The organism is Mariniflexile aquimaris (assembly GCF_042676825.1).
GTDB lineage: Bacteria > Bacteroidota > Bacteroidia > Flavobacteriales > Flavobacteriaceae > Mariniflexile > Mariniflexile aquimaris.
The window spans coordinates 518542-576212 of the sequence record NZ_JBHTIB010000008.1; the positions used below are offsets into that span (position 1 = coordinate 518542).

Annotated in this window: 37 protein-coding genes (2 of these 37 only partly in view); 22 read left to right on the plus strand and 15 right to left on the minus strand. The window is 34.2% G+C overall.

The annotated features are described in order from the left end of the window. The 8 genes from ACFQ0I_RS07275 to ACFQ0I_RS07310 all read left to right on the plus strand — a co-directional run. A protein-coding gene (locus tag ACFQ0I_RS07275; RefSeq protein WP_379940799.1) for a peptidylprolyl isomerase crosses the window boundary here: on the plus strand, positions 1-1882 show its 3' portion. The gene continues 74 nt to the left of window position 1, outside the view; 1882 of the gene's 1956 nt are visible here — the last part of the coding sequence; its start codon lies off the left edge, out of view; its stop codon occupies positions 1880-1882. Continuing rightward, positions 1883-2734, plus strand: a complete 852-nt coding sequence (locus ACFQ0I_RS07280; protein WP_379940800.1) for a peptidyl-prolyl cis-trans isomerase — start codon at positions 1883-1885, stop codon at positions 2732-2734. Further along, positions 2697-4151, plus strand: a complete 1455-nt coding sequence (locus ACFQ0I_RS07285) for a peptidylprolyl isomerase (RefSeq protein ID WP_379940802.1) — start codon at positions 2697-2699, stop codon at positions 4149-4151. The genes ACFQ0I_RS07280 and ACFQ0I_RS07285 overlap by 38 nt, the downstream gene beginning before the upstream one ends. 3 nt (positions 4152-4154) lie before the next feature. Further along, a complete protein-coding gene (locus ACFQ0I_RS07290; protein WP_379940804.1) occupies positions 4155-5108 on the plus strand; it encodes an AAA family ATPase in 954 nt (317 codons plus the stop codon). Positions 5109-5395: 287 nt separating this feature from the next. After that, positions 5396-8173 carry a bifunctional aconitate hydratase 2/2-methylisocitrate dehydratase gene (locus ACFQ0I_RS07295; RefSeq protein ID WP_379940806.1) on the plus strand — a complete coding sequence of 926 codons (2778 nt, stop codon included), beginning with the start codon at positions 5396-5398 and terminating at the stop codon, positions 8171-8173. A gap of 172 nt (positions 8174-8345) precedes the next feature. After that, positions 8346-10616 (plus strand): aconitate hydratase, encoded by a 2271-nt coding sequence (locus ACFQ0I_RS07300; protein WP_379940808.1) that lies wholly within the window; start codon positions 8346-8348, stop codon positions 10614-10616. Between the two features lie 107 nt (positions 10617-10723). Beyond that, positions 10724-11497: a nucleoside triphosphate pyrophosphohydrolase gene (gene mazG / locus ACFQ0I_RS07305; RefSeq protein ID WP_379940810.1), complete on the plus strand. Its 774-nt coding sequence runs from the start codon at positions 10724-10726 to the stop codon at positions 11495-11497. A 177-nt stretch (positions 11498-11674) separates the two neighbouring features. Beyond that, positions 11675-14104, plus strand: coding sequence for a T9SS type B sorting domain-containing protein (locus tag ACFQ0I_RS07310; RefSeq protein ID WP_379940811.1), 2430 nt, complete (start codon positions 11675-11677; stop codon positions 14102-14104). 80 nt (positions 14105-14184) lie between these two features. Here ACFQ0I_RS07310 and ACFQ0I_RS07315 read toward each other — a convergent pair whose 3' ends face one another. The 11 genes from ACFQ0I_RS07315 to ACFQ0I_RS07365 form a co-directional block, all read right to left on the minus strand. Then, complete coding sequence (locus ACFQ0I_RS07315; RefSeq protein ID WP_379940813.1) at positions 14185-16182, minus strand: DUF349 domain-containing protein; 1998 nt, start codon at positions 16180-16182, stop codon at positions 14185-14187. A 95-nt stretch (positions 16183-16277) separates the two neighbouring features. Then, a complete protein-coding gene (locus ACFQ0I_RS07320) occupies positions 16278-17027 on the minus strand; it encodes a shikimate dehydrogenase family protein (protein WP_379940815.1) in 750 nt (249 codons plus the stop codon). Continuing rightward, a complete protein-coding gene (locus ACFQ0I_RS07325) occupies positions 17020-18039 on the minus strand; it encodes a DUF368 domain-containing protein (protein ID WP_379940817.1) in 1020 nt (339 codons plus the stop codon). The genes ACFQ0I_RS07320 and ACFQ0I_RS07325 overlap by 8 nt, the downstream gene beginning before the upstream one ends. Next, the gene (locus ACFQ0I_RS07330; protein ID WP_379940818.1) at positions 18039-18959 is read right to left on the minus strand and encodes a DUF368 domain-containing protein; all 921 of its coding nucleotides are present in this window, start codon (positions 18957-18959) and stop codon (positions 18039-18041) included. Before ACFQ0I_RS07330 ends, ACFQ0I_RS07325 begins: the two co-directional genes overlap by 1 nt. 52 nt (positions 18960-19011) lie before the next feature. Next, on the minus strand, positions 19012-20400 hold the full coding sequence (locus ACFQ0I_RS07335) for a tetratricopeptide repeat protein (protein WP_379940819.1): 1389 nt from the start codon (positions 20398-20400) through the stop codon (positions 19012-19014). A gap of 157 nt (positions 20401-20557) precedes the next feature. Further along, entirely contained in the window at positions 20558-21742 is a 1185-nt protein-coding gene (locus ACFQ0I_RS07340) for an aspartate aminotransferase family protein (protein ID WP_379940820.1), read from the minus strand. Positions 21743-21819: 77 nt separating this feature from the next. After that, the gene (locus ACFQ0I_RS07345) at positions 21820-23496 is read right to left on the minus strand and encodes an OstA-like protein (protein WP_379940822.1); all 1677 of its coding nucleotides are present in this window, start codon (positions 23494-23496) and stop codon (positions 21820-21822) included. 178 nt (positions 23497-23674) lie between these two features. Next, entirely contained in the window at positions 23675-24949 is a 1275-nt protein-coding gene (locus ACFQ0I_RS07350) for an adenylosuccinate synthase (RefSeq protein ID WP_379940824.1), read from the minus strand. A gap of 12 nt (positions 24950-24961) precedes the next feature. After that, positions 24962-25414 (minus strand): Fur family transcriptional regulator, encoded by a 453-nt coding sequence (locus ACFQ0I_RS07355; protein ID WP_379940826.1) that lies wholly within the window; start codon positions 25412-25414, stop codon positions 24962-24964. Positions 25415-25440: 26 nt separating this feature from the next. Beyond that, positions 25441-27660 carry a RelA/SpoT family protein gene (locus ACFQ0I_RS07360; protein ID WP_379940827.1) on the minus strand — a complete coding sequence of 740 codons (2220 nt, stop codon included), beginning with the start codon at positions 27658-27660 and terminating at the stop codon, positions 25441-25443. A gap of 71 nt (positions 27661-27731) precedes the next feature. Further along, positions 27732-28304 carry a non-canonical purine NTP diphosphatase gene (locus tag ACFQ0I_RS07365; RefSeq protein WP_379940829.1) on the minus strand — a complete coding sequence of 191 codons (573 nt, stop codon included), beginning with the start codon at positions 28302-28304 and terminating at the stop codon, positions 27732-27734. A gap of 134 nt (positions 28305-28438) precedes the next feature. Between ACFQ0I_RS07365 and ACFQ0I_RS07370 the strand changes: the two genes are divergently transcribed. Beyond that, positions 28439-30079: an AMP-binding protein gene (locus ACFQ0I_RS07370; RefSeq protein WP_379940831.1), complete on the plus strand. Its 1641-nt coding sequence runs from the start codon at positions 28439-28441 to the stop codon at positions 30077-30079. Between the two features lie 110 nt (positions 30080-30189). Continuing rightward, a complete protein-coding gene (gene hpf, locus ACFQ0I_RS07375) occupies positions 30190-30489 on the plus strand; it encodes a ribosome hibernation-promoting factor, HPF/YfiA family (RefSeq protein WP_379940832.1) in 300 nt (99 codons plus the stop codon). Here hpf and rlmH read toward each other — a convergent pair whose 3' ends face one another. Continuing rightward, positions 30490-30963, minus strand: a complete 474-nt coding sequence (gene rlmH / locus ACFQ0I_RS07380; RefSeq protein ID WP_379940834.1) for a 23S rRNA (pseudouridine(1915)-N(3))-methyltransferase RlmH — start codon at positions 30961-30963, stop codon at positions 30490-30492. A 128-nt stretch (positions 30964-31091) separates the two neighbouring features. On the opposite strand from rlmH, the gene nadC reads away from it, so the two are divergent. The 3 genes from nadC to priA all read left to right on the plus strand — a co-directional run bounded on the left by nadC (position 31092) and on the right by priA (position 35438). Further along, positions 31092-31952, plus strand: a complete 861-nt coding sequence (nadC, locus tag ACFQ0I_RS07385; protein WP_379940836.1) for a carboxylating nicotinate-nucleotide diphosphorylase — start codon at positions 31092-31094, stop codon at positions 31950-31952. A 90-nt stretch (positions 31953-32042) separates the two neighbouring features. Continuing rightward, positions 32043-32984: a YihY/virulence factor BrkB family protein gene (locus ACFQ0I_RS07390; RefSeq protein ID WP_379940838.1), complete on the plus strand. Its 942-nt coding sequence runs from the start codon at positions 32043-32045 to the stop codon at positions 32982-32984. 3 nt (positions 32985-32987) lie between these two features. After that, positions 32988-35438, plus strand: coding sequence for a replication restart helicase PriA (priA, locus tag ACFQ0I_RS07395; protein WP_379940839.1), 2451 nt, complete (start codon positions 32988-32990; stop codon positions 35436-35438). A gap of 17 nt (positions 35439-35455) precedes the next feature. Here priA and ACFQ0I_RS07400 read toward each other — a convergent pair whose 3' ends face one another. Further along, the gene (locus tag ACFQ0I_RS07400; protein ID WP_379940841.1) at positions 35456-36151 is read right to left on the minus strand and encodes a LytR/AlgR family response regulator transcription factor; all 696 of its coding nucleotides are present in this window, start codon (positions 36149-36151) and stop codon (positions 35456-35458) included. Between the two features lie 213 nt (positions 36152-36364). Here ACFQ0I_RS07400 and rpsF point away from each other — a divergent pair, with 213 nt between their 5' ends. From rpsF to hisS, 6 genes are all read left to right on the plus strand, one after another. Continuing rightward, positions 36365-36703, plus strand: a complete 339-nt coding sequence (gene rpsF, locus ACFQ0I_RS07405) for a 30S ribosomal protein S6 (protein WP_379940843.1) — start codon at positions 36365-36367, stop codon at positions 36701-36703. Between the two features lie 2 nt (positions 36704-36705). Beyond that, positions 36706-37005, plus strand: a complete 300-nt coding sequence (gene rpsR, locus ACFQ0I_RS07410) for a 30S ribosomal protein S18 (RefSeq protein ID WP_379940845.1) — start codon at positions 36706-36708, stop codon at positions 37003-37005. 15 nt (positions 37006-37020) lie between these two features. Beyond that, positions 37021-37470 carry a 50S ribosomal protein L9 gene (gene rplI / locus ACFQ0I_RS07415; RefSeq protein ID WP_379940847.1) on the plus strand — a complete coding sequence of 150 codons (450 nt, stop codon included), beginning with the start codon at positions 37021-37023 and terminating at the stop codon, positions 37468-37470. Positions 37471-37619: 149 nt separating this feature from the next. Further along, on the plus strand, positions 37620-40769 hold the full coding sequence (locus ACFQ0I_RS07420) for a TonB-dependent receptor (protein ID WP_379940849.1): 3150 nt from the start codon (positions 37620-37622) through the stop codon (positions 40767-40769). Positions 40770-40943: 174 nt separating this feature from the next. Beyond that, positions 40944-41414, plus strand: a complete 471-nt coding sequence (locus ACFQ0I_RS07425) for a DUF6495 family protein (RefSeq protein WP_379940851.1) — start codon at positions 40944-40946, stop codon at positions 41412-41414. A 203-nt stretch (positions 41415-41617) separates the two neighbouring features. Continuing rightward, positions 41618-42988, plus strand: a complete 1371-nt coding sequence (hisS, locus tag ACFQ0I_RS07430) for a histidine--tRNA ligase (protein WP_379940853.1) — start codon at positions 41618-41620, stop codon at positions 42986-42988. A gap of 447 nt (positions 42989-43435) precedes the next feature. On the opposite strand, the gene ACFQ0I_RS07435 is transcribed toward hisS, so the two are convergent. Both ACFQ0I_RS07435 and ACFQ0I_RS07440 read right to left on the minus strand, forming a co-directional pair. Next, positions 43436-47977, minus strand: coding sequence for an Ig-like domain-containing protein (locus ACFQ0I_RS07435; RefSeq protein WP_379940855.1), 4542 nt, complete (start codon positions 47975-47977; stop codon positions 43436-43438). Between the two features lie 268 nt (positions 47978-48245). Further along, complete coding sequence (locus ACFQ0I_RS07440) at positions 48246-51014, minus strand: LamG-like jellyroll fold domain-containing protein (protein WP_379940857.1); 2769 nt, start codon at positions 51012-51014, stop codon at positions 48246-48248. Positions 51015-51398: 384 nt separating this feature from the next. On the opposite strand from ACFQ0I_RS07440, the gene nhaD reads away from it, so the two are divergent. The 3 genes from nhaD to ACFQ0I_RS07455 form a co-directional block, all read left to right on the plus strand. Then, complete coding sequence (gene nhaD / locus ACFQ0I_RS07445; RefSeq protein WP_379940859.1) at positions 51399-52709, plus strand: sodium:proton antiporter NhaD; 1311 nt, start codon at positions 51399-51401, stop codon at positions 52707-52709. Between the two features lie 238 nt (positions 52710-52947). Continuing rightward, positions 52948-56427 (plus strand): hypothetical protein, encoded by a 3480-nt coding sequence (locus ACFQ0I_RS07450; protein ID WP_379940861.1) that lies wholly within the window; start codon positions 52948-52950, stop codon positions 56425-56427. Between the two features lie 253 nt (positions 56428-56680). Further along, positions 56681-57671 carry the start of a triple tyrosine motif-containing protein gene (locus ACFQ0I_RS07455; RefSeq protein WP_379940863.1) on the plus strand. Its footprint extends 1772 nt past the window's final position, so the window shows 991 of its 2763 coding nt (coding positions 1-991); its start codon is at positions 56681-56683; its stop codon lies beyond the right edge, outside the window.

The following is a 57671-nucleotide window of genomic DNA, read 5'->3' on the forward strand; positions in this document are numbered from 1 at the left end:
AGAAGTGCTTTTTAAAGTGGATGGTGAACCGATTTACGTATCTGAATTTTTAAAAGTCTACAACAAAAATTTAGATTTGGTTCAAGACGAAACTCAGAAAGATGTTGATGAATATTTAGCGCTTTTTACCAACTATAAATTAAAGTTGAAAGAGGCAAAATCTTTAGGGTTGCAAGAGAAACCATCGTATTTAAGAGAATTAGATACCTACAAAAAACAACTTGCTAAAAATTTTATTACAGACAGCAAAGTAACCGACGCATTGGTTGAAGAAGCCTATAATAGAGTTTCTAACGATGTGAAAGCTTCTCATATTCTAATAAAAATTGCAGAAAATGCAAGTGCAGAAGATACGTTAGTAGCTTATAATAACATAGTAAAGTTACGTGATAGAGCTTTGAAGGAAGGTTTTGAAACCGTTAGAAAAGAAGTACACAACGGTCAGACCATTTTTGGCGAAGATCTAGGCTATTTTACAGGTTTTAGAATGGTATATCCCTTCGAGACTGCGGCGTTTAACACCAAGGTTGGTGAAATTTCACAACCGTTTAGAACGCAATTTGGGTATCACATTGTGTTTGTTCAAGATAAACGCGCTTCTAGAGGTGAAAGGACCGTGGCTCATATCATGATTGTACCAAAACCTGGAGATTCCATTAGCGGAAAACCGGAAGACAAAATTCAAGACATCTATAAAAAAATAAAGCAAGGCGAAGATTTTGAAGCGTTGGCAAAACAGTTCTCAGACGATGGAAATTCGGCACCAAGAGGTGGACTTCTAAATCCATTTTCTAGCGGACAATTAAATGCGAAAGAGTTTGAAGATGTTGCCTTTGCATTACAAAATATAGGTGATGTTTCAGAGCCTGTAAAAACACAATACGGTTGGCATATTATAAAATTGTATGGTAAAAAACCTATCGAGTCTCTGCAAGATATGAAACCGGAGTTAGAGCAAAAGATTAAGCGCGACGAACGTTCTAAACTTATAGACCAGGCACTTTATAACAAGTTAAAATCGAAGTATAACATACCAAAAAAACAACCAGCATTAGGGTATTTTGCAAGTATTTTAAATGATGATTATTATAAGAAATCATGGCAGCTTCCTAATGATTTTGTGGCAGATAAGCCGTTGGTTAAAATTGGTAAAAAACAATTAACTTATAAAGATTTTGGAGATTATTTAGTCGATGCACAAAACGGAGCTGCGAATAAAACAGCATTCGATGTTCTGGTTTCTAAACACTATGAATCGTTTTTAAATAGTAAATTAGTAGAATACCAAGAAAATCATTTAGAAGAAGAAAATACTGAGTTTGCAGATGTTGTTGCAGAATATCGAGACGGATTGTTATTGTTCGATTTAATGGAAACCACGATTTGGAATGCGGCCAAATCAGATTCGTTAGAAATAGCAAATTATTATAATGCGAACAAATCGAAGTATGTAAATCCGAATCGGGTTGACGCGCTAGTTGCTTCATCTAAAGAAGAAAAAACACTTAAAAAAGTGGCTAAATTGTTAGAAGGTGGCATGGCGCTAGAGCAAATAAAAGCACTTATTAACAGTAATGATAAAATAGATGTTATTTTTACTTCAGAAATAATGGATGAAACGCATCAGGCTTTGCCTAAATCATTTGAATTTAAAAAAGGCATTTCAAAAATTTATAATCATAATGATGGTTTTGTGATGGTACAAGTAAATGAAGTACTACCCGAAACGCAAAAAACATTAGAGGAAGCAAAAGGTGCTGTAATTAGCGATTACCAGGTTTTTAAAGAGCAAAATTGGCTTCAGGAATTGGCCAAAAAATATAAAATCGAAATAAATCAGAAGGCTTTAAAACATGTCAAGTCTCAAATAAAAAAACAATAGGTGCGAAATACTATCATATTATTACTGCTGTTAATTATAAGCACGTCATGTACTTTTTTTAAGAAGACAGACGACAGGGTGCCTGTTGCGCGTGTAAACGATTCCTATTTATATTACGACGATATAAAAGATTTAGTAGCAGAAGGTATTTCGAAAGAAGATAGTACACTGGTGGTACAGAATTTTATCAATCGATGGGCAACACAACAATTGTTTGTTGATGGCGCCTTGGTTAATTTAAGCGAATCAGAGCAAGAAGAGTTTAATAAATTGGTAAAACAGTATAAGAACGATTTATATACCAAAGCGTACATAGAAGCTTTGGTGAAAAAGAACATGAACACAGATGTTACCAAAGAAGAAGCTATTGAATACTACAATTTAAATAAAGATGTATTTCGATTAAATGAGGAGTTATTAAAATTCAGATACATTCATGTAGATCCTAATATTCTTAACTATAATACGATTGAACAAAAGTTTAGACGTTTTAATAAAAAGGATAAAAAAGATTTAGAAGCCATTTCTATTCAGTTTAAATCGTATTCTTTAAACGATACAATTTGGATAAAAGCAAGTCAGGTAGTAAACAAAATTTCTGCTATTACTTTAGAAAATAAAGATCAACTGTTAAAAAAATCTAATTTTGTACAGCTCAAAGATTCATTAGGAGTATATTTGATGCAGATTAATGATGTTTTGTTGCGAAATGATACGGCGCCACTAGAGTATGTAAGGCCAACTATAGACCAAATCGTTATTAACAAAAGAAAGCTAGAACTTATTAGAGAATTAGAAAAAGATATTACAAAAGATGCCATTAAAAATAAACAATTCGAAATTTATAAATAATTTGAAACATATAGTACTTCTGTTAATTGGATTTTTGAGCGTACAGACCGTATCTGCACAAGAAATTATTAACGACGCGGTTGTAAATCAGCCAACAGTAAAAAAAGACTCCACTAAAACTAAAATTGCTAAAAAGGTAGATGGTGTGGCTGCCGTGGTGGGAGACTATATTATTTTAGAGTCAGATGTCGATAAAGCGTTTTTGCAACTTCAAGCACAAGGTGTGAATACAACCGATATAAAAGCGTGTGAGTTATTTGGAAAATTACTTGAAGATAAATTGTATGCACATCAGGCAATTCAAGATAGTATTCAAGTATCTGATGCCGAAATCAGAAAAAATGTAGATTATCAAATCGAACAGTTTTTACAGCAAACCAATGGTTCTATGGAAAAACTTTTAGCGTTTTATAAAAAAGACAGCGAAAAAGATTTTAGAGATGAAATGTTCGAAATAAATAAATCCAATCAATTAGCAGCAAAAATGCAAGCTAAAATTGTAGATGAAATTGAAATTACTCCTGAAGAAGTACGTACCTTTTTTGATAAAATCCCTAAAGACGAACGCCCTACTTTTGGAACAGAGCTAAAAGTAGCACAAATAGTTGCAGAGCCAAAAATTGCAGACGAAGAAAAACAAAGAGTAATCAATAGATTAAAAGAATTTAAAGCAGATATCATTGAAAATGGTGCTAGTTTTCGTTCTAAAGCAGTCTTGTACTCAGAAGATCCAGGATCGGCGAGTAAAGGAGGGAAATATACATTAAATAGAAAGCAGCCTCGAATGGTAAAGGAGTTTCGCGAGGTGGCGTTTTCACTTCAGGAAGGTGAAATATCAGAACCATTCGAAACAGATTTTGGGTATCACATTATTCAGTGCGAAAAAATAAGAGGTCAAGAATACGATGTAGCACATATTTTATTATCGCCTAAGGTTTCGGTTGAAGCTGTAAATGAAGCTAAAGAACGTCTTGAAAAAGTAAGAAAACGTATTGTAGATGGAGAAATTTCATTTGCTGATGCTGCTAAAGAAGCTAGTGATGAAAAAGAAACAAAATACGATGGCGGCCAGTTAATAAACCCAACAACACAAGATTATAATTTTGAATTAACCAGAATGGATCCAGAGTTGTATGCTCAAATTCAAAACTTAAAGGATAATGAAGTCAGTCTGGTGCTAAAGGAAGAAGATAGAACCGGAAAAACAACTTTTAAAATTTTAATGGTTACCGATAGAATTGACCAACACGAGGCTGATTACGCACGCGATTACTTAAAAATTAAGAAGTTGGCTTTAGATGAAAAAAAGATAAATGCGATTGCAAAATGGCAAGATGAAAAAATAAAAGATACCTATATAAAAATTAGCGGTGATTATAGAAATTGTGAATTTTCTAGTAACTGGTTAAAAAAATAATATATGTCGGATGTAGCTGCCTTAGAACAATTTGTTAAGCGATATAAAGATTTAAAATCCGAAATAGCCAAAGTTATTGTTGGTCAGGATGAAGTTGTTAATCAAATATTAATTTCAGTTTTTTCTGGAGGACATTCGCTACTAATTGGAGTGCCTGGGTTAGCAAAAACCTTAATGGTAAACACTATTGCACAAGCTTTAGGATTAGATTTTAAACGCATTCAATTCACCCCCGATTTAATGCCAAGTGATATCCTAGGAAGTGAAATTTTAGACGAAGACAGACATTTTAAATTTATAAAAGGCCCTATTTTTGCTAATATTATTCTGGCAGACGAAATTAATAGAACCCCTCCCAAAACACAAGCGGCCCTTTTAGAAGCAATGCAAGAACGTGCCGTAACTGTAGCGGGACATCATTATAAATTAGAATTGCCTTATTTTGTTTTGGCAACTCAAAACCCAATAGAACAAGAAGGAACCTATCCGTTGCCAGAAGCGCAATTAGACCGTTTTATGTTTGCGATTAATCTGGATTACCCTTCGTTTAAAGAAGAAGTAGAAGTGGTTAAGGCAACAACTTCTGACACTCCTGCGAAAGTAAATCCGCTTTTTACAGCACAAGAAATAACAGATTATCAGCATCTTATACGCCGTATTCCGGTGGCCGATAATGTTATAGAGTATGCCGTTGCCATGGTTGGTAAAACAAGACCCAATAGTGATACAGCAAATCCTTTAGTCAAAAATTATCTTGATTGGGGCGCTGGCCCAAGAGCATCACAAAATTTAATTTTAGCAGCCAAAACGCATGCCGCAATAAATGGCAAATTTTCACCAGATATAGAAAATGTACAAGCCGTTGCTTATAGTATTTTACGTCATAGAATTATTAAAAATTACAAGGCAGAAGCAGAAGGCATTTCCGAAACACATATTATTAAGAGTTTATTTTAATTCTTAAGTGATTTTGGTTAATAAATCGTCATTAATTATCCCAATTTTTTGAAAAATATATAATCTTATTAATTTATAATGTCACAATAATAAATTAATAAAATCTCCAATTCTATAAGGTGGTTTCTTTATAGAACTAAATATTAATTTAGTATTTTGCGTCACTTTTAAAATAAACGAACAACTATATTAAGGGCTTTTGTTATGAATTTTAAAGTCTGTATTCGCTTTACTGAATTTACAGATGTTATGTTTAAAGCAAGCTAAAAAAGAAAAGACTTTCTAATATGAACATTTACAACGATTACATCAAAGAGATTGAAGAAAGAAAGGCTCAAGGCTTACATCCTAAGCCGATTGATGGAGCTGAATTAACAAGTGCAATCATAGCACAAATTAAGGATACAGAGAATCCACATAGAAAAGATTCTTTAAACTTTTTTATTTACAATACTTTACCCGGAACAACCAGTGCTGCGAGTGTAAAGGCGAAATTTCTAAAAGAAATTATTTTAGGTGAATCAGTTGTTGCCGAAATAACACCGGCTTTTGCATTAGAACAATTATCACATATGAAAGGCGGACCTTCAATAGAAGTTCTGCTCGATTTGGTTTTAGGAAGTGATACCAAAATTGCATCTGAAGCTGCGAAAGTTTTAAAAACACAAGTCTTTTTATATGATGCCGATACAAAGCGATTGGAAGACGCTTACAAAGCAGGAAATGCTTTAGCAAAAGACATAATTGAAAGCTATGCCCAAGCCGAGTTCTTTACAAAACTTCCAGACATTGACGAAGAAATAAAAATAGTAACATTTATTGCGGGAGAAGGTGATATTTCTACCGATTTGCTATCGCCAGGAGCCGATGCACATTCTCGTTCCGATAGAGAACTACATGGTCAATGTATTTTTGAGCATAATAAGGAAATGCAAAAGCAACTTTCTGATTTAAAAGCACAACATCCAGATAAACGTGTGATGCTTATTGCCGAAAAAGGTACTATGGGTGTTGGTTCTTCAAGAATGTCTGGTGTGAATAATGTGGCGTTATGGACAGGTGTTCAAGGCAGTCCATATGTTCCGTTTATTAATATAGCTCCAATTATTGCAGGAACAAATGGAATTTCTCCTATTTTCTTAACAACAGTTGGTGTAACTGGAGGAATCGGAATCGATCTTAAAAACTGGGTTAAGAAAAAAGATGCCGAAGGAAATGCAGTTCTTGATGCCAACGGAGAACCTGTTTTAGAGCAAGTTTATTCCGTTGAAACGGGCACTGTTTTAACCATCAATACAAAAACAAAAAAATTATACAGTGGAGATTTAGAATTAATAGATATATCGGCTTCTTTAACACCTCAAAAGATGGAGTTTATTAAAGCTGGTGGATCTTATGCAGTAGTTTTTGGTAAAAAATTACAAACTTTTGCTGCTAAAGTTTTAGGTATCGAAGCACCTTTGGTCTATGCGCCTTCAAAAGAAATAACTATCGAAGGACAAGGGTTAACAGCTGTAGAAAAAATATTCAATAAAAACGCGGTAGGTATAACACCTGGTAAAACATTACACGCAGGTTCAGACGTACGTGTAGAAGTAAATATTGTTGGATCTCAAGACACAACAGGGTTAATGACTTCTCAAGAATTAGAAGCCATGGCGGCAACAACGATATCTCCTATTGTAGATGGTGCTTACCAATCGGGGTGTCATACAGCTTCAGTTTGGGATAGTAAGTCTAAAGCAAATATTCCTAAGCTTATGAAGTTTATGAACGACTTTGGATTAATCACAGCACGCGATCCTAAAGGAGTTTATCATGCCATGACCGATGTAATTCATAAAGTATTAAACGATATTACAATTGATGATTGGGCCATAATTATTGGAGGCGATTCGCATACTCGTATGTCAAAAGGAGTGGCGTTTGGAGCAGATTCAGGAACAGTTGCCTTAGCATTAGCTACTGGCGAGGCAGCAATGCCAATTCCTCAGTCTGTTAAAGTTACTTTTAAAGGACAAATGAAAAGTTACATGGATTTCCGTGATGTGGTTCATGCAACGCAACAACAAATGTTAAAACAATTTGGTGGTGAAAATGTATTCCAAGGACGCGTTATTGAAGTACATATTGGCACTTTAACTTCAGATCAAGCTTTTACATTTACAGATTGGACTGCAGAAATGAAAGCTAAAGCTTCTATTTGTATTTCAGAAGACGAAACTTTGGTAGAATCTTTAGAAATTGCTAAAGATCGTATTCAAATCATGATTGATAAAGGTATGGATAATCAGAAGCAGGTGCTTCAAGGATTAATAGATAAAGCCAACAAAAGAATACAAGAAATAAATACAGGAATAAAACCTGCTTTAAAACCTGATGCAAATGCTAAATATTATGCAGAAGTAGTTGTTGATTTGGATGAGATTTCAGAACCAATGATTGCCGATCCAGATGTAAATAACGAGGATGTTTCTAAACGCTATACACACGATACCATCCGTCCATTATCTTACTATGGAGGTACTAAAAAAGTAGATTTAGGATTTGTTGGATCTTGTATGGTTCACAAAGGCGATATGAAAATATTGGCTCAAATGTTAAAAAACATAGAAGCACAACATGGTAAGGTTGAATTTAAGGCACCTTTGGTAGTGGCACCTCCAACATATAATATTGTTGACGAGTTAAAAGTTGAAGGCGATTGGGAAGTGTTGCAAAAATATTCAGGATTTGAGTTCGACGACAATGCACCAAAAGGATTAGCGCGTACTAAATATGAAAATATGTTGTATTTAGAGCGTCCAGGTTGTAACCTGTGCATGGGTAACCAAGAAAAAGCAGAACCAGGCGATACGGTAATGGCAACTTCAACACGTTTATTTCAAGGAAGGGTTGTTAAAGACTCTGGAGAGAAAAAAGGAGAATCGTTGTTATCTTCAACACCAGTAGTTGTTTTATCAACCATTTTAGGTAGAACTCCAACCATGGAAGAGTATGAAGCTGCTGTTGATGGTATTGTTTTAACACGTTTTGCACCATCTCAAAAACAATTAGTTTTGTAGTTAAGCAATAGAATAATATATAGATAGAAGTCCGAATTTTTTATTTCGGACTTTTTTTATACCCTGTTTTAGGATTGCATTTTACAAATCAAATTGTTTTATGTTTTACATCGCTCACTATTTTTGTATATTGTGTACTCTTTTAAGGATTTAAACAAAAAAATTAAAATTTATGGCATTTGACATTGATATGATAAAAGGGGTTTACGCTAGAATGCAAGAACGCGTAGATGCTGCCCGAGAAATTGTTGGTAAACCACTAACGCTTTCTGAAAAAATATTATACAATCATCTTTGGGATGGAAATCCTACCGAAGCTTTTGAGAGAGGTAAAGATTATGTAGATTTTGCACCTGATAGAATTGCGTGTCAAGATGCGACAGCTCAAATGGCGTTATTGCAGTTTATGCAAGCAGGGAAAAGCAAAGTTGCTGTACCTACAACGGTACATTGCGATCACTTAATCCAAGCCAAAGAAGGCGCAGCAGTCGATTTAAAACATGCAAATAGTGTGAGTAGCGAAGTATTTAATTTCTTAGAATCTGTTTCTAATAAATATGGTATTGGCTTCTGGAAACCAGGCGCAGGTATTATTCATCAAGTGGTTTTAGAGAATTATGCATTCCCTGGAGGTATGATGATAGGTACTGATTCTCACACGGTAAACGCAGGTGGTTTAGGAATGGTTGCTATTGGAGTTGGAGGAGCCGATGCGGTAGATGTTATGGCAGGTATGGCTTGGGAGTTAAAATTCCCAAAATTAATTGGTGTTAAATTAACTGGTAAACTATCGGGTTGGACAGCACCAAAAGATGTGATTTTAAAAGTCGCCGAAATTCTAACTGTAAAAGGTGGAACAGGTGCTATTGTTGAATATTTCGGACCAGGCGCAACAGCAATGTCTTGTACAGGTAAAGGTACCATTTGTAACATGGGTGCCGAAATTGGTGCAACAACTTCAACTTTTGGTTACGATGAATCTATGGAACGTTATTTACGTTCTACAGATAGAGCTGATGTTGCCGATGCTGCCAACAAAGTAAAAAACTATTTAACAGCAGATCCTGAGGTTTATGCATCACCAGAAAAATATTTCGACCAGGTTATTGAAATTAACTTATCTGAATTAGGTCCCTTATTAAATGGACCATTTACTCCAGATTTATCTACCACAGTTGGAAAGGCAATGAAAGAAAAGGCGACTGCTAACGAATGGCCTTTGGTAGTAGAATGGGGATTAATAGGTTCATGTACCAATTCATCTTACGAAGATTTATCACGTGCATCTTCTATTGCCCAACAAGCTTTAGATAAAGGACTTAAAATGAAAGCAGAGTTAGGTATTAATCCTGGTTCTGAACAAGTTAGATATACAGCCGAAAGAGATGGAATTCTTCAGGTGTTTGAAAAACTGGATGCTAAAATATTTACCAATGCTTGCGGACCATGTATCGGGCAATGGGCGCGCTACAGCGATCCTAAAAATGCGCCTAAAAATAGTATCGTGCATTCATTCAATAGAAACTTTGCTAAACGTGCAGATGGAAATCCCAATACGCATGCGTTTGTGGCTTCACCAGAAATTACAGCAGCCATTGCCATTGCGGGTCGTTTAGATTTCAATCCAATGACTGATAAACTTATCAATGAAAAAGGGGAAGAAGTTATGTTCGACGAACCAACAGGATGGGAATTGCCACCAAAAGGGTTTGCCGTTAAAGATAATGGCTATTTAGCACCAGAAGCAGACGGAAGTCATGTACAAGTGAAAGTATCGCCAACTTCTGAAAGATTGCAATTATTAGAACCTTTTGAACCGATCGGTAAAACAATTACTGGCGCAAAATTATTAATTAAAGCTTTCGGAAAATGTACAACAGACCACATTTCTATGGCTGGTCCGTGGTTACGTTTTAGAGGGCATTTAGATAATATTGCAAACAATACTTTAATTGGCGCAGTAAATGCCTTTAACCAGAAAACAAATTTTGTTAAAAATCAATTAACAGGTGAATACGGCGGTGTGCCAGACGTACAAAGAGCGTATAAGAAAAATAAAATTTGGTCTGTAGTTGTTGGTGATCATAATTATGGTGAAGGATCTTCACGTGAACACGCTGCTATGCAACCACGGTTTTTGGGTGTTGCTGCTGTTATTGTAAAATCGTTTGCGCGTATTCATGAAACCAACCTTAAAAAACAAGGTATGTTAGGTTTAACTTTTGCAAATGAAGCCGATTACGATTTAATTCAAGAAGACGATACGTTTAACTTTATAGATTTAAAAGATTTTGCACCCGCTAAACAATTAACACTTGAAGCAGTGCATGCCGATGGTAGTAAAGATCTAATCAAATTAAATCATACGTATAATCAATCCCAAATTGAATGGTATAATGCGGGGTCAGCGTTAAACTTAATTAAAAAACAAAACGCATCTTAATCCTAGATGAAATTTATATCAAAAATCCAGCTTATCGGTTGGATTTTTTTGTTGGTATCAGTTTAGAATTAAATATTTATAATTGTATTTTTACCAAAACACTTAATATGAATTCTAGAGCAAATCAACTTAAAGCCTTTGATAGATTATTAACCATTATGGACGAATTGCGAGAAGGCTGTCCGTGGGATAAAAAGCAAACTATGGAATCGCTTCGACATTTAACCATTGAAGAAACTTACGAGCTTGGTGATGCTATTTTAGATAATGATTTGCAGGAAATTAAAAAGGAATTAGGAGATGTATTGCTTCATATTGTGTTTTATTCCAGAATAGGAAGTGAAACCAATGATTTTGATATTGCTGATGTATGTAATAGTATTTGTGATAAATTAATTAGTAGACACCCACATATTTACGGCGATGTGAAAGTTGAAAATGAAGAAGATGTAAAACGAAATTGGGAAAATTTAAAGCTTAAAGAAGGTAATAAAAGTGTTTTAGAAGGTGTGCCAAAAAGTTTGCCAGCTCTGGTGAAAGCGAATCGGATACAAGAGAAAGTAGCAGGTGTAGGTTTTGATTGGGAAGCTCCAAATCAGGTTTGGGAAAAAGTTGAAGAAGAGCTCGCAGAATTTAAAACGGAAGTAGAATTAGGTAATCAAGATGCTATAGAAAGCGAGTTTGGCGATGTATTGTTTTCAATGGTTAATTACGCACGATTTTTAAATATTAATCCCGAAAATGCCTTGGAACGCACTAATAAAAAGTTCTCGAAACGATTTCAATATTTAGAGGAAAAAGCAAAATCAATTAATAAACCCTTAAAAGAAATGACTTTAGCAGAAATGGATGTTTTTTGGGAAGAGGCGAAAGGTCTTTAATACACTTTAAGAAGTATTATATCATGAATATTTTACAAACATTTAAAATTGCATTATATTTATTGAAATTGATTATTGTTAATTTTAATGGATAATTTAAAAGTTTGCACAATATATAATATTGTGTTTTTTTTCCTTTTTTCAAATTTTTCTTGGACGCAAAATGTAGCTCCAGTTTTGACTGCAACAGGCAATCAAGCCTATTGTGCCAAAAGTCAAATTAAAATAGTAACCGATTTTGATATTGTAGATCCAGACGATACTTCTATTCTGGCATTGTACGTGCAAATTTCTGCGGGTTATGTTTTAGGAGAAGATACCTTATCGCTTATAGGTAACCATCCAAACATCGCACCGCCAATATGGAATTCATTAGAAGGAAAGCTAACTTTAGAAGGGGTAGCTTCTGCTCCAGTGAGTTATATCGATATAATTGCCGCTGTAAAAGACATTGTTTTTCAAAGTACAAGCAATAATCCGTCAGATAAGAGTTTTTCTATTACTATTGGAGATGCTAATTTTTTGCCGTCAACAGGTCATTATTATGAATATGTTCCAGCTGTAGGAATTACCTGGACTAACGCAAAAACCGCAGCAGAATTGAGAATCTACTATGGTTTACAAGGCTATTTAGCTACCTTAACTTCCGCTGAAGAAGCACAATTATGTGGAGAACAAGCGGCTGGTGCTGGATGGATTGGTGGTAGTGATGCCGAAACCGAAGGAACTTGGAAATGGGTAACAGGACCTGAGTCTGGTACTATTTTTTGGTATGGTTTGGCGAATGGCTATTCACCTAATTTCTCATTTTGGAATAATGGTGAACCTAATCAGACAGGTGATGAAGATTATGCGCATATTACTGCACCGGGTGTTGGTATACCTGGTTCTTGGAACGACCTAAGAAATACTGGAGAGGCAGATGGTAATTTTCAACCTAAAGGGTATATTGTTGAGTATGGCGGCATGCCTGGAGATAATCCCTTAAATATCGCAGCCAGTACAACTATTTATGTTCCAACTATTGCAAACACGTATCCAAATTCGAGATGTGGTGTTGGTAGTTTAAATTTAGCCGCAGATGTTTCAGTACCAACGGCTACAGTATATTGGTTCGATGCTTTAACGGGCGGCAATTTAATTGGAACTGGTTTAACGTATACCACGCCCATATTAACTTTAACCACCACATATTATGCCTTAGCTTCAGAAAACGGATGTACAGATGGAACTAGAACACCCATTGTGGCGACCATTTATCAAGTTCCTATTATACAATCTAATATAACTTTCAAGAATTGCGATGATGATAGTGTGCCAGATGGTATTGCAAATTTTAATTTAAATGAAGCTAACGATATTATAACCAATAATGCATCTTCAGGATTAACGATAACCTATTATATGTCGCTAAGTGATGCCAATCTTGGAGTGAACGCCCTTAATGCGTCCTTGTATAATAACAGCAACGGAAATACAGTTTATGCTCGGGTTGAAAATGTGAATGCTTGTTTTATGGTTTGTACCGTAAACTTACAAGTGTCAACCACATCTTTTCCTATAGGATTTTTTCAAGAATTAGATAGCTGTGATGATGACAATGTGATTGACGGATTAACCGAATTCGATTTAAGTCAAGCGTCTTCAATGTTTATTTCGCAATTATCTTCTGGTCAGAATTTAAGTGTGCATTATTATAAAAATTTAAGTGATGCTCAATTAGAACAAAATGAAATTTTAAACCAAACCACGTATACAAATGGAGTTGCTTTTTCAGAAACACTATATGTACGGGTTGAAAGTGATGATAATGGAGATTGTTATGGTATTGGGCCTCATTTATTGCTAACCGTACATCCAAGACCTGAATTCGAAGTGGAACAAACAGAGGTATATTGTTCCGATAATATACCAATTACTTTAGAAGCTATTAATGCTTCTGGGAATTTTACCTATGAGTGGAAGGATGATAGCGGACAAGTTATCAGTAATTTACCTATAGCCTCAGTTGCTTCGGGCAATTCGTACACCGTTACAGCAACTTCGGCTTCTGGTTGTGAATCGTTTCCTATTTCTTATACGGTTAAAGAATCGGCCATGGCTTCTATTGATTTAGATGATATTACCATAATTGAACTATCAGATAATAATGGAATTTCTATAAATAACAGCAATAATAATCTTGGTATTGGCGATTATGAATTTGCGCTAGATAGAATAGATGGTCCTTATCAAAACGAAGCAGTTTTTAGTGGAGTAGCTGCGGGCATGCACACTGTTTATATAAGGGATAAGAATCTATGCGGTATCGCGCAAATAGATGTATTCATCCTAGGATTTCCTAAATTTTTTACCCCTAATAATGATGGAAAAAATGATACTTGGCATGTAATGGGCTTAGGAAGCGAATTTACAAACGCCTCTGTTGTTAATATATTTGATCGTTACGGAAAATTAATAAAACAAATTAATGCGAAAAATGGTGTTTGGGATGGCACCTTTAATAGTGAGCCTCTTGCGGATTCCGATTATTGGTTTTTAGCAGAACTGGTTGAAGCTACTGGCAACATAAGAACCTATAAAGGTCATTTTAGTTTGGTGCGATAATATTTAGTACTCATATTCAAAGGCATAAAAAAACAGCTTAAGAATTACTTAAGCTGTTTTTTATTGGAATATCATTAGACTTAATAAAGTTCCTTAATTTTACTAAGTTTACTTTTCCATAATTTTAAATTTTCTTTATGGGCTTTAATATTATTTTTAACTTCTTTTACAACTGGATTATCATCTTCTACATTCGTAAAAAACTGTAAATTGTTTTCTAATTGATTGATTTGACTTTTAACTTCATCAATCTTTTTTCTGATAAAATAACGCTCATTATCTAAATCTTTATGATCGTCAGAAACAATAGAATCAAGTTTATTTTCAAATTTTATCATTTCAATTTCATTCTTACTCATTTTTAAGCTCGTAAGAATTTCGTCGATTGCTTTATTAAACTTACCTTCTATATAACGTTTATCATTTGGTACTCTTCCTAAATCTTTCCAGTTATTAATATATTCTTTAATACTTTCAATATCTTTTGCTTTATCTTCTGAAGGTTTAAAATCTTTTAGTGTTTCTAATAAAGCGGCTTTTTTATTAAAGGCTTCTAAAGTTTCTTTGTTTGCAGCATTTCTTGTGGCGTGTAATTTGTCAAAATAATGATTACAAGCTGCTTTAAATCTTTTCCAGATTTTGTCGCTATCTCTTCTTGGTACATGTCCGATTTTCTTCCAATCACTCTGAATTTTTTTCATCAGACTTGTTGTTACTTCAAAATCGTCGTTGTCTTTATTGTCTTCAGCAATTTTAATTAAATCTAATTTTTTCTGAAGATTGGTATATTGGTCTTTTTTAAGTTCTTTATAAAAGGCATTTTTTTTGCGATTAAAAATCCTAACCGTTTCTTTAAATTTAGACCAAGTACTTTCGTTTACCTTAATCGGAACTTTTCCTGTATTGAAAAATAATTCGCGTAATGCTTCAACTTCCTTAATTTTCTTTTGCCAAGCGCTGTGGGTTTTAACCTCTTGTGCATTTACAGCCTCAATACTAGCAATTATTTCGAGTTTCGTTTCGAGGTTTTTTTCGTAAACTTTATCAATTTCTTGATAGTATAATTGACGCTTATCATTAATTATTTTGGTGGCAGCTTTAAACTTTTCCCAGATGTCATCTCTGTGTTCTTTGTCAACGGGACCTAGTTCTTCTTTCCACATTTTATGAAGTTCTTGTAACTCCCTAAAAGCACGCATAACATTATCGTCTTGCGCTAATTCTTCAGCACGCTCAATAATTAATAATTTCTTCTCTAAATTATGCTTAAAATCTAAATCGCGTAAGTCGCGGTTTAAATGCAAAAAGTCGTAAAACATTTCTACATGATGATGGTAGCTGTTCCAAGCATTATTGTATTTATCTCTTGGTATAGGACCTGTATTTCTCCAGCGTTCCTGTAACTCTTTAAAGTGTTTGTAAGTGGTATTAATGTTTTCTTCAACATTAATTAATCCTTTTAACTCTTCAATTATTTCGAGTTTATCGGCTAAATTTTGTTTTAAATTTTGCTCTAGGTTTTGGTAGTGCTCGTTAAGCTTTTTCCGGTATTCGTGGTATGCTTCTTTATAGCGCTTTTGTACAGGAGACGCATAATAGAAATCTATTTCGTTGCCTCCATCGTTTAAAAACTCTTCTTTTTTTTCGTCTAAAAGAGCCTGAAATTTTTCTTTAAATTCGCTGTTAATGCTGTCTACATGCGATTTTATTGCTTGCACTTTTTCATTTTTCACAAGCTTTTCTAACTCTATAGCCAATGCCTCAAGAGACATGGTATCGTATGCTTTTACTTCAATACGATGTCTGTCTTTATTGCCTTCATCTTCTGCATCTTCAGCATTAGAATCTTCAATTTCATTTAGAACTTCATCGTCTTTGTTAATATCTGAATTCTTAGGAGCATCACTTTCTTCAATATTGGTCGCAGCTTCTAGCGCAACTTCAGGTGATTCTTCAGCCGGTTGCGTTTCATTGCTTTCTACTAATTTTTGTTCCTCCGAGACGTTATTAGAAATGGTTTCTTTCTTATTAACTTCTTCTTCTCCCTCTGCTTTTGGCAGGTTATTTATATCAGACATTTTAAAAATGTTAAGGTTCGTGTTATTACTTTAGACTTTAAAGATACTAACAAGTCTATTATTAACAAAGTAAGGTTATGGGTTTTCGCTAATTATTAACGATTTTGTTTTAAATTCCAAATAGACCACGCTTTTTCGGCTTGTAATTTTAACATGTTTAGACCATTAATTGTTATGGCCTGTTGTTGTTTTCCTAATCTTAAAAACTTGGTTTCTTCTGGATTATAAATTAAATCGAATAAAATATGATTGCTCGTTATGGCAGAATAGGGGATAGCGGGGCAATCTTCAATATTTGGAAAGGTGCCTAAAGGCGTACTGTTTACAATAATTTGATGCTCTTTTATGATGTCTTCTGTTAGCGATTCATAAGTAAAGCTAACATGCTCTGATTGCTTTCGTGATACATATTTGAAATTAATTCCGAGTTCTTTAAATGTATAAGCGATTGCTTTACTCGCGCCACCAGTTCCTAAAATTAAAGCATTTTTATGATGTGCTTTTAAAAAAGGTTTTAAGGTTTTTTTAAAGCCATAACAATCTGTATTATAGCCAACCAATTTACCTTTTTTTGTAATTTTTATGGTGTTAACAGCGCCAATGGCAGCTGCTTTTTTATTTATTTTATCGAGAAAGGGAAGTACCGCTTCTTTATACGGAATGGTAACATTTAATCCCTTTAAATTTTTGGTGTTTTTTATAATTGAAGGAAATAATTCGATGGAGTCTATATCGAAATTTTCATACGTAGTATCGGTGATGTTTTCATTTTCAAATTTCTGTTTAAAATATGCTCTTGAAAATGAATAAGATATGTTTTTGCCTAAAAGCCCTAATTTATTCATTAATTTTGCTTGTTTTTTGTCCGTAATATTCAAGTGCCAAGACTATGGCAATGCCCAAAACTATAAAAGCGATGGCATAATACGTTTCTGTATTTAAACTGGGAATATAGCGTTCGTAATTTAAAACTACTTTGGTTCCTGTAGAATCGAAGCTATATGCACCTTCTTCTGTTAATTTATAAATCGTTTTTTTCCAAGGCCAGACAACGCCTAAAGACCCTACAATAAATCCAATAATTGCAGAAAGTGTAATGTTTTTATAATGTTTTAAAATATAGCTTAAAATATGTGAAAATGTAACTAAACCAGTAAGCGACCCTAAAGTGAAAACGGCAAGTACTTGCAGCATTCTTAAACGTTGGTGGTTCTGTATGAAGCTAAAATCGCCAGTAAATAATTCATAAAAAGTATCTGAAAGGGCATTTACAGAATCAACTAAAAGTAGCACATAATTACCGAGCAACATGAGAATAAACGAACCTGAAAACCCTGGCAATGTCATTCCTGAAACACTTATAATACCACAAAAAAATACAAACCACAAATTGTCATTTTCTTTTGCAGGATTTAAAAAACTTATGCTTAAGCCAGCTATAATTCCCAGCGCTAATGATGTGTACGTTTTATAATTCCATTCTTTGAAATCTTTATTGATATAATAAATAGAGCCAACAATCATTCCGAAGAAAACACTCCAAATGTATAATTCGTAATATTTAATAAAGTAATCTAATACTTTCGAAACACTAAAATAACTTACCACCATTCCGAAAAACAACAAGCCCAAAAAGCGCCCGTTAATGTAATAGTAAAAACTCTTAAACCGCCCGTTTAAAAGCAATTTGAATGCTTTGCCATTTACTTTTCGTAATGAATAAATAAACTCTTCGTAAAAACCAGCAACAAAAGCCACAACACCACCAGAAACACCAGGCACCTTATTAGCCGCACCCATTCCGAGTCCTTTTAGAACCAGAAAAATTTTGTCTTTAAGTGTTCTGGTATTTTCCATCACTGCTTTTTTGATCCTACTTTCTCAAGAATAAAAATAGTTAAAAATCCTAAAACAGCTAAAAATATAGCGAAGAGTAATTGATTATCGCCATTAAATGAAAAAGGAGAAATACTTTCTTGTATTAAAGGTGATTTAATGCCTTTGGAATTTGTGTGCCATGATAAAGTTGTTTTCCATGGCCAAACTTTTTCGAGCGACCCAAACATAAAGCCCGTAAGCAGCGCCAAAGTTATATTATGATAGTTTTTAAATAACCATTTTAACACATGACTAAAACTGAGTAACCCAATAAGAGCACCGCATATAAATATCACAATTTTTTTTACATCAAAATCATGAATGGCATCCCCTAAAGTTTTATATGCTCCTAAAATAATGAGTATGAAGGATCCAGAAATACCAGGTAATATCATGGCGCAAATGGCAATTGCTCCTGCAAAAAACAAAAAGTTAGGGTTGTCGTTTGTTGCTAAAACCGGAAGTGACGAAATTATATAGGCAACTATAGTGCCTATTATCAAGGCCGTAATTACCGCCATATTCCATCTGCGAATTTGTTTGCCAACAAAATAAATACTGGCTATAATTAAGCCAAAAAAGAAAGACCAAATTAATACAGGGTGATTTTCTAATAAATATTTTGCGAATTGCATAAAAGAAACATAACTGATAACAATACCACTTACGAGTGCTAATACAAAATTAGCGTTGGCTTGCTTCCAGAATGCAAAGAATCCTTTGTTAAATAAAGTTTTAAAAAGGGAAAGATTTATGTTACTAATAGTAGCCACTAACTCTTCGTAAATACCTGAAATAAATGCTATGGTACCTCCTGAAACACCTGGTACGGCATCTGCAGCGCCCATGGCAAGTCCTTTAAAAGAAATAATTAAATAGTCTTTGAAACGTCTTTGCATAAGTTGATTTTTAAGCTAAAATCAAAGGTATGGATTTTAACTTGACGTTTGACTATTGATTTAGGTTTAGTATATTTTTAACTAGAATTTTGCTTGTTACCTCCGGAAATAGTTCTTCCAGTATAAAAGAATACTCTGCATTATATCTTAAGCCATTTTTTAAATGAAATGTGCCTTTATCGGTTTCATTTAATGAAAAATATAAACCTGCCAATCGATATTCAATTTCAGCGTTTTCAGGATAAAATACTACGGCTTGTTCAAAATTATCAACGGCCGTTTCGGGTTCACCAAGTTTAACTAATAAATCGCCTCTAGATAACCAAGTGTTTAATTCGTAATTCCCTAAATCAAGTGTTTTTTTAAAACCACGTTCGGCTTCTTCAAAATGGTTTAAGCGTTGGTTAATTTGCGAATATAATTTCCAATATATTACGTTTTCCGAATCTATATTTATGGCTTTGTTAATGTAATATAGCGCTTTCTGGTAATTTCGTTTTTTGTTATAATAGCGAGTAATGGCAATCCATCCTTTATCTAATAACGGGTCTTCGTGTACCGTTTTGTAATAATACTGAACTGCTAATTCATCATTTTTTAATTTTTCGTAGCAGTTACCAATTCTTAAAAGAGCGAAAGATGTAGGTTCATCCAATTTTAACGTAATCGTATAATTTTCTATCGCTTCTTCGAATTTTTTTAGCTTTTCTAATACTTTTCCGCGTTCTAAATAGGCTCCTACAAAGGTGTCGTCTGATATGATTGCAAAATCGAATGCAGCCAGAGCTTTTTTGTAATTTTTAAGAGTATAATACTGTTTTCCTAACTGATGCCAAGCCACTTCACAATACGGATTTGTATCTAAAAACTCATTTAAGTAGGCAACAGCTTCTTCGGTCTGATTAAGAAATTCAAAGCAATAAATGATATTATAGAGTGAAGAATAATCTTCTGAATCTTCATTTAAGCACTTCATGAAATATTCTTTAGCTTCTTCAAATTTATCTAAGAAAAGATACTCCATGCCTATTAACGAATATAAATCTACCACATCGTCGGTGAGCTCTAAAGCTTGTTTTAAAACTGCGATGGCTTGCTCGTGATCATCTTTTTTAGAAAAAATATTCGCCTTTTGAATGAAAATTTCCTCATTCGTTGGGTCTAAGCTATAAAGTTCGTTTAGTAGTTTATCCGCCTCAATTAGCTTGTCCTCGAACACGTAAATTTCAACTTTAAATATTCTTAAATTAATAGAGGTGGGATGTTGGTCTAAACCTAGTTTTATGGCTTTTTTTGCTAATGCTATTTTTCCTTGATTTAAATAGTGATGAATGATGTTTTCGAATTCTTCCGAATCGAAGAACAAAACATGGTTTGTTTTTAACATCGATTCAAACTTTGTTAACGGTACATCATCGTGGTCATCATAACTAAACTCCATAAGCACTTTGGTAAGGTTCTACTTGATTAAATTTAAGGCTCTATTCTTTTTTTATTAGACGTTTTAAGCAAATCTTTTTAACAAAGTAATGAACACTTTTGAAATTAAAGTATTGATTCGATTGTTTTTTGTTGGTAATCAACACATTACAAAGATGCTATTCTCCGTCTATTGTATTTAAAATATCAATAATTATACCACAACCTTTAATAATTTCATCATTAGAGATGGTTAATGGGGGTGTAATTCTTACTGCTTTGGGTTCAAAAAGTAGCCAAAATAGAATTAATCCTTCGTCTTGACACTTTAAAATAACCTCGTTTGTGATGGTTTCTGATGGCATCATTAGAGCGAGCATTAATCCAATACCTCGAATTTCTTTAATTAACGGATGCACTAAAAGTTTTCTAAAAAGTTGTTCTTTTTCTAAAGCTAAAGGCATTAAATTACTTTCGGTGATTTCTTTTAAAGTCGCCAATGCAGCTGCAGCAATAACAGGGTGTCCACCAAATGTGGTAATATGGCCAAGTTTAGGGTTTTGCTGCAATAAAGACATTAACTTACTTGATGCGGTGAAAGCACCAATGGGCATTCCACCACCAAGACCTTTACCCATTACCAAGATATCCGGAACGCAATTATAATTTTCGAAACCAAAAAGTTTTCCAGTTCTTCCAATTCCTGGTTGAATTTCGTCTAAAATTAAAAGTGCTCCAACTTCAACACAGCGTTTCTTAACCTTTTCCAGATAACCGTTTTCGGGTTGAATAAAACCAGCACCACCTTGAATGGTTTCTAATAATACGCCTGCGGTTTTAGAGGTAATTAAATTTAAATCTTCTTCATTATTAAATGTAATGAATCGAATATCGGGTAACAACGGTCTAAAGGCTTGTTTGCGTTCCTCGTAACCCATTACGCTCATCGATCCCATGGTATTTCCGTGGTATGCATTATGTGCTGAGATAAGCTCGCTTCTGCCCGTAGCTCGTTTGGCAAGCTTTAATGCACCTTCTATGGCCTCGGTACCTGAATTAACCAAATAGGTGTTTTCTAGTGTTGAAGGTAGATTTTTGGCAAGAAGTTTTGCAAGCTCTACAGCTGGTTTTTGAATATATTCTCCATAAACCATAACATGTAAATATTTGTCGAGCTGCTCTTTTATGGCGCCGATAACCTTAGGGTGATTATGCCCCAGAGGTGTCGCTGATACTCCTGCCACAAAATCTAAATATGCTTTGTTATTTGTGTCGTAAATATAACTTCCGTTTGCATGAGAAACTTCCATGGCTAGCGGATGTGCTGTAGTTTGGGTTTGGTATTTTAGGAAATCGGATTTCATTATTTTACAGACTATATAGATTGTAGACTCGAATTATTTAGCTTATTAAGTGGATAGGATTTGAAATAAAATAGTTTTTAGATTCCTTTTTCGTCATCAGGGATATTTCTACCTGCTTTATTTTCAATGCCAATTTTACCAGCCAATTTTATGCGTTCTAGTAATTCATCATCAAAAAATCTGTCTTGCGGTATATAATCTTCTAACCCTTTAATAATTGGTAAAACTAAAGGTTCGTCTTCTTTAAATAAATCTTCAACACTTAGAGGACGTTCGTCTTCGCGCCAATCAAACCCTTTTAGACGATTTTCATTTTTTGGATATTTAGATTCGGGATAAAGATTGCCATCTATTTGATTATATCTCGTATATTCTTCAATATCTCCTTCGGAAAATAAAATAGATATACTTCCCGATTTTGCTTTGTCGATTCCAATGAGTTCTTGTTTGTCGTTTCGTGCGTAAAAAATTGACTCCGCATTTTTAATAATATCTACTTGGCGTAATTTATTTTCATCATTAAATAATCCTTTCAAACGAATTCCGAAAATTTGATTAAATCCATCTTTACTGATGCTGTCTTTACTAATGATGAAGGCATTATTAAAAACTAGTAGCGAATCCAGCTTTTCGGTTTCGGGGTTAGAAATAAGATGTATGGTGTCGCCCGTCATCTGATTTGCTATATTCCAAAGAATAGGTCGTCGTTTCGTTGAGAATTTATCAGAAGATGAAAATCGCGATAAATTTATTAATTGCGTGATGCCTGTTTGCTGATTTGAATGAATGGAATCTGCTTTTCCGCTTAAGTCGGTTTTGTAAATTTTAGCATTGTAATAAGCACGAACAATCCTGTTTTTTGGTTTGCCCGTCATCATTATTTTATCAGCATGCATGTAAATGCTATCATTTTCTTGTTTGGTAACAATTAAGGCGCGCTTTGTAATAAACAAGGAATCTTTTGCTTTATAAACTTCGGCATAATGCCCTTTTGCAATACTTTGATTAATGGTGTCTGTAACTTTTATATTGTTGGTTGCAGAAGCAAATTTTATGTTGTCGTCAAAATATAAACTGTCACCTTCAATGATACGATTGTTGTAATTTATTTTTGAATTTTTAACAGCGTAGCCATTTCGCTTTTTCGTGTCGTAAAACCCTTTTTCTGTATATGTTTTGCTTTCAGTCGTCGTAATGGTTGAAGGACCAAACAGGTATGCAAATCCGGTGTCCGAATAAAAATCGAAATATTCAGAATTTATGGTAGCATCTTTATTAACAAGCACAACATCATCAACAAACTGGTATTTTTTTTGTTGCATGTAATACCTTCCCACTTTACTTGTTATAGTTCCAGACGTATCTTTTACAACCTTACCCTTATTTTTGTAGAAGGCCTGTTGTTTTACACGGTCGAAATATAAAGTATCTGATGAAATCGTAGAGTTTGGATCTCTCAATACCACATCGCCACTTGCAAATGCTAATTGTGTAAAGCCGCTGTATTCTATGTATTTAGAAGTCATATGAATGGTGTCTCCTTGTATGAGTACTACATTTCCGTAGGCTTCAATAAAGTTTTCACCACTGTAATAAATAGCCTTATCACTCCACATATTAATACTTCCTTGAGTAATATGCACTTGTTGTGATTCATCACGCGTTAGTATTTTTGCTCCTGGATAATTTTCTTCGTCAACATTTAATCTTCCTGCATATTCAATTTGAATTTTCTTTTTTTCTTGTGCTATCATCGCAATAGAAGATAGGCTGAAAAAAATAAGAAGCAAGTAAATGGTTTTTCTATTCAAAATCTAAAAGTTTGTGGCAAAAATAACGATTAAAATTATGTATAATTGTTTTGCAACAAAAAACGCTTCAAATTTTTTTTGAAGCGTCTTTAAATATATTTAGTTGATTATGAAAGTAAAACTACTTTCTAAAAATAGTCTGTTTTCTATCCGGACCTACAGAAACGATTGTAATTGGAATTTCCAATTCTTTTTCTAAAAATTCAATATAGTCATTTAATGCTTTAGGTAATTGAGAAGCTTCAGACATTCCTGTTAAATCTTCTTGCCAACCATCAACTTCAGTATAAATAGGTTCTACATTTTCAGGTTCAATATTATATGGGAAATGTTGAATAACTTCACCTTTATATTTGTAAGCTGTGCAAACTTTTAGTTTTTTAAATCCTGATAAAACATCACTTTTCATCATCATTAATTGTGTAACACCATTAACCTGACAGGCGTATTTTAAGGCGATTAAATCTAACCAACCACAGCGTCTAGCTCTACCTGTAGTTGCGCCAAATTCCATTCCAACACGACTCATAGTAGCGCCATCTTCATCAAATAATTCCGTAGGGAATGGGCCAGAACCAACACGAGTTGTGTAAGCTTTAAATATACCAAAAACCTCACCAATTTGGTTTGGCGCGACACCTAAACCAGTACATGCTCCAGCTGCAGTCGTGTTGCTAGATGTAACAAATGGATAGGTTCCAAAATCGATATCTAATAAAGAACCTTGGGCACCTTCGGCTAAAATGGTTTTTCCTGTTCTTTGAGCCTGATAAATAAACTCTTCTGAATCAATAAATTTTAATGATTTTAAAACATCAATTGCTTTAAAGAATTCTACTTCAAGTTCTTCTAAATTATATTGAATATCTACATTGTAAAAATCAATCATAGATTCGTGTTTATCGGCCAACGCTCTATAGCGCTCTTTCCAATCGCTTAATTCTAAGTCGCCCACACGAAGTCCGTTTCTACCCGTTTTATCCATGTAAGTTGGTCCGATACCTTTTAGAGTAGAACCAATTTTGGCCTTACCTTTGGAAGCTTCACTAGCAGCATCTAATAAGCGATGGGTTGGTAAAATAATATGTGCCTTACGAGAAATTACTAAAGACTTTCTAAAATCCACATTTTGGTCTTCTAATTTATCTAATTCGCCTTTAAAAATAACAGGGTCTATAACCACACCATTACCAACTAAATTAGTTGTGCCATCATGAAATATTCCTGAAGGTATGGTGTGTAAAACATGTTTTTTGCCATTAAAAACGAGTGTGTGTCCAGCATTTGGTCCACCTTGAAAACGTGCAATAATGTCGTAATTAGTAGTCAGTACGTCAACAATTTTTCCTTTGCCTTCGTCGCCCCATTGTAATCCTAGTAGTAAATCTACTGCCATTGTAAAAATTAGTTATTTGGTTGATTTTCTATTTCCGTAAAAATAGAGTGAATGATTATTGATTTCTATATCGAAAACCTCTTCGATAGTTTTTTTGATAGACTGAATTCTTGGGTCGCAAAATTCGATAACTTCGCCAGTATCGGTTAAAATAACGTGGTCGTGTTGTCTGTCAAAATACGATTTTTCGTAATGTGCTTGATTTTGTCCAAATTGATGTTTTCTAACCAATTTGCATTCCAGAAGTAATTCTATAGTGTTGTAAAGCGTAGCCCGCGAAACACGGTACTTTTTATTTTTCATACTTAGATATAGCGATTCTATATCAAAGTGTTCTTTGTTATTATAAATTTCTTGCAATATAGCATAACGTTCGGGCGTTTTGCGGTGTCCGTTGGTTTCTAAAAAGTTAGTAAATACACTTTTTACAATCTCCTGATTTTTTGTGTCTGCGCTTGCGTTCATAATTTCGTCCCAAATTTACACTTTTTTTAAACTCTAATTACCTTATCTATGCCATTAATTTTTTTAAGCTTATCTAAAAGCTTTTTTAGCATGGAGTTGTTTTTTACTACTAAATTGATATTTCCAGAAAATAATCCACCATCAGTTTCAAAACTTATGCTTTTCATATTTACGTGCATATTTCCAGAAATTATTTTGGTAATATCGTTTACCAAGCCAATATGATCGATTCCTGTTATTTTAATTTGTGCTAAAAATTCTTGTTGCGAAGAATCTACCCATTGAGCAGTCATGATTCTATAGGCATAGTTAGAATGCAGACTTAATGCATTGGGGCAATTTTTTTTATGAACTTTGATGCCTTCTGAAACCGTTAAAAAACCAAACACTTCGTCGCCAGGTATCGGGTTGCAACAATTTGATAATTTGTAGTCTAATTTTTCTTTTTCTCTACCAAATACTAATGAATCGTAGTTGGTGGTGATTTCATCTTTTTCGAGGTCTTCTTTCTTGATGTTTGATTTTCTAGAAATTTTACTCTTAATATAGGTCATTAAGGCATTGCTTCTAGAAGAGGCATAATCTTTTAGCATGGCGTTATCAATCGTGCCAATACCAACTCTATAAAACAAATCTAAACTTGTTTTAAGTTTAAAATAGTTTACTAATTCGTTTATAGAAGTTTCATTAAGCGTAATTTTTAACTGCTTTAATTTTCTTCTTAAAATTTCTTTACCTTCTTCACCTAATCGTTTTTTGTCTTCGCGTAGTGCTGATTTTATTTTGCTTCTTGCTCGGGCAGTTGTAGCATAATCTAACCAGTTGGGGTTTGGTTTTGCTGTTTCTGAAGTTAAAATATCTACCTGATCGCCACTTTCTAACACATGACTAAGCGGCACCAGTTTGCCATTAACTTTGGCACCTCTGGTTTTCATGCCAACTTCTGTATGGATGTTAAAAGCAAAATCTAAAGAAGTAGCGCCTTTTGGAAGTGATTTTAACTCGCCAGTAGGGGTGAAAACAAAAATTTCTTTTGAATACAAATTAAGTTTAAACTGCTCTACAAAATCTACAGCATTAGTTTCCGGATTTTCGAGTGCTTCCTGTAATTTGTTAATCCAGTTTTCTAGATTATCTTCTTTTTCGCCATCTTGTTTGTATTTGTAATGTGCCGCATAACCTTTTTCGGCAATTTCATTCATGCGTTCACTTCTAATTTGAACTTCAACCCAACGACCTTTAGGGCCAACAACCGTGATGTGCAGCGCTTCGTATCCGGTAGATTTTGGTGATGAAATCCAGTCGCGAAGTCTTACTGGGTTAGGTCTAAAGTGATCTGTAACAATCGAGTAAATTTTCCAAGCTAAAAACTTTTCGGTAGCTGGTTCACTTTTATAAATAATTCTAATGGCAAATTTGTCGTAAACTTCATCAAAAGAAACGCCTTGTTTCACCATTTTTTTTCTAATGGAGAATATAGATTTGGGGCGACCTTTTATGGTGTATTCTAAGTTTTCTTTGTTTAACGAATTCTTTATAACTTCACTAAACTGTTCAATGTAAAGGTCTTGTTCTTCTTTACTTTCTTTTATTTTGTTTAGAATATCATTATAAACTTCTGGTTCGGTGTATTTTAAACCTAAGTCTTCAAGTTGTGTTTTAATATTATAAAGCCCTATACGATGTGCTAATGGGGCATAAATATATAAGGTTTCTGATGCGATTTTCTCTTGTTTGTCGGTACGCATCGCATCCATAGTTTGCATGTTATGGAGACGGTCTGCAATTTTTATGATTATAACTCTAACATCATCATTCAGAGTTAAGAGCATTTTTCTAAAATTTTCAGCTTGTAACGATACGCCTATATCTTTCTCTTTACTTAATGACGATATTTTTGTAAGTCCGTCTACAATCGTAGCGACGGTTTTTCCGAATAAATTTTCAATGTCTTTTATTTCGTAATCCGGACTATCTTCAACCACATCATGCAATAAAGCAGCAGCAATAGATGTAGCATCTAGCCCAATTTCTTGCGCAACAATTTTGGCGACAGCAATCGGGTGAAATATATAAGCTTCACCAGATTTTCTGCGCTGATCTTTATGGCCATCAACAGCAACTTCAAAAGCTTTACGGATAAGTTTTTTATCATCATCGGTTAGTGTTGTGTAACTAACTTTTAACAATTCTTTATAGGCTTTGGTAATGGCTCCGTTCTCTTTTTCTATATCTTCCTCTGTCATAAACTAAATGTAGCACAAAGAATATTAACTAGCAACATGATAGTTAAATTTTATATTATTTTTAAAAATAATTAAGAATTTAAGAAATTTATTAATTGGGTTATGGCTTTTCCACGATGCCCGATACTGTTTTTTAAACTTAAATCCATTTCGGCAAAGGTTTTATCGTACCCGTTGGGTTTAAAAATTGGGTCGTAGCCAAATCCGCTATCACCATGTTTTGTATTAGTAATTTCACCTTTGCATATTCCTGTAAAGATATGTTGTTGGTTGTTAAGTTGTAATGCAATAACAGTTTTAAATTGGGCACTTCTATTTTTGGCGTCTTTTAATGCATCAAGTAATTTATCCATATTGTCGTTCGCAGAACGTTGTTCGCCAGCATATCGTGCAGAAAATACTCCTGGTTCACCATTTAATACGTCTACTTCTAAACCTGTATCATCAGCAAAACAATCATAGCCATATTTTTCTTTTATATACAATGCTTTTTGAATGGCGTTCCCTTCAATAGTATTTTGAGTTTCGGGAATTTCTTCAAAACAGCCAATATCGGTTAAACTTAAAAGTTTTATATGTTTAGGGATTAATGCCTGAACTTCTTTAATTTTATTTAAATTACTGGTAGCGAATACTATTTGCATTTATTTGGATGAATTTTAGTTTTCAAAAGTAAGCTAATAATGATTTGTGGTAAAGTAATCTATCATCCAATTTGTGTTTAGAATAAAAATTTATAGTATTTTTTTATACCTTTAAAAAATCCAACTAACTATTTATGATTCCATATAAATCTCCTTTAGAGGCTTTTTTACACTGGGAGAAAACAACTCCCGATAAAGCATTTTTAAAACAACCTATTAACGGGAAAACAACAGTTTATACATTTAAAGAAGCTGGAATTGAGGCTCGTAAATTAGCGGCAGCTATTAATAAGTATAATTTCCCGATACAAAGTCATATTGGGTTATTATCGAAAAATTGTGTTCATTGGATTATTTCAGACTTAGCAATAATGATGTCTGGTCATGTGTCTATTCCAATATATCCGTCACTTACCGCAGAAGCCATACATCAAATTTTGGAGCATAGCGAATCGAAAGCAATAATTATTGGAAAGTTGGATAATTTTGAATCTCAGAAATCAGGAATTCCTAATATTCCAAAGATAAGTGTCGGGTTATATGGTGAAAATGAAGGCGAACTATATGAAGATTTGCTTTTGAAGAACGAGCCATTGGAAGATGTTTATATGCCGGAATCCGATAATTTGCATACTATTATTTATACTTCAGGAACTACTGGAGCGCCAAAAGGTGTTATGCACACGGTGGGTAATTTTGTGGAAAGTCTGAATGTGATTAATTCAGGTTTAAAACTAAAGGAAGGATCTCGATTTTTTTCATATTTACCATTAGCCCATGTTGCAGAACGCGTAGGGATTGAAAGCTATGGTATTTTACTAGGGGCAGAAATTTCGTTTCCGGAATCGCTCGAGTCTTTTCCGGGAGATCTTGAAGCATGCCAACCAGAATTGTTTTTCGCAGTACCAAGAATTTGGGCAAAGTTTCAAGAAAAAATATTGGAAAAAATGCCTCAAAACAAGCTTAATACGCTGCTTAGTATACCATTACTTAATAGATTAATTAAAAATAAATTAAAGCAGAAATTAGGCTTAAAACATGCTCAGATTATTATATCGGGCGCTGCTCCATTATCTGTGAGTCTTATGAAATGGTTTAAGAAATTAGATATTGAAATTCTGCAAGGGTATGGAATGACCGAAGATTGTATTATTTCGCATATTAATTTGCCCGAAGCCAATAAAATAGGCACAGTAGGAAAAAAGTTGGATGGGGTAACCATTAAATTATCGACAGAAGGGGAGATTTTAATAAAAAACAAGTGTTTAATGACGGGGTATTATAAAGAACCGTTAATAACAGAAGAAGTTTTTGAAAATGGTTTTTTTAAAACCGGCGATATTGGTGAGTACGATCATGAAGGGTATTTAACCATTACAGGTCGTATAAAAGACCAGTTTAAAACAGATAAAGGCAAGTATATTTCACCAACACCTATAGAGTTGCAGTTGTCGAGTAACGCAGATATTCAGCAAATTTGTGTAGTTGGTACGGGTATACCACAACCCATAGCTCTTATTACACTTTCAGAATTAGGAAAAGAAAAATCTAAGGAAGCTATTTCTACTGCATTAATAAAATCGATAACTGCACTAAACAAGACGCTTGAAAAACATGAAAAAATTGAAAAAGTTGTAATTATGAAAGAAGATTGGACGGTAGATAACGGTTTAGCTACCCCAACATTAAAGGTAAAACGGAATGCTATCGAAAAAATACATCAGCCTTATTATAAATCTTGGTTCGAACAAATTGATACTGTGATTTTTGAGTAAGATAACTTAAATGTAGTAAATATTTTATCAATAATTTATGATAATTGATATTAAAAGTCTACTTTAAAAACAGTAAATTAGACAAATGATAATTTAAAAAAAGAACGCATATGGCAGTAAATTTTCAATACGTAGATGTAGATGTAAGTGAGACACTTTCGGCTTTTACCGAAGAAAAATTAAAAAAAATATTTAATAAGTTTGAGTTCATAATAGGAGCTACCGTTTATTTTAAAAAGGAAGACCATAATCACGACTCGGGTAAAATATGTAATATAGAGTTAAGTTTACCTGGACCAAGAATTTTTGCGACTTCTAACGAGCGTAACTACGAAGTTGCGGTAAGAGAAACTATTAGCGATTTAGAACGACAGCTTAAAAAACGCAAGGAGGTATACAAAACGCACTAATTAACGATGGTGATAAGGTTCATTCCTTAAAATTGTAAAGCCTCTGTAAAGTTGCTCAATAAAAAACAAGCGAATCATTTGATGGGAAAATGTCATTTTTGATAATGATAGTTTCCCATTAGATTTTTCATATACTTCCTTCGAAAATCCGTAAGGTCCCCCAATCACAAATACCAATTGTTTAATACCAGAATTCATATGTTTCTGTAAATACTCGGAAAAATGAACAGAATCAAGTTGTTTGCCGTTTTCATCTAGTAAAATTAAAACATCGGTAGCACTCAGTTTGCTTAAAATAAGTTCGCCTTCTTTTTGTTTTTGTTGTTCTTCACTTAAATTTTTAACGTTTTTTATATCTGGAATAATTTCTATTGAAAACTTAATATAAAAACCTAATCGCTTAATGTAATCATCCATTAAGGATTGTAAATCTGCATTATCTGTTTTGCCAATGGCAACAAGTTTGATGGTCATAAAAGCAAAAATAGCACTTAGTATTTATGAATAATGAATTTAATTATTAAAAATTTATAAAATTCGTAATTGTAAAATTTAAAAAAGTAAATCTATTTCTTATTTTTGCTCTAAATCAACTTAAAACCATGATAACACAAGAGCAGTTTGATCAAGAAGTAAAATCTATTATCGCGAATGCTATTAGAGAAGATGTTGGCGATGGCGATCATAGTTCATTAGCGTGCATACCTGAAAACGCAAGAGGTAAGGCGAAGCTTTTGGTTAAAGATAAAGGCATTATAGGCGGGGTTAATTTTGCCAAAAAAGTATTTGCTTACGTAGATAAGAATTTGAAGTTAGAAGTACTTATAGAAGATGGGTCTGAGGTAACTTATGGCGATATGGTTATGTATGTTGAAGGGTCTTCGCAATCTATTTTAAAAGCAGAACGCACCGTTTTAAACGCCATGCAGCGAATGAGTGCCATAGCTACCAAAACCAGAATGTTTGTTGATTTATTAGAAGGAACCAAAACTAAAATTTTAGACACCAGAAAAACAACTCCAGGAATTCGTGTTTTAGAAAAATGGGCGGTAATTATTGGCGGTGGTGAAAATCACAGATTTGCATTATACGATATGATTATGTTAAAAGATAATCATATTGATTTTGCTGGCGGAATTACCAAGGCTGTTGAAATGAGTAAAGAATATTTAATAGAAACTGGCAAGGATTTAAAAATAATGGTGGAGGCCAGAAATTTAATTGAAGTTGAAGAAATATTACAATTAGACGGAGTTTACAGGATTTTATTAGATAATTTCGATTACGAAGACACTAAAAAGGCAGTGAAAATGATTGGTAACAAGTGTCTTACGGAATCTTCAGGTAATATAAATGAAGCAACCATTAGGCATTATGCAGAATGCGGTGTTAACTATATATCTTGTGGCGCTTTAACCCATTCTGTATATAATATGGATTTAAGTTTAAAAGCTATTAAATAGTTTTTAACCCATGGTTGTTTAATTACTTTTTTAAACTAAAATCGCACTTAATTTTAATAACTTTGCTATAAATATTAATGCAAATTATTAATGGCAAAACCCCTTAAAGAAAAACTAGATACTATTCCGGTTATTAGTGTTTTAATGCGTTTTTTTAAGCGAATAAAATTACCGGGACTTGAGGGTTTATCGTTTTACGATTTATTAGAACTATATGTAACTGGTATTGTTAAAGGTGCTTTAACAAGCAGAGCAAGTTCTATTGCTTTTAGTTTTTTTATGGCATTGTTTCCTTTTTTGCTATTTGTTTTAATCATTATTCCTTACATACCGATTGACGATTTTAAAATTGAATTTTTAAGATTCTTAGAATCCTTTTTACCTCCAAGAACTTCCGATTTTTTTATGGAAAGCATTTTTGAAGGTATCGACCAATCACAGCGAGGCGGTTTATTATCTTCCGTATTTATACTTTCTATTTTGCTTATGGCAAATGGTGTGCAGGCCGTTTTTTCAGGATTTGAAAATTCATACCACGAACAATTAACCCGAAATGTATTTCGCCAGTATTTCTACGCTTTAGGTGTGGCATTAATTTTGGCGTTTTTACTTATTTTAACCATTGCTGTTTTAGGGTATTTTCAAATATATATCGTTCAAAAATTAGTAACCACTTTAGAGAGCAGAGGGTATCAAGTAGATTCGCAAGGCGTTTTTTTGGCTAATATGGCTAAATATGTGTTTTTTGTATTTATGGTTTATATTGCAACAGCAACCTTGTATTTTTTTGGAACAAAAGAAGGCAGACATTCTAAATTCTTTTCGGTTGGAGCGCTATTTACAACCATACTCATTATTATTTTATCGTTTTTATTCGGGATTTATATTGAAAATTTCGGACAATACAACAAATTATATGGCTCTATTGGTGCACTATTAATTCTAATGTTTTATTTATGGTTGAATTCAAATATCTTATTATTGGGGTTTGAATTAAATGCATCTTTGAATAAACTTCGAAAAAGAGGATAGTTTATGCCATATTTTATAGACGTTATAATACCTATACCACTTCAAAAGTTATTTACTTATAGTATTACCACGGCTGAGAACGACTTTTTAAAAATGGGCATGCGTGTGGCGGTTCCTTTTGGAAAATCGAAAATTTATACCGGAATTGTTGCAAAAATTCATACCGAAGCACCCAACACTTATGAGGCCAAAGAAATTCATCAGATTTTAGATGAAGGACCCATTGTAAACGAAAAACAACTTCGACTATGGCAGTGGATTGCTAATTACTATATGTGCACCTTGGGAGATGTGATGCGTGCCGCATTGCCAAGCGCCTTTATTCTTGAAAGTGAAACCATCATCACTAAAAATTCAAAAATTATTGATGAATCTATTTTACTAGATGAGGAGTTTTTGGTGTACGAAGCATTACAGCATCAATCGTCTTTAAAAATCCACGATATTGCTAATATATTAGATAAAAAAAATGTACTTCCTGTTATAAAACGCTTAATAGAAAAAGAAGCAATTTCGGTAGAAGAAGAAGTTTATGAAAAGTACAAACCTAAATTGGTTCGTTATGTAAAACTACATGTCAATTTTGCTTCCGAAAACGCACTCCAAAAACTGTTAGATGATTTACATAGAGCGCCTAAACAACATCAGGTAATTTTAACGTTATTTTCTATTTCGGCAACAACCAAAAAACCAGTAAAAGTAGCCGATTTGTCAAAGGAAAGTGATGCATCACCTGCTATTATAAAATCTTTGATTGATAAAGGCATACTCGAAGAATATTTTATACAAACCGATAGAGTTGAATATTCTGGGGATGATAATGAGAATACTAAGAATCTAAACGACTATCAAAAAACAGCATTAAACGAAATAAAAGAGGCTTTTAAAGAACAGTCGGTTGTGTTGCTTCATGGGGTTACATCATCTGGTAAAACAGAAGTCTACGTAAAACTGATAGAAGATGCGCTTAATAAAAACCAGCAAGTCTTGTATTTGTTGCCAGAGATTGCGCTAACGGCTCAATTAATTACACGATTGCAGAATTATTTTGGCGAACAGGTCTCGGTGTTTCATTCTAAATACTCATCGCACGAACGTGTTGAGGTTTGGAATAATGTTTTAAATAATTCCGCGAAAGCGCAAATCGTTTTAGGAGCGAGGTCTTCGATATTTTTACCGTTTAATAATTTAGGATTAATAATTGTTGATGAAGAGCATGAGCAATCTTTTAAGCAATTTGACCCGGCGCCTCGTTATCATGCACGCGATACGGCCATTGTTTTAGCACATATACATCAGGCAAAAACACTTTTAGGATCTGCTACACCTAGTTTAGAAAGTTATTTTAATGCGAAGCAAAATAAATACGGTTTTGTTGAAATCACTAAGCGATTTAACGATGTATTAATGCCCGATATTGAGTTGGTCGATATTAAAGACAAGCTGAAAAAGAAGTTGATGAAAGGGCATTTTAGCGATCGATTGCTTGAAGAAATGACCCAGACTTTGCGAGACGGACATCAAATTATATTGTTTCAAAACCGTCGGGGATTTTCACCTATTGTAGAATGTAATACCTGTGGGCATTCGCCACAATGCCCTAATTGTGATGTGAGTTTAACCTATCATCAGTACAGAGATCAATTGCGTTGTCATTATTGCGGATTTGCAGAAATAATGCCTAAAACCTGCAAAGCTTGTGGCAGTCCAGACTTAGATAACAAAGGTTTTGGTACAGAGCAAATAGAAGAAGAGGTGAAGCAGTTATTCCCCGAAAAAAATGTGGCTAGAATGGATTTGGATACTACACGAGGTAAATATGGCTACGAAAAGATTATTACGGCCTTAGAGCAGCAAGAGATTGATATTTTGGTTGGTACCCAGATGCTAACAAAAGGATTGGATTTTAGAAATGTTAAATTGGTTGGCATCATGAACGCCGATAACATGCTAAACTTTCCAGATTTTAGAGCGCACGAACGCAGTTTTCAATTAATGTTGCAGGTATCGGGTAGGGCAGGACGTACTGAAGAACGCGGGAAAGTGTTGATTCAGACTTACAATCCGCACCATAATATATTACAACAGGTTTCTACCAATAATTATAAAGAGATGTATAACGAGCAAATGAACGATCGTTATAATTATAAATATCCACCTGTTTATAAGCAGGTTAAAATTACTTTAAAGCATAAAGATTACAACCGGGTTGATGCGGCATCAATTTGGTTTGCCACGTCTTTAAGAAATGTGTTTGGCGATTTTATTTTAGGGCCTGAGTCGCCACCAATAGGTAGAATACGAAATCAGTTTTATAAAAACATATTGGTTAAAATTCCTAAAAAGCAGTCTTTATCGAAAACAAAAGAAGCTATTATTAAAATGAACAATAGCTTCTTAAGTATTAAAGATTTTAGGTCGGTTAAGGTAATTTTAAATGTCGATAACTTCTAATTTAGTTGGGTTAACATTTAAATATTATTTAATGCGTCTACAAGCTGGGTTTTTTTATTCCTGCTTAAAGGAATTTCGTAAGCACCAACTTCAACATTTTTACTGTTAAACCTGTCAATTTTATCAAGATTCACGATGTACGATTTGTGAATTCTTAAAAATTTGTTTTCAGGTAATTCTTTTTCAAAAGATTTCATAGTAGATAAAACTACTAAGCTATTTTCTTCTGTAACGAGTTTTACATAGTCGCCAAGTGCTTCAATCCACTTAATGTCTTTAATGTAAACTTTACGTTTTTTAAGATTGCTTTTAACAAAGATATGTTCCCCTTCTTCTTCGTTAAAGTCTTGGGTCAATTTGTGCTGTTCAAGAGCTTTCTCTACAGCGGTATTAAAACGTTCTCTAGTAATTGGTTTATGTAAATAATCGGTAGCATCATAGTTAAATGCTTTAAAAGCATACTCTGTTTTACCGGTTACAAAAATAATTTGAGGTTTGTTGTTTAATACGTCTAATAGCTCAAATCCGTTTAACACTGGCATTTCAATGTCTAGGAAAATTAAGTCTACTTGATTGTTGTTTAAACCATTCTTGGTTTCTAAAGCACTACTGTACTCTGCAATTAAGTTAAGAGCGGGGTGATTCTCTACTAACTTAACAATGGAGAGACGTTGTATTGCTGAATCGTCTACTACTACACAGTTTAAAGTCATAACATTTATATTATTTCGGTTAAGATATCGACAATAGTACAAAAAATTCGGCTAAAAACCAAAAAACATCGTTAAACTGCAAAATTTAACAAAATATTAACATTTGTTTTTTACTAAGCCAAATATATGATAAAATTAACTGTTAAATATAGTTGTTTTGTATGTATTTAATAACTATTTTTGCACCCATTTTTAACAATAAACACGATTTTTATGAATCATTATGAAACTGTTTTCATCTTAAATCCCGTTTTATCTGAAGATCAGATAAAGGAAACAGTAAAGAAATACGAAGATTTTCTTGTTTCTAACGGAGCTAAGATGGTAGCCAAAGAAGATTGGGGGCTTAAAAAATTAGCATATCCAATTCAAAACAAGAAAAGTGGTTTTTACCACCTTTTTGAATACACCGTTGCTGGTGATGTAGTTAATACTTTAGAAGTAGAGTTTAGACGTGATGAGCGTTTTATGCGTTATTTAACGGTATCGTTAGATAAACATGCTATTTCTTGGGCAGAGAGAAGAAGAGTTAAACTTAAAGCTAAAGCGTAACCATGGCAACATCAATAGAACAACAATCTAAAGGAAAAAAAGACGGAGAAATTAGATATTTAACTCCGCTAAATATTGATACAAACAAAACGAAAAAATATTGTCGTTTTAAAAAGTCTGGTATTAAATATATCGATTATAAAGATCCAGATTTCTTATTAAAGTTTGTAAATGAGCAAGGTAAAATTTTACCAAGACGTTTAACAGGAACTTCGTTAAAGTATCAAAGAAAAGTGTCGGTTGCCGTAAAAAGAGCACGTCATTTAGCTTTAATGCCTTACGTAGCAGATTTATTAAAATAAAAAATACCGATAACAATGGAACTTATATTAAAACAAGACGTTGAAAATTTAGGATTTAAAGACGATGTTGTAACAGTTAAGAACGGTTATGGTAGAAATTTTTTAATTCCGCAAGGACAAGCTATTATGGCTACTGCTTCTGCTAAAAAAGTATTAGCAGAAAACTTAAAGCAAAGAGCTTATAAAGAAAAGAAAATAGTTGACGAGGCTAACAAAATTGCTGAGGCTATTAAAGCTTTAGAAATTAAAATAGCTGCAAAAGTTGGCGCTGGCGATAAATTATTTGGTTCAGTAAATAATATCGATGTTGCTGCTGCTTTAGAGAAAGAAGGTCAATCAATTGATAAAAAATTCATTACAGTTACAACTATCAAACGTACCGGAAAATATACAGCGGTTGTACGTTTACACAGAGAAGTAACAGTAGATTTAGAATTCGAAGTTATAGCACAAGCTGCTGAGTAATATTAACAAAAAGTTAATAAAAGCTTTTAAAAATCTAAAACCACTCTTTTGAGTGGTTTTTTTTTGCACTACATTTGTTCAATAGCATGTTGTGCTAACAGCATAATAAACAATTTTTTAGCATACTAACTCTAAACAACTATATCCGCATGAAAAAAAATTACTTTTTATTTTTATTTCTGTTTGTCGGGTTGTTTGCGTTTGCGCAAGTAACAACGTCTAACATCAAAGGCCTCATTTTAGATGAGACTTCAGAACCGCTTCCCGGAGCCAACGTAGTTGCCATACACACTCCAACAGGGACAAAATACGGGGCATCTACTAATATTGACGGCAGATTTAATTTGTTAAATTTAAGAGTTGGTGGTCCTTACACCGTCTCAATAAGTTTTATAGGATACCAAAGTCAGACTTTTAACGACGTGTATTTAACATTAGGTAAAACCGAGAATCTTGATATTGTCTTGGTTTCAGATAGTCAACAATTAGATGTGGTTGTAATTCAGGGCACTTCAGGAACAGGTACATTTGGCAGCGACCGCACAGGCGCCTCAACAAATGTTGGTAGACGTGAATTAACGCGCTTACCTACCATTTCAAGATCACAGTCCGATTTTACACGATTAGAACCTACGGCTAGTGGCGGTTCTTTTGGAGGAAGAAACGATCAGTTCAATAATTTCTCATTAGATGGGGCGATTTTTAACAACCCTTTTGGGTTAGATGCCGCAACCCCTGGTGGACAAACAGGTGCACAGCCTGTTTCGTTAGATGCAATTGAGCAAATTCAAGTTTCTACCGCACCTTATGATGTAACATTGTCTGGATTTACAGGCGCATCGGTTAACGCAGTTACCAAAAGTGGTACGAACGAATTTCATGGAACCGTTTATGGGTTTACAAGAAATGAAGAAATGACTGGTAAAAAGATTAAAGGAGAAACGGTTGCCAGACCAGATTTAAACCAGACACAATATGGTGTTAGTATAGGCGGACCTATTTTAAAGGATAAATTATTCTTCTTTGCCAATTTTGAAAAAGATGAGCGTGACGATTTAGGTACAAATGGCTGGACGCCTAATACGGGTTCTGGTGGTATAACAGAATCTCGAGTTTTAGAGAGCGATTTAATTGCTGTGAAAGATGCATTGCTTGCTGTTGGCTACGATCCTGGGGCTTATGAAGGTTTTACACATGCATCAGAATCTACCAAAGGTATTTTTAAAATAGATTGGAATATTAATGATAATAACCGTTTGGCGATTATCTATAATTTCTTGAAGGCTTCAAAAGAAAAGCCAGCGCACCCTTCTGCGATAAATTTAAGAGGACCAGATGCATCGACCTTACAATTTCAAAATTCAGGGTACGAAATAAATAATAACCTAAATTCTGTTCAGTTGGAGTTAAATTCAACTTTATCGGAAACATCAACCAATAAATTGCAAATTGGTTACACACATTTTGATGATTTTAGAACACCGTTTTCTACGCCTGCACCAGTTATAAATATATATAAAGACGGATCGCCATATATAATTGCAGGACATGAACCGTTTTCCATTAACAATAAATTAGACCAAAAAGTATTTCAGTTTACAGACAATTTAAATTTCTTTGCAGGCGATCATACATTTACCATTGGTACATCTTTTGAAAAATTTCAATTTGCGAATTCTTTTAATTTAAAAGGTTATGGTTTTGATGTATTTGGGAATGTTGATATTGCCGATTTTAATGCCGCCAATTACGATTTTGCCGGTGCTGAAGCGATATATAATACTAAAAATGCATTAGGAGAAGGTGTTGATGGTGGTTGGTTATTGTCTGAAACTAACGTTGGTCAGTTAGCGTTCTATTTACAGGATGAATGGAATGTTTCAGATAAATTTAAATTAACCTATGGTTTGCGTTTCGATAAGCCTTTGTTTTTTAATACCGCTGAAAATGCCCAAAAATTTATTGATACCGATAATGGTGAAATTTATTTGCCAGAAACCGAATATATCAATCCTGATACCGGAGAATCTTTATTGATAGATTCAACACAAATGCCAAATAACGATTGGTTATTATCTCCAAGAGTCGGATTTAATTATGATGCCAATGGTGACAGTACTTTACAATTTAGAGGAGGTTCTGGCTTATTTACAGGGCGTTTTCCTTTTGTATGGATTGGAAATCAATTAAGTGGTGTCGATATATTTTTCTACCAAGCGGTTGATCCTGATTTTAAATTTCCGCAAGTATGGAGAACCAATTTAGGATTAGATAGAAAATTAGAAAACGGTATTATTTTAACGGCCGATGTTTCTTATACGAAAGATGTTAATGGAATTCATGTACAAAACTGGGGGTTAAATAAACCAACAAGTACTTTGCAAGGTGTAGATAACAGAGCTATTTATGGCGATGGCGATCATGCCAAAGCGACACTACCATGGGGCGATGTTACCAATGCGAATGCTTATGTAATGACAAATTCTAATAAAGGACGTATTTGGAATGCTTCTTTAAAAGCTCAAAAAACATTCGATAATGGTATTTATACCATGCTAGCATATAGTTTTTTAGATGCTAAAGATGTGAACTCTATAGAAGCAGAAATTACCGGCGATGCCTTTAACGGTAATCCTGCTTTGGGTAATGTAAATGCCGATGTGTTATCGCATTCTAAATATGGCGATAAACACCGTATTATTGGTGTAGCTAGTAAAAAATGGGATTATGGCAACGACAAATGGTCTACTACCATATCTACATTTTTTGAATATGCACAAGGTGCACGTTTTAATTACACCTACGGTGGCGATATAAATGGTGATGGCTCGGGTATTAACGATTTAATTTATATTCCAACATCAGAAGATATTACCTTAATGAATTTTGCTGGAAATGCGGCAGAGCGAACTGCTCAAAGAACGGCTTTTAATAATTACATTGCACAAGACGATTATTTAAATGGTAGAAGAGGAGATTATGCAGAGCGTTACGGTGCACTTGCGCCTTGGAGAGGAAAATGGGATGTGAAGTTTTTACAAGATTACAATGTTAAAGTGTCTGACACAAAAACAAATACCATACAGTTTAGTATTGATGTGTTAAATATTGGAAATTTAATTAACTCAGATTGGGGAATAGTGCAGCAACCAAATAATGTGCAACCTATTGCTGTGAGTGTAGATGGTACAGGAACACCAACTTATAGCTTTAATACAAGCCAAACCAAAACCTTTGGTTACGATACCAGTTTGTTATCGAGATGGCAAGCACAGGTTGGATTACGCTACATTTTCTAAACAAAATAGTATATAAATTATTAAATTTGCGCTCCGTTGTGGGGCGCATTTTTTTTGCGTTAACGATTGAAGCGGCATCCTTTTGTTTTTGTGATGACGTTTTTTGCATTTGAAAAACATTGTAAAACAAAAGATACAGCGGAAAGCGTGTTAAAACGCCCAAGTAAAAATACTATGAAATACAGAAGATTAACTAAAGAGCAATTTGAAGAATTACACCAAGAGTTTATTAACTTTTTAGCAACCCAATCGGTTACCGCCGATGAGTGGGCAAACCTAAAAGCAAATAAACCAGAATTGGCAGAAATGGAGTTGGACGTGTTTAGCGATTTAATTTGGGAAGGGGTTTTAAATAAAGCAGAATTTTTAGAGCATTTTTCGGCGCAACACATTTATTTATTCCGTTTAGGAAAAAAGAAAATGAAAGCAATTGTAATAAACGTGAAAAATCCTGAGGTTGATATTACGACCCAAGAAGGATATGATTGGTTACGTGAAAATTTAATGGATGAGCGTGTCGAGTTTTTACAAGCAGATAAACCTTATACAGAAGATAAAAATTTAGATAAATTTAAAATGATTGAACAAGGCGCCTCTATTACAAAAGGGGAGTTGTTTAAGTATTTTGATGGCTTGATAAATTAGTAGAAGTTGTAAACATGGTCCTATTTTTTTTGTATTATTTGGGTTAAGCATAGAGTCTTTACCGCTTGGCGCAGCTAAATTTCAATTTAAACTCTTATTTTTGCGGTTCCGCATCATACAATCACTAAGGTGATCGTGGGATGTGGGATTATCAAAATTAAATTTCATTAATTAAAAGATTCCTGCCTTCGCAGGAAGTTATTATGGCTCAAAAACCAAGCATCCCGAAAGGTACCCGAGATTTTAATCCAGAACAGGTAGCAAAGCGCAATTATATTTTTAATACCATTAAAGCTGCTTTCGAAACTTTTGGCTTTCAACCTATTGAAACACCAAGTTTCGAGAACTCTGAAACGCTTATGGGAAAATATGGTGATGAAGGCGATAGGTTGATATTTAAGATATTGAATTCTGGCGATTATTTATCTAAATCGGATGCACAGGCTTACGAGGAAAAGGATTCTAATAAATTAACGGCCAGTATTTCAGAAAAAGCATTGCGCTACGATTTAACGGTGCCATTTGCACGTTATGTGGTACAACACCAAAGTGAGATAGAATTCCCTTTTAAACGCTATCAAATACAGCCTGTATGGCGTGCAGACCGTCCGCAGAAAGGTCGTTTTAGAGAATTTTATCAATGTGATGCCGATGTGGTTGGTAGCAAATCGCTTTGGCAAGAAGTGGAGTTTTTGCAGTTGTATGACACGGTATTTTCAGCCTTAAAACTGGAAGGTGTTGTTATTAAAATTAATAATCGTAAAATTTTATCTGGCATTGCTGAGGTAATAGGCGCGAGCGATAAATTAATAGATTTTACGGTGGCACTTGATAAGCTTGATAAAATTGGTGAAGATAAGGTGAAGGAAGAAATGCTTTCTAAAGGAATTTCGATGGAAGGAATTTCAAAACTGCAACCACTTTTTAATTTATCGGGTTCTTTTGAATCTCAAATAGAAAGTTTAAAATCGATTTTATCGTCTTCTGAAGAAGGTAAAAAAGGTATTGAAGAATTGGCTTTTATAAATGAAGCTATATCCGAATTAGGATTAGCTACGGCCAGTTTGCAATTGGATGTTACTTTAGCAAGAGGCTTAAATTATTACACGGGGGCTATCTTTGAAGTCGCAGCACCAAAAACTGTGCAGATGGGATCTATTGGTGGCGGCGGACGTTACGATGATTTAACTGGTATTTTCGGACTTAACAATGTAAGCGGTGTAGGTATTAGTTTTGGCTTAGATCGTATTTATTTAGTGCTTGAAGAATTAAACTTGTTTCCAGAAGCAGTTAATAAAAACGTCGAAGTTTTGTTTATTAATTTTGGAGATAAAGAAGCGCTATTCTGTTTAAAAGCAATTAAAAAATTGCGTTCTGAAGGTGTAAATACAGAATTATATCCAGAAGCTGATAAGATGAAAAAACAAATGAATCATGCAAATAAGCGTGCCATTCCTTTTGTGGTTTTAGTAGGCGAGGAGGAAATGACATCTAACCTATATACCCTAAAGAATATGATATCTGGCGAACAGGAAAAAGTATCTTTGGAGCGTTTGATAAAACAGCTTAAATAAGAAAAGCCCTAAGCCAAATATATTGGATTAGGACTTTTTACAAAGTATTGCTGAAATACATAATTATATTTTAAAGTGACTAACTCAAATAATTATTTTACCAATACTTTATTAGATTTTGTATCTCTTTATGTATTTAGTGTGATTAAAGTTTATTAATTCTTAATAGTCTAATTGCACGGGGCTCATCTTGTCCAATTCACAAATTAAATCGTGTTTAAAATATTAATGGCCTTCATCGTTTGTCCGTAGTAGACTACTAACTATAGAATAAATTTAAGAAAAAAATCCATAAAAAGCAAATAAAATCGATAAAATGCACAAATAACATGATATACCCACTTAATTGTGCGTTTAGGATGCCATTTAAAAAGTCCTAAATTAGATTTTAGGACTTTAAACAAATAAGTACTAAGACTTAAAGATTTGGGTTTGTAATAAGTTTATTTAATTAATAATAACTTTTTTAGAAATGACTTCCTTATCTGTCTGCAGTGTAATAATATAGGTGCCGATTTCGATGTTTTTAGGTTTTAATTCTAAAAAGTTGCTGGTAGAATTAATATTGAATTGAGTAATGGCTTGACCTAGTATATTATTTATTTTAACAGACTTTATTTCTTTATAGTTAGGGTTATTGATAATAATGCTTTCTTTTTCATTCGAAAAATAGAGTTCGATATTTTTATTAATAACCTCACTTGTGCTTAGTAATGATTGATTATTATTGAATGTGATTTCAAATCTGTTTAAATATTCACCAGACGGAAGATAGATTTTAAAACTACTTTCTTTTAAATTATGGTAGGTATTTAAAGTTTTATCGTGAAGATAAATATTCAAATTGTCTATATCATATTCTATAGCATCTATATTAAAAGTATTCCAACCAGCATTTTTTGTGTGAATTCCTAGAGGTATTATGGTTGATTCAGAAATTTTATCGATTCCCTGTATGGTGTACTTTTTACTGTCTATCATCCAATACGCATCATCTTTAAGATTTTCAATATATGGTGCATCATATCCCCAATCGTAATTCATGCTTGAGTTGCTATCAACAGTCACCAAAAGTTGTCTTTTAATGGCATTTACGGAGTTAAAGCTCAATCTGAGTTTTGTTCGTGTATCGCTTATAGCATTTTTGTTGGTTTTAGTATTTAATTGTTTTATGAACAGCGAATTCTCGCCGTCTTCTATTTGAAAAACACGTTGCCCGTTATTAAATTTAATAGTGCCTGAATTTGAGGCAGTTACAAAGAATCCTTGTGCCACAGGAATATACCGCTTAGGTGTTTTTGTAGCTGTTCCACTTGTGCCAGAAGATGCAGCTGGCACGCCTCCTGCCAAAGTATATGTTGCATAACCGCCTTGGTATTCGCTTAAAATGTGTGAACCACCTCCCCAGTGTTCCCAGAAATATAAGGTTCCTGTTGTGGATCCTGAACCGGAATTGCCATTATCTTGAATAAATTGATTTGCATCCAACGCCGACGGATAGGGGTTTCCTACTAAATATTCGTTGCCAGCACTTATAGGTAAATTAATATCGCCGTTATTTGGTTTACCTAATAACACATAGTTTTGAGGGGTTGTTATAGAACCAGTACCTGGTCCTTTCATAGTAAAACCTTCGCCTGCAAGTAGTGTACCCGTGCTTCTTACATGTTGCCATTGTGAGTAATCGCCACTTGTTTTGTTACTGAATTTCCAAATCCAGTAATCGGCTATTCCTAAAGGCGATGCACTACCATTATAACCGGTAGTTATAAAATTTAGTCCTTGGAAAATGTCTGATATTTTATAGCTGTTATTATTGGTTGTGTTATTAGGAAGTCCGACTGGAGACGACCAGTAATTGTAAGTATAGGTGTCGGCAGTTCCTTGTTGATCGCGTTCTAAAGTACCCGAGCTGGTTGGGTCTAAGATGCTTCCTAAATCCTGCAATAATTGTGCTTCACCTTCTAAATCTATTTTACCATCAAGTTTAAGGTTTTCAGTAACGCGTAAACTATTGTCTATGATGGTTAATATCGTATTGTTTTCTAATACAATTGATTTCACATATCCAGCGGCGGCTCCCGCAGAAATTACGGGGTAATTGGTTAATCCTGATGGGATTAAAACGTTTAATGTCATTTCTATGCCATTTGTTGGCACACCTGCACACCAGTTTGCGGAGTTGTTCCAGTTAGTGTCGGCATCACCCGTCCAGTAATTTTTATTTATGGTAGCATTCACCGCAGTTCTTGTTGCTGTTGTACAACTACCATTTGTAGCATCTACCCAGTACGTTGTAGTTGATGAAATACTCGGCGTTGTAAAACTAGTCCCTGTTCCTAACGAAGTCCCACCAGTTGAAGTCGCATACCAGTTAATAGTTCCGCTTGAAGCTGTCGCACCTAAAGTCACGCTACCGGCACCACATCTTGAAGCCGGCGTTGTTCCTGTAATGGTTGGAATGCTGTTAATAGTCGCGATTACGGCAGTTCTTGTGGTGGTTGTACAACTACCATTTGTAGCATCTACCCAATACGTTGTAGTTGAGGAAATGCTAGGCGTTGTAAAACTAGTCCCTGTTGCTAACGAAGCCCCACTAGATGAAGCCGCATACCAGTTAATTGTTCCGCTTGAGGCTGTCGCACCTAAAGTTACGGTGCCATTTCCACATCTTGAAGCCGGCGTGGTTCCTGTAATGGTTGGAATGCTGTTAATAGTCGCGATTACGGCAGTTCTTGTGGTGGTTGTACAACTACCATTTGTAGCATCTACCCAATACGTTGTAGTTGAGGAAATGCTAGGCGTTGTAAAACTAGTCCCTGTTGCTAACGAAGCCCCACCAGATGAAGCCGCATACCAATTGATAGTGCCGCTTGAAGCTGTCGCGCCTAAAGTTACGCTACCGGTGCCACATCTTGCAGCCGGCGTGGTTCCTGTAATGGTTGGAATGCTGTTAATAGTCGCGATTACGGCAGTTCTTGTGGTGGTTGTACAACTAGCATTTGTAGCATCTACCCAGTACGTTGTAGTAGAGGAAATACTCGGTGTTGTAAAACTAGTCCCTGTTGCTAACGAAGCCCCACCAGATGAAGCCGCATACCAGTTAATTGTTCCGCTTGAAGCTGTCGCACCTAAAGTCACGCTACCGGCACCACATCTTGAAGCAGTTGTTGTTCCTGTAATGGTTGGAATGCTGTTAATAGTCGCGATTACGGCAGTTCTTGTGGTGGTTGTACAACTACCATTTGTAGCATCTACCCAATACGTTGTAGTTGAGGAAATGCTAGGCGTTGTAAAACTAGTCCCTGTTGCTAACGAAGCCCCACCAGATGAAGCCGCATACCAATTGATAGTGCCGCTTGAAGCTGTCGCGCCTAAAGTTACGCTACCGGTGCCACATCTTGCAGCCGGCGTTGTTCCAGTAATGGTTGGAATGCTGTTAATAGTCGCGATTACGGCAGTTCTTGTGGTGGTTGTACAACTAGCATTTGTAGCATCTACCCAATACGTTGTAGTTGAAGAAATACTCGGCGTTGTAAAACTAGTCCCTGTTCCTAACGAAGTCCCACCAGTTGAAGTCGCATACCAGTTAATAGTTCCGCTTGAAGCTGTTGCGCCTAAAGTTACGCTACCAGTTCCACATCTTGAAGCCGGTGTTGTTCCTGTAATGGTTGGAATGCTGTTAATAGTAATGTTGGTTCCGTTGATTGATCCAGTTACAACGGGATTGCTACTTACAACACGTATGCGATATTGATTACCAGTTGCCGTTGCTGTTGGAATGGTTGCTGAAATCGTTCCTGATGTGGTACCGGTTAATGTTCCAATGGATACTGGTGAAGTAAAATTGCCGCTAGCATTCGATAATTGTGCAGTAAAAACATTTCCTGATGTAAAAGTTCCCGTAATTGTAAAAGGTACATTAATTGAAGAACCCGAACAATACGATGTTGGTGAAATTGTTCCTGTAGTAATTGAAGGAGCAGCGATTACGTTTATGCTATAATCTTCTACTTCGCCGTAAGTCGTGTTGCCACAAGAGCTTACGGAACCAGTATAAGTTATTCGAATTCTTAATCGGGTTGGTCCAACTAATGCACTTACTGGAGGTGTTATTGTTGAAGTATAAGTTAACGGTCCTCCAGAAGTTGTAAGTGTTTCATTTGCATCCAGAAAATCTCCATCTTGATTCCAATCTACCCAAATACCGCATTGGTCGTTGATATAAGGCCGCCCATTAGTAATTGTTATTGGGTAGCCTGTTCCAATTGTCATATTAGTACTTTGGCTAGTGTAATCGGTGTAACCACCTGTAGAACAAGATGATGTGTTATTAATAGTGCCTACTTGAACTTTGCTTATAAATTCATCGCAGGTTGAAGAGGATGCAGAACAATATATTGACTCGGTACCTCTAATAAATATTTCATCAAATGCAACGCCTGTGTCAGTGATACTATAATCGGATGCAAAAAGTACTCTAAATTTTGCTTGTGTTGCAGATTCGAAACCGATGTCTTCAGTACTTAAATTAATGCTTCTCGTTAACCATCCGCTGCTATTACCAGACCATCCATCTTCATTACTATTAAAGGCATTAACTCCTGAATCATTATACCAATTTGAATTAGATACAGAACCTAGATCGTTCCAACTACTTCCATTATTTAAGGAATATTCTATTTTCATTCCGTCATAAGAAGATTCAGTGTTATACCAAATTTTTAATTCAAGAGTAATTGAAATGTAACCTGTTAAATCAATAGCTGGACTTGTGGCAGTGATATACGTATGATTATTGTACTCAGAACTATATTTTTGAGAGTAAAAATAATTTCCTGTGGCTCCTGAGGAATGACTGGAATTAGAACCTCGAACCCAAGCCCCAGTGCCAGAACCAGTTGAAGTAGTAGACCAACCTCCAGCACTAGAAGAAAAGCTTTCTGAATAAATTACAGTTTGTGAAAACGAATTTATACAGAAAGCCATTAATAAGGTTAGGAGATAACTCCTTGAGATTTGTGAGAGACATTTCATTGCGAGAGTACAATTAGTTTAATTTAAAACAATTTACAGTACAATAGTAGTAATAAATGCCGTGAAATGCAAAAAAAACCGATGAAATGCACTAAATAATAAAATTTGAGCACAAACGAAGGTTTTAAAATGCATGAAAAAAGTCCTAAAAATGAATTTAGGACTTTAAAAAAATAGGTAAAAAGAGTTTTTGATTTGGGATTACAACACTTCTGGCTATTTATTTAATTAAAACTTTTTTAGAAATTATTCCGGAGTCTGATTTAATTTTTATAATGTACGCACCCGGACTTATTTGTTGCGGTTTGTATTCAATTAAGTTTTGATTTGATTTAGTTTCAAAGTTTTGGACTGTTTGTCCTAATATATTTAAGACTTCGGTGGACTTAATGGTTTTTTGATTCGGGTTATGTATAATAATATTACTAGTTTCATTTGAATAGTAGGCTTCAAAAATTTGACTTTCAATAGTTTCATTTGCCAATAATTGCTTGCTGCTAAACGAAATTTCAAATCTGTTTAAATATTCACCAGCAGGAAGATACGTGTTATAGCTGCTTTCAGTTAAGTTATGACTTGTATTTAAAGTTTTATCATGAATGATTACGTTCATATTGTCTGGTGCATTTTCTAAAGAATCCAGATTAATACTATTATAACCATCATTTTTGGTGTGAATTCCAATAGCCATAACAGTAGTTTCACTAATTTCATTGATGCCTTGTATGGTGTATTTATTACCTTCAATCATCCAATACATATCATCTATAAGATTATCAATATATGGAGCCTCATAACCCCAGTCATATCCACAAGTTGTAGCAGGATCGGCAGTAACTAATATTTGCCTGCGTATATTATTAACCGAGTTAAACCCTAATCTTAGTTTGGTTCTGCTGTCTGCAATATCGTTTTTGGCTGATTCCTTACTCTGTTTCGTATTACCAGGTTTAACAAATAAGGAAGTTATGCCATTTTCATTTTGAAATACGCGTTGTCCGTTATTAAATTTAATCGTGCCAGTTGTTTTCGCGGTAACAAAAAATGCTTGTGCTACAGGGATATAACGTCCTGGTCTTTTAATAAGACCTGGAGGTGGTATTCCCATAAATGGAGCTGGTGAGCCACCCGATAAGGTATAGGTTGCGTAGCCGCCTTTATATTCTGCTAATACGTGAGAGCCGCCTCCCCAATGTTGCCAGAAATATAATGTTCCTGTAGAAGAACCAGTGCCGCCAAGGGTTTCATCATTATCATTAATAAATTGATTGGCATCAAGTGCAGACGGGTATGGGTTGCCAATTAAATAGTCATTACCTTCATTAATATTCAAAGTAATGTCGCCATTATTTGGTTTTCCGTAAAAAGTATAGTTTTGAGTTGAGCCTAAAGATGTTGGCGAACTTTCAACCCCTTTCATTGTAAAGCCTTCACCAATTTTAATGGTTCCGGAGCGTCTAATATGTTGCCATGCAGAATAGGAATTACTTAAATTATTTGCAAATTTCCATATCCAATAATCGGCTATACTTATGTTTGTTCCAGAGACACTTCCATTGTAACCTGAGGTTAAAAAAGTAATGTTATTTGGTGCTGCCGATATGGTGCCGTTTTTTAAGATGTTATCGCTAAGTTTAAAGCTATTGTTGTTACTAGTGGTATTGCTTAATCCAACAGGAGAAGACCAGTAGTTATAGGTGTATAAATCTTTTGTGCCTTGTTGGTCTCTTTCTAATTTACCAGAGCTGCTAACATCTAAAATACTACCTTGATCTTGCAGTAATTGTGATTCTCCAACCAAGTCTATGTCGCCAATTAGTTTTAAATATTTGGTTACACGTAAACTTCTACCTGCATTTGTTTCGTCTAGAGGATCGTTCGGGTCTGCAATAGAAAGTTTTGTTCCAGCGGCATCGGTTATCAAACCAGAAAGCGTAATGTTTTTATCGCCCGAACTTATGTTGTGGGAGGTTGTTACAATATTCCAATCTATAGGTGTGGTGCCATCAACACCTAAGCCATTAGGCAAATTCCAAACAGTATCACCATGGGTCCATGGCGTTGAAGCTGTTGTATCTGTCCAGCTTCCGTTGGCCTTTGTTGTGTATGGTAATGGCGCATTTTGTAATTCTAATGTGGTTGTGTTTTTCTTAACGCCATGAATGTTGTTTCCAGAGGCATCATCTGCCGTATTGGCATTCATGGGATAGTATCCTTTTAAATTGAGCCACGACAAACCGTTTGAAATATCTAATTGCGTCACTTTACCTTTTACATTCGTTCCGTTTTGTTCAATTTCTTGATTCATCGCATCTCGAATTTGTTGTTCATTTAAGTCAACATTCCAGATTTTGACTTCATCTATAAAGCCATTAAAATAGTTTTTTGGGGTAGAGGGTGTGTCGCTGTCATAACTGGCACCAATAAGAAACGGCTCTGCAGTGTCTGAAGGCGCTGTTGAAATGCTAACTTCGTTTACTATTAAGCCATCAATATATAATTTAACAGATGCACCGTTAAAAGTTGCTGAGACATGATACCATTTATTATTAGTTATGGGATATTGCGAAGTTAAATTTACTAAGGCAGTTCCAGAGGCATTATACCAAGTGATATTAGGGTAATTATTAATAACCGCTAATTGATATCCGCTTTTATTTCCTGCTTTTATATTGCCTTTTGAAATGATGCTACCGTTGGATACAGTGGTTTCTTGCAGAATCCATGCTTCAAGCGTGAATGTGCTTGTTAAATCGTGCACATCGCCAAAATCGATATAGCTATTAATACCGTTAAAATCAATCCGAGGTTGCTCTAATGTTAACTCCAAATACCTGACGACTTTATTTGGGGAATTTACATAATTAAAGATTGCTCCTTTAGAGTCAAAAGTTTCGCAGTTAATTTTAGTTTTAGAGTACGAACTGAGAGATATAAGTAAACCTAAAACATAATAAAATAACTTTATTGTGTTGATAGGGGTCTTCATAAGTAGTTAATTAAGTTTGGGACTAGTTTAACTATGTTCAAAACTAGATTAAATATCCATTAAAAGCAAATTTAATCGACGAAATACACTATAAAAATATTACAATATTTAAATAACTGATAGGTAGTTATTTACGGTTAGAATGGCAAATAATTTAAAGCATACATTTTAAAATTAAAAAGCTGCTTATTCTAAAATCTCCATGACTTAAAAACCCAGCTAAAAAAGTTTGTATTGTTATCGTTTTTAAGCGTTATGTTGTTAATAAGTTTTTGTATATGAGGCTTTTAAAAAATATTTACATCAAACAAATAAATATTGCATTTTAAAGTATCTATCAATTGGTTTTTATATTAATTTTATTAAACAATCTAACCTTTACTTATGTACCTTACTATCGTTATTATTTTTGCAATAGGATATCTGGCTATTGCCTTAGAACATCAAATTAAAATTAATAAAACAGCATCAGCTTTATTGACTGGCGTTGTTTGTTGGGTGTTGCTTGTATTTGGTCGCGATACCATGTTTTCTAATTTAGCTGAAACGGAATCGTTACATTTTATTTCTGAAGTTTTGCTGGAACATGTTGGTGAAATTTCAGAAATATTATTTTTTCTACTAGGCGCCATGACCATTGTTGAACTTATTGATGCGCATGAAGGATTTTCGATAATTACGGATAGAATAACGATAACTAACAAACTTAAACTTATTTGGGTGCTTTGTTTTTTAACATTTTTTCTGTCGGCTGCCTTAGATAATTTAACGACTGCTATAGTAATGTCGGCTCTATTAAAGAAGATGATTAAAGATAAAAATGATTTATGGCTTTTTGCCGGAATGATTATTATCGCAGCCAACGCGGGTGGCGCTTGGTCTCCAATAGGCGATGTTACCACCATTATGTTGTGGATTGGGGGACAAGTAACGGCTTCGAATATTATAATTCAAGTTTTACTACCAAGTTTAGTGTGCTTAACAGTGCCTTTATTAGTGCTAAGTTTTAGTTTAAAAGGCCATATTCAACCACAGGTTGTTGAAATTTCAAACCAAAAGGCTGATGCAAAACACCATGTTAGTAAATTTGATCAAACACTTGTTTTTTGTGTTGGTATTGGTGCATTATTATTTGTGCCGATTTTTAAAAGCGTTACCCATTTACCTCCATTTATGGGTATTCTTTTTGGTTTGGGTGTTATGTGGATTTTAACCGAAATATTACATCGTAAAAAGGACGACGAGCAAAAACATTCACTTTCTATAATTTCTATTTTACAACGCATTGATACCCCAAGTATATTATTTTTTCTAGGGATATTATTAGCGGTTGCCGCGTTGCAATCTGGCGGACATTTATTGCAGTTAGCAACGGCATTAGATAGTAGTTTTGATAGTATATATGTGGTGAATACATTAATTGGAGGGCTATCTGCCGTTATAGATAATGTACCCATGGTGGCTGGTGCAATGGGAATGTATTCTTTAGAGACTTACCCGGTAGATCATGCGTTCTGGGAATTATTGGCTTATTGCGCAGGAACTGGTGGAAGTATTTTAATTATTGGATCTGCTGCAGGCGTCGCTATTATGGGTATCTTTAAAATTGATTTTATATGGTATTTAAAAAAAATATCGTTGTTGGCAATTTTAGGGTATTTAGCCGGAATAGGAGTCTATATATTGTTAAATTAATTTTCGCCTGAATTTATAGGAAGATTACTTTTCAATTAAAATCATTTATTTTAATTGAAAAGGCCATTTTATTAGGTATTATTTTCAATCACTTATAAATAATTCAAAAAACAAGGTTTCAGTCAAAATTATTGGTTTTTTTCTTTAATTTTTGACTACTTTTTGGCATATTTGTATTGCTTAAACGTTTAAGCAGATGTTTTAAGACAAATTATTAATAGTTTTAAATTCTTCATACATGAGTAAAGATAATTTAGTGCAGTCAGACCCATTAAGTCAGAGTAGAAAGGATACGGTTCAGTATATCAACCTTCAATTAGCATCATTGGGGCAACCTCTTTTTCAGGATAAGGAGGATGCAGAGTATAAATTTTGTAATCCGAAGCTTCAGCAATTAACAAGTGCTTTTACCAAAGGATTTAAAGAAAAATCAAGACTTTTATCAAAGTATCTTTCTCCAGCCGATACACGAATTCAAAATTTTTTAAATGATTTTTTAAAAGATGTAGATTTTAAAAAATCTTACGAGATTCCTAATAATACCTTGATATTAAACCAAAAAGGGCACGCAAGAGAAATTAGTTTACCACCAGATGGTACTTCTTTTAAAAGTGAGGATATTATTTCACACAGAATAAAGCAAGGGATCTTAAACAACCCTATTAACGATAAAAGAACCACTAAAGGTACTTTTCATATTGTAGAAAGTAATTTGCCAGTGCCGTTAGATAAAAAGGAGGTTCCTAAAATAACCTTTGCTCATTTTTTACACGAAGCTTTCAAACCATCTGATGCTTTAAAAACATTACCGTTTACGGCGAATCAAAAAGAAAAAGCAAAAGTAATGGTGTCGTTATTGTTGCGCCCAATGGTATGCCCAGAAGTAAAAGGTGTTATTCCTAAAAAGAGTATGGAAGTCCGTTTTTTTGCTCCTGGTAGTTTGGTGAGTAATTTGGATTTTGTCGAATCGATTTTTGGTAACGCCGGCGACCCAAACCTTGCTCATAATGATGCTGCCTTAGATACAGAACACTGGACAGGACATACAGGATGTATTATTTTAGCGCCACAATTAAAAACTCTTAAGAAAAAAGATGTAGGATTACCGCATTGGGACGATGCCACCGAGCGTCAGAAAAACGACGGTATGTGTTGGAAAAATGAAGATGAACTTTACAATGAAGGTGGAGCTTTTAAAGTAACGTGTAGAGACGACCGCGGGGTTGTAGTTACCATTATTGCCGATAACTATTTTGGATATTCTAAAAAGGAAATTAAAACGCAAATTAGTTATTCTGCTAATTTGTTCGGTTTAGTAGAAGAAGAACATTCGGGTGGTGCTATTGCGTATCCAAGAGGTGTAATGGGCGATATTGTAGATGGTAATGGCTTTTCTAGAAAATATGAAAACAAGTATTCATTTGAGGGTGTTAAAACCTTATTAGGTAATCGAATAGACGTTAAGCCGGGTAATTATGCGGTAGATAAAAACTATCCAAATTTAGTTTACATTCCCGAAAACGCCTATATTAATACCAATACCAATAGTATTACCTGGACATATAATAATAAAGAACAAAAATTGGTGTTATCGCCAAATAAAACTTACATCCATCCAACAGGTAATAAATTTAAATTAGAAAAACATAAGGCTATTTCGTTGTGGCGTATTGTTAATACAGCGCCAGAAGGTATCTTTTGCCATAAACCATGTACGGTTTCAGGTGGTGGAAAATCTGAAATTTCTAAATCGATGCTTAACGCCATTACGTATAGCGCGTTTAATATCGTTAATATTGACGAGGATTTTAAAAAAGCCGATGAGATTATAGAATATGATTATTCTAAAAGATGGAAAAATTACGATCCTAGTTTACCACCATCCGAACCCTTTTTAAGCTCTAAAAGAACACTGGGTTCTGCGGTTAGATTGTTACAACCTTTAGATGTATATACAGATGAGTACAACACATTTGTGAAAAATATTCCGGTACATATTAGATCGCTTGTATTATTTGTGAAAAGACTATACCGTCAAGATTACGATACATTGAATTGGAAAGAATGTATGTATGTAGACGTAATAAACGGCCAAAAAGGAACGGGACTAAATTATTTTAACAACCCAGTGGTTGGAAGCTATGTGCGTATTGGTTTTAATCAAGAAGGACGTTGGTTATTAAATAAATTGAGATCCGATTTTTCTGCAAGTCAAAAAATACAAATGGAAGACGATATTTCGGCTTCTGTTACCCTGCCAAGAAACCAATTTAAAAACTTAAATCCAGAGTTAACCAATGGTAGTTTTAAAGTGGTTGCAAACTGCGAAAGTTTCTTATTTCAAAGACCCGATGAAGCGATTATTCGAGGATATGATGAAGGAGCCGAACGCGACCTTGTAACAGATAACACCTTTTTAACCAATTATGAACTTTTAACAAAAAAGGATGCTATTGAAATTTATGAAGACACCATTAATTTTGATAAATACACCCAACCTGTTAAAGATCTTATTTTAAGTGTTGTTAACAGTCCGAATGAAGAAGAATATTTTTGTCTTCCATCGCACACTAGAATTGTAGATGGTGAGCCAACAAAAAATCCGCGTTATTTAGAACGTAATATTTTTATCGACGAGACTGAAGCCAGTTATTTAGGTGAAGTTGGGGTACGTTTGTATAGAAAAATTAAATCGGAAGACCCCGTAATTCACGTTGTTAATGCGGTATTGCCTGGAAGAAGAAATAATCCGGTTGATAAGAAGAATGGTATTCGTCCGTTAGCAGTTTATAACCCGATACATTATCAGGAAACTCCAGAGTTGTTTATGGATTTTATCTGTAGTCTTACAGGTAAATCACCTTCAACAACAGGTGCAGGATCTGAGGGGGCCTTAACAAAAGGACCATTTAATATGTTAACGCCTACAACCGATTTAAATAACGCCTTATTGTCGCATATTTTAACAGATTCTAACGCGTTTAGTACAGCTGCCGGTTATGTGGGTGCCGAAAATAAAGTAGATCACGATATCAGTTTATTAATACCAGAAATTTGGGCACGTTTAGACGAAAATGATCGTAATCCTAAATTACTTATTGAAGATGGTTGCCTAGAAAAAATAGATGATTTTGAGTTTAATGGCAAAAAAATATTAGCTAGCCGTTTAGGCTATAGAATAACAAGCCGTTTCTCTTTAAGATGTTTAAATAAACTCTTCGATGAGCCTAATGCCGTATTTAACGAAAGAATGTTAAAACCAGAATTACAAGGGTTAGAAGATTATGTAGATGGTATTAATAACATTGTAGAAGCACAACAAAAAGTAGCTTTGCGATATTTTGAAGATGGTAGTATTGAATCTGCAATTCCACCATTAAAAATTCTGTTGCATATTATGGCTTATGGTACTTATGAAGGTAAAGAAATTAGCCATCCAGAATTAAGAAAATATTTTGAACGCGATTATATCATAAATAGTGATTGGTATAAAGACCGATTAAAATTAAAACAAGCAAAAGATATGCGCTTTTATGAGTCTCAAATAGCTTATTTGGAAACATTTATTGCAAATCCAAATAATGAAGATTTAGTGTCTGAGATGAAAATTAAGAATCAATTGAAATCTGTTAAGCAGTTATATGCTGAAGCTAAATCGGAAGACTATCTAAATAGTTTAGTAGGAACCATTGGTGCAGATCCGTTATTTAAGAAATAAAAATTAATTCAAAGTAAGAAAAAAGTTCAGTATTAGTTTGCTGGACTTTTTTTTGTTTTTAAAAGTTCTGTTGCGTTAAAATAAATTCTTCAGTATTAATGTTAATAATAGCAAAATAAGGGTAAGTAAAAAATCCATACATTAACTATACAAAAATGCTTTGAGCCATTATTTTTAGTAACTTAGTACCTTAACAATAATTGTTTTTGGTTTGAAATTAGCGAATATATTTTTTCGGCTGACGTTTTTAACAATGTCTGTTTTCTTGATGGCACAGGAGCGACCAACTGTTCAAACATATAAACCATTAGATTATGGTGGAGAAACTCAAAATTGGTCTATTTCACAATCTAGGGACAAATTTATTTATGTTGCAAATAACAAAGGACTATTGGAGTTTAATGGGGCGGAATGGCGATTATATAATTCGCCAAATGAAAGCATTATAAGATCGGTATACGCCATAGGAAACAAAATATATACGGGTTGTTATAGAGAGTTTGGTTTTTGGGAACGTAATCAATTTGGATTATTACAATACATCTCTTTATCTAAAAAGCTCGATATAAAATTTTTAGATGACGAAGAATTTTGGAATATCATAGAATTAGATAACCACATTCTTTTTCAGTCGTTAAATAGAATTTATATATATAATCTAACTAGTAAAGCATATAGTTTTATTGAATCGAAAACCGGAATATCAAAAATGTTTAAGGTTAATAAAACTATTTACTATCAAAAAAATAAAGAAGGATTATACAAAATAGAGAACGGTTCGTCCAAATTAGTTTCTAATAATAAAATTTTAAAAGAACACATTCTTGTGAATGTTTTTAATTTTCGAGATAAACTGTTGTTAGCGACAGAAGATTGGGGTTTTTATGTTTTAGATAATAGCACATTAGTTAATTGGAATGTTCCAGCAAATCAATTACTCGTTAAAGAAAATATTTACCGCGCCACCCAACTAAAAGATAATGGTTTTATTGTAGGTACACGATCCAATGGAATTTTGCATCTTACCAAAGAGGGTAGAATAGGTTATAGAATAAATACCATTAATGGATTAAGTGATAATACAATTCATTTTGTTTTTGAAGATGCCGAACGCAATATCTGGTTGGCATTAAATAATGGAATTAATTGTGTTAATATAGAATCTCCGTTTAGTGTTTTTAACGAAGAAAAGGGGAAAATAGGGACAGTAAATACCTCTGCCATTTATAATGGTAATTTATACT

Coding starts and splice junctions, on each gene's coding strand:
- ACFQ0I_RS07285 (WP_379940802.1), top strand. CDS start 2,697: ATGCCATTAAAAATAAACAATTCGAAATTTATAAATAATTTGAAACAT.
- ACFQ0I_RS07290 (WP_379940804.1), top strand. CDS start 4,155: ATGTCGGATGTAGCTGCCTTAGAACAATTTGTTAAGCGATATAAAGAT.
- ACFQ0I_RS07295 (WP_379940806.1), top strand. CDS start 5,396: ATGAACATTTACAACGATTACATCAAAGAGATTGAAGAAAGAAAGGCT.
- ACFQ0I_RS07300 (WP_379940808.1), top strand. CDS start 8,346: ATGGCATTTGACATTGATATGATAAAAGGGGTTTACGCTAGAATGCAA.
- mazG (WP_379940810.1), top strand. CDS start 10,724: ATGAATTCTAGAGCAAATCAACTTAAAGCCTTTGATAGATTATTAACC.
- ACFQ0I_RS07315 (WP_379940813.1), bottom strand. CDS start 16,182: ATGTCTGATATAAATAACCTGCCAAAAGCAGAGGGAGAAGAAGAAGTT.
- ACFQ0I_RS07320 (WP_379940815.1), bottom strand. CDS start 17,027: ATGAATAAATTAGGGCTTTTAGGCAAAAACATATCTTATTCATTTTCA.
- ACFQ0I_RS07325 (WP_379940817.1), bottom strand. CDS start 18,039: ATGGAAAATACCAGAACACTTAAAGACAAAATTTTTCTGGTTCTAAAA.
- ACFQ0I_RS07330 (WP_379940818.1), bottom strand. CDS start 18,959: ATGCAAAGACGTTTCAAAGACTATTTAATTATTTCTTTTAAAGGACTT.
- ACFQ0I_RS07335 (WP_379940819.1), bottom strand. CDS start 20,400: ATGGAGTTTAGTTATGATGACCACGATGATGTACCGTTAACAAAGTTT.
- ACFQ0I_RS07340 (WP_379940820.1), bottom strand. CDS start 21,742: ATGAAATCCGATTTCCTAAAATACCAAACCCAAACTACAGCACATCCG.
- ACFQ0I_RS07345 (WP_379940822.1), bottom strand. CDS start 23,496: ATGATAGCACAAGAAAAAAAGAAAATTCAAATTGAATATGCAGGAAGA.
- ACFQ0I_RS07350 (WP_379940824.1), bottom strand. CDS start 24,949: ATGGCAGTAGATTTACTACTAGGATTACAATGGGGCGACGAAGGCAAA.
- ACFQ0I_RS07355 (WP_379940826.1), bottom strand. CDS start 25,414: ATGAACGCAAGCGCAGACACAAAAAATCAGGAGATTGTAAAAAGTGTA.
- ACFQ0I_RS07360 (WP_379940827.1), bottom strand. CDS start 27,660: ATGACAGAGGAAGATATAGAAAAAGAGAACGGAGCCATTACCAAAGCC.
- ACFQ0I_RS07365 (WP_379940829.1), bottom strand. CDS start 28,304: ATGCAAATAGTATTCGCTACCAGTAATTTAAATAAAATTAAAGAAGTT.
- ACFQ0I_RS07370 (WP_379940831.1), top strand. CDS start 28,439: ATGATTCCATATAAATCTCCTTTAGAGGCTTTTTTACACTGGGAGAAA.
- hpf (WP_379940832.1), top strand. CDS start 30,190: ATGGCAGTAAATTTTCAATACGTAGATGTAGATGTAAGTGAGACACTT.
- rlmH (WP_379940834.1), bottom strand. CDS start 30,963: ATGACCATCAAACTTGTTGCCATTGGCAAAACAGATAATGCAGATTTA.
- nadC (WP_379940836.1), top strand. CDS start 31,092: ATGATAACACAAGAGCAGTTTGATCAAGAAGTAAAATCTATTATCGCG.
- ACFQ0I_RS07390 (WP_379940838.1), top strand. CDS start 32,043: ATGGCAAAACCCCTTAAAGAAAAACTAGATACTATTCCGGTTATTAGT.
- priA (WP_379940839.1), top strand. CDS start 32,988: ATGCCATATTTTATAGACGTTATAATACCTATACCACTTCAAAAGTTA.
- ACFQ0I_RS07400 (WP_379940841.1), bottom strand. CDS start 36,151: ATGACTTTAAACTGTGTAGTAGTAGACGATTCAGCAATACAACGTCTC.
- rpsF (WP_379940843.1), top strand. CDS start 36,365: ATGAATCATTATGAAACTGTTTTCATCTTAAATCCCGTTTTATCTGAA.
- rpsR (WP_379940845.1), top strand. CDS start 36,706: ATGGCAACATCAATAGAACAACAATCTAAAGGAAAAAAAGACGGAGAA.
- rplI (WP_379940847.1), top strand. CDS start 37,021: ATGGAACTTATATTAAAACAAGACGTTGAAAATTTAGGATTTAAAGAC.
- ACFQ0I_RS07420 (WP_379940849.1), top strand. CDS start 37,620: ATGAAAAAAAATTACTTTTTATTTTTATTTCTGTTTGTCGGGTTGTTT.
- ACFQ0I_RS07425 (WP_379940851.1), top strand. CDS start 40,944: ATGAAATACAGAAGATTAACTAAAGAGCAATTTGAAGAATTACACCAA.
- hisS (WP_379940853.1), top strand. CDS start 41,618: ATGGCTCAAAAACCAAGCATCCCGAAAGGTACCCGAGATTTTAATCCA.
- ACFQ0I_RS07435 (WP_379940855.1), bottom strand. CDS start 47,977: ATGGCTTTCTGTATAAATTCGTTTTCACAAACTGTAATTTATTCAGAA.
- ACFQ0I_RS07440 (WP_379940857.1), bottom strand. CDS start 51,014: ATGAAGACCCCTATCAACACAATAAAGTTATTTTATTATGTTTTAGGT.
- nhaD (WP_379940859.1), top strand. CDS start 51,399: ATGTACCTTACTATCGTTATTATTTTTGCAATAGGATATCTGGCTATT.
- ACFQ0I_RS07450 (WP_379940861.1), top strand. CDS start 52,948: ATGAGTAAAGATAATTTAGTGCAGTCAGACCCATTAAGTCAGAGTAGA.